The following is a 51,047-nucleotide window of genomic DNA, read 5'->3' as shown; positions in this document are numbered from 1 at the left end:
GAAATGGTCGGCGCGATATAAATGGATAAAGCCTTGGTTGCGGTTTGGCTGTCGTTAGAAGTTACCTGGACGGTAAAGTTCGATGTGCCGGAAGCCGTTGGAGTTCCGGCGATTACTCCGGCAGAAGAATTCAAGGATAATCCGGCAGGCAGGCTCCCGTTTGTGATTGACCAGATGTAAGGAGTGGTGCCGCCGGTTGCGTTTACTGTTGCGCTATAGGCATAATTTATATCGTTGGGCGGTAAAGAGGCGGTGGTAATATTCAACTGGTTGGTGCCGACGGTAATGGTAAACTGTTTGCTTACATTTGCCCCGCCGAAACAGTGGGCGGTCAAGGTGAAAGTGACAACTCCGGTCTGGGTGGGCGAGCCGACTATTTTTATCTGGCCGGGCAAACGCGCGGTATAATAATTATAGCCCTGGTCATACCATTCAAAATCACCTGTGCCGTTCGGGTTGGTGGTTTGGAGATTCATCCCGGCAGGCAAAGCACCGGCGGAGAGTGTCCATTGATAGCCCGAACCCGCGCCCCAATCGCCGTATTCTCCGTCAACCACCGTGGCGCTAAATTGAGTTCCTCCATTCGCATTTACTGTAGTGTTGTATGAAGTATTGAGCAGGGCATCAGGCAAAGAATCAGTGGAAATGGTTGGGTCGGCAAAGGCAAGGTTTACGGTGGCTATACATATTAATAGGGCAATGCCGATGGTTGTCCTTTTAGCTCTGCGCATATAAAGCCTCCTTATAGTATGTAGATGAATTATTCGTTAGAATAGGATTATAGAAACTTGGTATATTACTGTCAAGTATAATCTTTATTATCTGCCCATTTTTCTTCGTCTTCATTCAATCTTTTTCGCGAGAGATTATTGACAATAATAAGCGTAAATGTTACTATTCTTTAATGACCAAGAAACAGAATATCAAACTCATGCTGGCTTTCGGGCTGTTCTTCGTTTCGCTGGGCGGGTGGCTACTCCATTACCGCGTCCATACCCCATCACCGGAAGACACGGCTGATTATATCCCGTTTTTTATCGGCATATTCAATTTCGTCATCGTCCCCTGGCTTTTCCTTAACAGGAAAACACTCACCGCAGGTTACCTTTTAAACGGTTTTACCGTCATCTTTGGCATTATCTTCATGTCGCATTATTCATTTGACCATCCGCCTAAAGGACTTTCTTTTTACTCTTTGGTTTTTGAAACCACCCTGGCCGATATCCTGATATTAATCGCCAAGTTCTCGCTGGGCAAGGCGCTCTTTGATTTGGAATATACGGATTTGGAAAAAGACCAGCCCTTGCGTTTCAGTTTCCCGCGGTATCCAAATTTGGGCTGGTGGATAATACATCTTGCGGCAATCGCGGCTGTTTATGCAATCGGAGTAAAATTCTTATAGCCACCAAAACACACAGAAAAATATTATCTGTGTAATCTGTGGTTTAAAAGATTATGGCTAAATTTAGAATAGGGACAATCGACTGGGCGATACTTCACATCATTGCCATCGCGCTGGTCTTATATATCGGCTCGGCAATAGAATTCTAACCGTCTTTTTCGAAATAAGATTTATCCGCTCCGCATACCGGGCAGGTCCATTCCTCGGGCAATTTGTCAAAAGGGGTGCCGGGCTCAACGCCTGCTCCCGGGTCTCCTTTTTCCGGGTCGTAAAGATACCCGCATACGGTGCACTTATATTTTTCCATAACAAACTCCAATCAAATCAGTTAACACGAACGACACGAATAAAGCCGCCATGCCGGAGGCAGGTCCGCCTATGGCGGAAATCGCACTAATAATTGTTTTTCCATTGCGTTTAATGCTATTCGTGCTATTTGTTCTTATTCGCTATATTCGTGTTCATTCTCTTGTAAATTATATAGACTCCTTTAACAATTCATTTATACGGGTTTGCCGATCCGGCTTTTCCGGAGAAACCATCCGGAATTTATCATCAAACACCGGCTCTTCTTTCTTATAAAATACGCCCAAGCCAATCGGTGAATCCGAATTGTAATCCCATTCCCTTATCTTGGCAAGCGCAGATGCATAATCATCAGGTTTATGATTAAACAGTTCGTAAGTCTTGCTATTATAATAATCATACATATTATAAAAGGTGGCGCAGACCTGCAGGACGTCTACGACAGAAAATCCTTTATGCATTATCGCCTGCTTCATGGTGTCTTTGAGCAGGTCCATTTTATTGGAATAGCCGCGCGCGATGAAGGTGGCGCCGCTTGAGAGCATTATCTCCAAAGGATTAATCGGCTTTTCCATGGTGCCGAACGGGGTGGAGCGCCCTTTAAAGCCCAAAGGAGAGGTCGGGGTGTATTGCCCGGTGGTCAGCCCGTAAACCCGGTTATTATGGATTATCATGGTGATATCAATATTGCGCTTGGCGGCGAAGAGGAGATGCTCCAGCCCTTCTCCGTAGGCATCGCCATCGCCCGCAAAGCCGATTACTTTTAGGCCGGGATTGGCGAGCTTAATCCCTTCTGCTACCGGGACCACCCTTCCGTGAATGGAATAGAAGCTATTCACATTAACGTAATCAACAATCTTGGCATGGCATCCGATTCCTGAAATCATAACCACGTTTTGCAAGGAGCCGGTTTCCGCCTTTAGCTCATCCAGGACCATCTTTATGGTATTCAGGATGGCAAAGTTCCCGCAACCCGGGCACCAGGTGTTTTTCGCATAAGTGCCTAATTCTTTGATGCTCATTTTAATAACTTCCTTATCATCCCCTCAAGTTCATCTATACTGAATGGTCTTCCATCATACTTATTGATGCTATTAGTCACCTGGAATCCATACATATTAATAAGCCTGACAAGTTGTCCGGTGATATTGTTTTCCACCGCGATGATATTTTTCACGCCTTCAAGCGCCTTCTTGAATTGGCTGACCGGGAAAGGAGAAAGGACAACCGGCTGAATCACTTTTAACCCGAGTTTTTCGGCGATTTCCACGCAGACTCCTTTATTCGAGCCCCAGCATAAAATAGCGGTCGTTGAGTTTTTGTCCCCGTAATTCTTTACCGTCTCGTAATTATCCAGCTCTTTGGCAAGATATTCGCCTTTACGCATCCTTTTTTCCTGCATGACGCTGACGGGCGCGGATTCCTCGGTGGTAATGCCGGATTCGTCGTGTTCGTAGCTATTTACTTTTATAATCGCCTCTTTATTTGGAGGAAACATTAACGGCGAAATTCCATCCCTTGTATTCAGGTATCTTTTATAAGGCTCTTGTTTATCCTCCTGCCTCGCCGGCTCGCCTAGTCTCGTCGAAGCGGGCAGGCGGGACAAAACCGGTTCAAGGCCTTTCAGTTTATCTATGGATTCGATATCGAATGAGAACGTGCCTTCGCCCAGAGTTTTGTCTATGAGTATAAAAGAGGGCGTCTGGTATTTCCAGGCGGCATTAAGGGCGAAAGAAGACCATGCATAGGCATCTTCGGCATCGCCGGGGGCGACTACAAAGCGCATGAATTCGCCCTGGCCGGCATTAAGGATAAAGTGGAGTTCGGTCTGTGATGAATAAGTGGGCATGCCGGTCGAAGGCCCGGGGCGCTGTCCCATGACAATGGCAATAGGCAATTCAGCCATTCCGGCTAAACTGACGCCTTCCGTCATCAGGCAAAAACCGCCGCCTGAGGACCCAACGGCAGCCTTTTTCCCGGCATAGGCGAATCCGGCCGCCATGAGAATGACGCTGATTTCATTTTCCGGATGGATGACGTTGATATCAAAATCCTTTTGCAATCCTGCCAGGTAATGGAGAATGCTGGAAACCGGCGTCATCGGATAGGCGATATAAGCATCCAGTCCGCCTTTGAGCAGGCCCAGGCTGACCGCTTCGTTACCGGTCAGGATTGGCAAGGGTTTGCCGGAAGATGCTTTAATCTCGATAACCTTTTTGGACATTTCATAACCGCGGGAGGCAAGCTTTAGGTTAAGTTCCAAGCCTTTGCCCGCGTGTTTATTAAAGACCTCAGTAAATATTTTTTCTTCTATGCCGAGCGCTTTGCAAAGGGCGCCGATGGCAATAGAATTGCGCATTACGGGCGTTGCTTTTTCCTCCTTGCTTATCGCGGTCAAAGGAAGCGCCGTGCAATCCCCCGGGCACTTGGCTATGGAAACCGTATCGGAATCGTAAATGATAATCCCGTTTCCGTTCAGCCGGTTTTTATGGAGGTCGAAAGTCTCCTGGTTTAAGGCCACGAGACAGTCTATTTTATCCGTATGCGCGGCGATTTTATTTTCCGACATACGGATGATGGAAAAATTATGCCCGCCTCTGATGAGCGAGGGGTAATCATAATATATGTAAATATAATGACCCAGGCGGGTAAGGATGCGGGCGATTATCATGCCGGCCTGGTTTATGCCGTCGCCGGCCTTGCCTCCGATAAGGACCGAGAAATCTTTCATAATAATTATATTTTAGCGGCCGCTTAATAAGCTATTAAGGATAGTATCAACACCGCGGCATGATTTGCAAACAATAACGCCATTTTTATCAACCACCATAATATTCGGGACGCCCGCGACATTGTATGCGGCGGCAACAGCCCCTTTTTCATCCAAGAGCACCGGATAAGGGATTTCGTTCGCTTTAACGAATGAAGAAACCTTTTCATGGCTTTCCTGGACATCTATATTAAGCAGGGTAAAATCCTTGGGCGGGTATTTGGAATATACTTCTTTGAGGTGGGGTATTTCCTCACGGCAATGCGGGCACCAGGTAGTGCTGAAGACCAGCATCACTGTTTTACCTTTATAGTCGCTTAGTTTAATTTCCCTGCCGTTTAAATCCTTGAGGGTAAAATCGGGCGCTTTTTCTTCCATGGTTATTTTGGCAATATCATAAGGGGTTGGCTCCTTGGCCTTGGATGAATCATCCCGGCGCGGGCAGCCAAATAAAGCGGCTATCAACAATATGCTTATCAAGAAATCCTTTTTTCTCATATCATCTTCTCCCTTCAAACGAACATTTTACCGGACATAATCAGGAAATATTCTCCGGTAGCGATAAGAATCCATCCGAATAATTTCTTAATCTTAACCATCCAGGCATCCGCATGGGGCATATTTGACAATAAACCTGTAAAGGCTCCGATAATTATCAATAAGGTTCCCATGCCTAACGCAAATATGAATAAAAGGCTTATGCCGAAAGCCACGTTTTGCTGGGAGGCGATTATCGCCAACAAAACCGCCAGGACAGGCGCCGTGCAAGGGCCCAAAACCAGGCCCGATGCGGCGCCAACCAGGAAACTGCCGATAAAGCCGCGCTTGGCGCCTTTCGGCTGTAATTTATTAAGGAACGACGGCAAAGGCAGTTCGAAAACCTCCAGCATGGATAATCCCAAAAGGATGCATATATTGGCAACGATAAAATAAGTCCAGGGATTGGTCTGGATGCGGCCGAAGAGCATCCCGGTAAGAGCAGCGATGCTTCCAAGAACTGTATAAGTTATCGCCATGCCCAAAACATAAAACACGGAAAGGCCCAAGCCTTTCAGCCTGGAGCCCTGGCTTTGGCCGCCGATAAACGCCACGGTCATAGGGATTACCGGATAAACACACGGGGTAAAGCTGACCAGTATTCCGGCCGCGTAGACGGCCAGATACGCCAGGATAAAAGGTCCTTGTATGTATCCTTCCAACGTTTGCAGCAAGTTATCCATTAGATTAACTTATTCAAGCCCTCTTTGATTTTATCTTCAGTGATATCGCCGTTCATGCGGTCCAGCTCATCATGCCCTTTAAAGAACACCAGGGTCGGGATGTGCAGGATTTGATATTGCGCTAAATCCTGTGGGTTTTTGGTGACATCCAGCTTAAAGAAATTTATTTTCCCGTAACCGCCGGCAATGGTTTCAATCCGGGCGGTGACCTTCTTGCAGGTTCCGCAGTAAGTTGATGAAAAGAGAATCGCCGCGGGCGTATTGGTGTGGAAAACCTTTTCAGCCAGTTCATTGCTCATAATTTCCGTCAACATATATTACCTCCCTGTATCACATGCTAAGGCGGCTGACATACTCAAAAGCGGCGATTGCCGCCTTGGCGCCTTCCCCGCAGGCGATAACGATTTGCTTGGCCGAGACATTGGTAACGTCGCCTGCGGCGAAAATGCCCGGGACACTGGTTTCGCATTTGCAATTAACCATTATCTCGCCTTCTTTATTTTTAGCTACGCCTTCAACTATTCCCGACAGCGGCACCGAGCCGACTTCAATAAATACGCCCTGGACAGCTAAAGACTTTTGGGCGCCTTCGTGTTCAATCTTTACGCTCTCAACCGATTTATTCCCGGAAATCTCGAGTGTCTTGGCATCCGTAAAGATGGTAACCTTGCCGCTTTGCTTAGCCTTTTCCACCATGACCGAATCCGCTTTCAATGGCGCCGACCTATGGATAAGATATATCTTCCCGGCAATCCTCATCAATTCCAAAACGGCTTCCAGGGCGGAATTGCCGCCGCCGATTACCGCCACATCCTTTCCAAAGAAGAGCGGCGCATCGCAGGTGGAGCAATAAGCCACGCCTTTATTCAATAATTCCTCTTCGCCCTTAACGCCCAGTTTCCTCGGCTCTCGGCCGGACGCGATAATCACGCTGCGCGCCTCATAACTGTTTTTGTCCGTGGCGATTTTTATTATTTCTCCCTGTTTCTGGACCGATTTAACGTCTTCATCCTCTTTTAAATCTATTTTAAACTGTTCCAAATGCTCCCTGAATTTATCAGACAATTCCGCGCCAGTGATGAGGTTAAAACCGGGGTAATTTTCTATATTCATCGTCCAGTTCGTCTGTCCGCCGATATCTTTGGCAATCATGAAGAAAGAAACGCCTTTGCGGGCGGTGTAAATTGCGGAGGTAATCGCCGCCGGGCCTCCGCCGATTATGACGGTATCGTATATCATTTTTGCTTCTTTTTCATTCACGACATTTCAAAAGAAATCTCCCTGATCCCCAGCCAGAAACCGCTCTGGTTTATAGAATCAAGTTCCGCCTCCAGAATCCGGTAATGCGCATCTTCCATTTCGGAAAGCCGCACTAAAAGCGACTTGGCAAAGGGATCCTTTACCACGCAGGATTTGCCGAGGTAAAATCCTTTCGCCTTTTTCTCCGCTTTCATAGCCATAGCCAGTGCCTGGGTTTCGTTCTTGCCGGCTTTTTCTTCATCGGATAAAGAATCCGTATCCAAAGCGGGCAAGGTTTTTTCCACGGGTGATTCGGAAAGTTTTATTTCCTCCCATTTCTTTCCTGCCTGGACATTATCAAGCTCTTTTTCCAGGGCGGACATGTGACCGTATTCATCAAGAGCAATCTTTATAAACATATTTTTGCCCTCTTTGTTTTCGGTCATCCGGGCGTATTTGAGATAGTCATGAATTGCCTGCTTTTCAGAATTGATGGCCATCCGAAGCCACTTAGCAACTTCCAAATCAGATTTTCCTTCCGGCATATAAAAACTCCTTCTTGTTATTTAACGGCCTCGGAAGCAATATTAAAGAAGCCGATAATTCCATTCCTTTGCATCAAATAAATTTATCATATGCTCTTAACGGCAATTTATTAATCGAGTGCCGTGCTAATAAACGCCTTTAAGATACCTTCGGTTTTGCTTTTCACCCGCCTGTGATTCATACATGAGTTTATCCGCACGCCGCACCAGCGAATCCACCGTGTCATCAAGCTGGGCAAGGGTGGCGCCGATGGAAAGACCGACCCTGATGACATTCAGGTTTCGTGAAAGGCTTGATTGCGCCACCAGATTTTTATATTTACTGGCTACGAGCTGCAGATGAAACTCATTGACATTCGGTATTATGGCAACGAATTCATCCCCGCCCCAGCGCCCTATCACATCAAAGGCCCTTGAATTCTTGATGAGCGTATTTGCCACCATTTTCAAGACCAAATCGCCGGCGTCGTGGCCGTATAAATCATTAACCGCTTTGAGGTTATTCACATCCATAAAAAGAAAGCCGAACGGCCAGTTGTAACGCCGCAAGCTTTCCAGCCTGTTGTTTATCTGTATTTCCGCAAACCGCCGGTTGCTCACGTCTGTAAGAATATCAAGATAAACCTTTTCCTGGAGGTTTTTAATGATTTCCTGCGAAGCAAGTTTTTCCGAGTTATCAGCAAACAACTCGACCGAACCGGCAATCTCATTATTTAAATCCCTGATGGGGGTGACCCAGACTTTGACGGGAACACGATGCCCATCCTTATGATGCAAATACGTTTCCACTTCAAGCGTTTTCCCTTCATGGTTGCTTTCAAACAAGGGGCAAGCTCCCGTGCACAGGAATGAACCGGCGTCATCAACATGCATCAGGATATTTTCGGAACACGGCTTACCGATAACTTCATAGTTTTTATATCCGGTAATTCTTTCCGCGCCTTTGTTCCAATACCTGATGACCCTGTCGCAATCCACAAAATACACCCCCTCATACATATTATCCACAAGCATCTGGTAAAAGCTCTCGTTCAATTCCATATGTTTTTCTTTCATCCAAAAAGCACAGGGTTATCTTTTACTGTCATCGTATGTTATTTTCAACTCGTATTCCTCTGAAGGCCGACCGTTTATTTCGACATACGGATAAACAAAATAATTAAGCGGGGCTGATTTTTGGGGCGGGGCAAGGGTGATATCACGGCCTTCGGTAAAAAGAATCCGGTTTTCATCCACCGCGCCGAAGAAATACTCCCGTTTATCCGGATTTTTCCAGGCTTCGGATGCATCAACCGGCACCCAGCGCCCCCGATGCGACGCACTATAGGGCACGTAAAACTCCACCCAGCAGTGGTATCCTGTAAGCGTTCCATGTTTTTCGCCCGGCAAGGGATAACCGATCACGAATTTGGCAGGAATCCCTGAAGCGCGCGCCAGGGAAATAAAAAGGGAATGGAAATTAGTGCAATTACCTATGCCGGCATCCAGGGCAAATTCAGTGTCGCCTATCGCACAAAACGGCTGGGATTTGTCGTATTTCATCTTTTGGAGGACATAATCATAAATGGCGCGGGCTTTCGCCAAATAATCAGTTTGTGAAGAACTGATTTGCCCGGCAAGCTCTTTTACCCGCGGGCTCATCGTTACAAGGCGGTTCGGGAGGAGGAATTTATCCAGAACGGCCGGATTTTCCGTATCGACTTCATAAGCATTTTGCTCCAGCCGTTCCACCAGGCAGCTAAAACCGATCCCACCGGGTTCCGGCGCGGCGCCTTTTTCATCAAGATAAATCAATTGGTTGCCGTATTCCGGCTCGCTATACAATCGGCCGTTATTCACCTTAAGCTCGCTGACTTTTTGAAAAGGCGTCTGCCGGGGAACCGGCATCCAAATTTTCACTTCCGAAGACTCATCAGGCTGGTTTTTGAGGGTCATCTGGCAGTTTATCCGGACCAGCCTAGCCCCCGTCACAGACCCATCATGCCTGCATGCTCCTGCCAAGAGCAGCATTACCGCGAATAAAACAACTGCATAATGTTTCATGAACGCATATTTCATTTTACCGGTGCAATTTCATCATCCTGATAAGTATGCCGTTCGGCGCCATCAAGCTTATGGATGACTATCCTAAATACCTCGAATTTCTTGCCGTCTTTTTTCATCCAGAAATCAATATCCATTTTATGATGTTTTTCAATATCATGCTTTTTTCCTATAAGGCACTCCCCGCAAATTTCCGTAAAATCACAGCAGGTAAAATAAGCATCCTCTTTTTTAATGAGGCTTATCCAATCGTGGACTTTGCTCAATTGAAGCGTCCATGTTTTCATTTCTTTGGCATCATAAACCAGGAAATAGCCGCCTTTAAGTTCCGAATCTTTTTTAATATAGTCGTTGATGCCTTTACGGACGTCTTCCGGAGTGACTTTTTCGCCGGGGTGCTCTTTCATTCCGGGATGTTCTGTTTTGACCCCTGGGTGTTCACCAGGACCGTTGTGATCCTGGCCATTAGCATAAAAATAAAACCCAAAACTCAATCCCAAAATCAACAACCCTATCGCCAATACTTTCAGTTTCATAAACAGTCCCTTTCCTTAACCTGGCATTTATTTGCCAGCCAATTTAGAAGCAATCGTTGTCACGTGTTTTCCCTGGAAACGCGCGGCGGCTAATTCATTCTCGCTGGGCATGCGGCTGCCGTCGCCTCCGGCAATAGTGGACGCGCCGTAAGGGGAAGAGCCGGTAATTTCGTCTATTCGCATCTGCCCCTGGAAAGAATACGGCAGGCCAACCACGACCATCCCCTGGTGAAGCAGCGTGGTATGGAAACTAAGTATTGTGGATTCCTGCCCGCCGTGCTGGGTTGCCGAGCTGGTAAAAACGCTCCCGACTTTGCCGATGAGGGAACCTTTCGCCCATAAACCGCCGGTTGCATCCAGGAACTGCCTCATCTGTCCGCACATATTTCCGAAGCGCGTAGGCGTTCCGAAAATAATCGCATCGGCCTTGGGAAGTTCATCCACGGAACATACCGGGTCTTTTGCCATAGCCTTCTGGGCTTCAGTTGCGCCCATCCTTTCAATTACCTCCTTGGGAAGCGTTTCAGGCACGCGGCATATTTCCACTTCAGCACCCGGAACTTCCTTTGCACCTTCGGCAATTGCTTCAGCCATTTTACGGATATGGCCGTAAAGCGAATAATAAACCACTAATAACCTCATAACTTTCCTTTCCAGGAGGAATCGCAGGGTTTTATCTACCCCGCTATTCCTAAATAAACCTATTCAAGGTTTAGTTTTTCTTTTGCCTACTTATTTTTCTGGCCGCCCAAATTAGTTGCCTGGCACACGACTCTCGTCCAGTTTTCACCCATCTGCCCCATGAGCTTTTCGCTTGCTTCATTCGCCTTTTTCATCCAATCGGTCATCGTTTTCATGCTTTCATTTTGCAAAGCGAACCCCTGCTCAATCATGGTATTCATCATCTGCCCCCAGTTTTTCTGGAAACTATTCCACATTCCCATGGACATATCCCATTGGGTTTTACCCAAGCCGATAAGCGGCTCTATCATTTGCTGTTGGTTAAGCATCTTATTTTTTCCTCCTTTAATTAATCTTGCTTTTCAATTTATATTTACCTTTTCTTTTTCATTGGCTCGCCGCAACACATAGGGGCTGATTTCCCTTTTTCGACTTCCTTTGTTGAGCATTTATTCTTGCCTTTAGCGCACTCGTATACATCTTTTTTCCTGTGGGTTTCGCAAGTATCGCAACACATTCTTTTCACCCCCTTTCCTTATTTGCTTGTTTTTAATTATTTATGGCTCGCCTGGAGATAGGCCCTTTTTTCCGCATCCGTCAAGCCGACATAGATATTCCGGTTCTTTTCGGAAAGCTTCAGCTTGTTTTCCCGCGCCAGCCAGCCGAGCGCCAGGTTTATTTCATCAGGATTCATGTTAACTTCCCTGGCAAGTTCCTTAGTGCTCACCTCTCCGTTTTTACCAAGATTATACCAGATTTTCCCGGCATTTTCCCCTACTTGTTGTGTGCTTATCATATTATCACATCCTTTCTTAATGGTTTTTCCCGTTCAAGCGATTATCCGTTTTTAACATCTATTATTTCACTTTAATATTCACCGGCTTGGGTTTTGTATTCACCTTCCCGGCTTGTCTGCTATCCAGGCAGGCTTGCCGTTCGGGACGGGTTTTAGCAAGAGCCACGGTAAGGATACCATTCTTGTAAACCGCCCTGGTTTTACTGGAATTAATCCCTGAAGGCATGAGCATGGAACGGGAAAAAACGTCATAACGCCGTTCGAAACTGCACACACCGCCGTTTTTTTTCTCTATCTCTTCTTTCTTTTCCACCTTTATATTCAGAAAATCATTTTGCAGGTTTACTTTAATATCTTTTTTCTCCAGCCCGGATAATCCCGCTTTGACAACCACTGTTTTTTTGTCTTCAGTAACGTAAATTGGGATAACCGGCCCGAACATCCTGGCGCTTGAAACGGCGGCCGGCTCGGACCAAATGCGGCTGAAAAAACCGCTAAACCTTTTATCAATATCCGCTCCCAGGCTTACTCTCCGGTTATGACCACGGTTTGCTTTATCAACATATGTCATATTTCACCTCCTTTTTTAATAATCCTGATATCAACTCTTAACAACCAAAACCGGGCAGGAAGCGCCTCTTATTATCTTATCCGCAACACTACCCAGGAAATAATTAATAAAGCGTTTTTTCTTATGCGCCCCAACCACAATAAGGTCAATCTTCATCTCGTCCTGCTCCTTCAAGATTGTCAGATATGCCGTGCCCTGCTTCACATCGGGCTCAATCTCCAACCCCTTTGGCATAGAAAGCTTGTTTAATTGCTTTTGTATCGACTCCTTTGCATGCGAAATGGCCTCTCTTTCCAACCGTTGCATGATATCAACATCTATGCAATAATCGACCGAGCACTGTTGTATAACGTCCACCACGTGTATCACGTATACCCTGGCGCCGTATTTTTGGGCAATATCAATTGCATGCGAAAGCGCCTTATCCGACAGGCTGGAAAAATCGGTTGGGACAAGGATATTTTTTATTCTAATCATAATAATCTCCTTATTTATCCGCCTCCTAATTCACTCAATCCGGGCGCCATCTCGGGGCAAAGCGTGTTTAAACTCTTTTTTGGGCTGCCACAACCCGGAACGCCTTCATACGTACAATACATGGGGTTAAAAGAGACATTTTCCAGTTGAGCCAATTTTAGTTCTTTATGTTTTTGGGCGATGGTATCCGCAAGTTTTTCTATGGACTTGAAATCATTATCACGGGGATGACCCTTAGCCATGACCGGTTCAAGCAGTTCGACTTTGAGATTTGGCACCATTGATTTAATCTGGTCTATCATCCGGCCTCCCCAACCGAAAGAACCGATGACTGTAGCAAACCGCGCTTTCGGCCTTAGGGCGTTGGCAAGATAAACCGCGGTAACAATAGCCGGATGGGCGCCTGCCAGGACGGTGGGTGAACCGATGACAATTGTCGCGGCATCAACCAATTCCATAGCCAACTCCCCGATATCGGTCCTGGGAATATCAAAAGGCTTCGCGTTAATCCCACGCTTGACCAGGCAATCAATGAGATGGTCAACCATCTTTTTCGTATCACCATACATGGAAACATAAGGAATAACGACCTGGTTTTTGACATCATCCGCTACCCAATCGCGATAGGCCGAAAGGATGAATTCGGGCTTATTGTAAACCGGGCCGTGGCTGGCGGCGATGATATCTATTTTATACTCCTTGAGCGCTTCCAGATGCTTTTTAATATGGTTCCTGAAAGGCATCATGATTTCCGCATAATAACGTTTGGCGGCGCGGTAAACCAGCGGCTCATCGGTCACATATAAATCGCTCGTTGCCAGGTGCGAACCAAATAAGTCGCAGGGAAACAGTATATTATCTTCTTTCAAATATGTCAGCATGGTTTCAGGCCAGTGCACCCACGGCGCAAAGATAAATTCCAGGGTTTTGTTGCCGAGTGATAATGTCTCACGGTCTTTTACTACTATGAACTTCTCATCAGGAACCATCAAGGAATCCATGAGCATTTCCTTGCATTTCTGGTTGGTAACGACCTTTGCCATCGGGTAGTGCTTGAGAACAAGCGGAATAGAACCTGAATGGTCCTGCTCGGCATGGTTGGTAATGACGTAATCAAGCTGTTTAACCCCTAGTTTAGAAAGGTTTTCTATCAGGAGATTTCCTTTGGATGTTTCGACCGTATCAATCAAAGCGGTTTTTCCTGAGCCTTTAATAAGATAGGCATTGTAGCTGGTGCCTTCGGGCAGTGGAATAAGTTCGTCAAACAGGCGCCTATCCCAATGCTGGACACCGACAGCCGTGACATTCGGCTTTATTTCGCGTGGCATCATAATTCATTTCCCTTTCATTTAAGCGGTTTTGATTTCCTTTTCGGATTGCCACAACCCATGGATATTGCACAGTGCCAGGGCATAAAGGGTGCCAGGTTTACTAATCTTTAGAGAGCTTGTAACCATATGGTGTGTATAAACCGGTCCCTTATTTGCGCCGTCAACAGATTCGCCATGCGCGCTGAATTCATAACGGCCTACCTGGTAGGTAAATTTTTCACCATCCGGATGGAAAAACAGCTCAATCCACCTGATATGGTGTTCCGTAGTATTCGGATGCGGAATCTCCTTGCCAAGGCCGGCTTTCACCTCAAACAGCTCGCCTGCCTTTACCTCATCCGGGCATTCGATTGCCGGCACGTGTTTCTCGGTTTTCCAGTCTGCCGATTGGATCCGTTCGCTTAGCTTCATACATTCCTTCCTTTCTAACCTGCTAGTCCACTTTTCGATGATGTTTTTAATATTCTATTTTCACGTTCCATTTGGCGGAGTTCTTCTATAAGTTGCAAATCAGACTGCATGCGCTCGACCAGTTTATCATTATCCGGGCCTTCGCCTATCCGGCACGTCAAATCCATTATCATGTTTTCCCAACTGCCGCCGTAAATATTATCGCGCAATGTTAACAAAAGCTGTTCTTTCCTTAAAAGGTATCTTTCCGTCATGTTCCATCGCTCCTCTCTGCCTTAACCCCGCTTTGCATGCCCTATGATGCCTTTGGCATTTTACGCTTGCATTCATCCTGGCGCATCTTTTCTATAAGCCTTAAATCCGCTTGGATGCGGTTAACCAGCTTGAAAATATAAGGCTTTTCTTCCATGCGGTTCCGCAAATCCTTTATCATCCTCGCCCAGCTGCCTCCGTAAAGTTCATCCCGCAGGGTTACCAGGGTCGCTTCTTGTTCAAAGAGCATTTTTAGTTGTGTAATCATAATTTCCTTCCCTTAGTTAAAAAGAAAAGAGGAAAGGGGGTTATTTGCTTTCATTTCACCTTAACCTCAACCTGTTTGGTTTTGCTTTTTTCAGCCTTGGGGCACGTCACGGTCATCACGCCGTTTTTGAATTCGGCTGAGCATTTATTGGCGTCAATATCAGCCGGTGCCCGGACCGTCCGCTGGAAAGAGCCGTAGCATCTTTCTGAACGGTAATAGTTCTTCTTTTTCTGCTCGGTTTCCTCTTTCTTTTCGCCCTTGATGGTAATCAGATCGCCGGAAACCGTTACCTGGACGTTTTTTGAATCCACGCCGGGCAGTTCGGTGGTAACCTTTATCTCATTATCCAATTCTTCAACGTCCATTACCGGCAGCCACCCACCGTTGGTCGGTTCCATCGGCACCATATTCCAGCTGCTGTTGAAGAAATTCTGCCAAAGCCTGTCCATATCCCTTACGATTGGAGTTAGGCTGGTGTTTCTTACTGGTATCAACTCCATATTTTCCCCTCCTTTTTCCTTCAATTAAACATACCCCCTTTTCCCCTCTTTCCTATTTGAAGTTTATATTTTCCAATTTTTCAGGCAGTTCATCCCTCGTTTTCGGCATATCGATTTCAATGATGAGCTTCGACCGTTTTTCATCAACATAAACCACAGTATCCGGCGTCAACTGCAAGATATCCAGTTCCATTTTACTCCACCTCCTTTGCTCTGCTTCTGGCAGATTTAACAACATAATAGTTTTTTAAGATTTATAATGGCATCAAAAACCCCGAACGAGCCATACCGGCTGTTCCTATCTGTATTATAACCGGAAGGAATATCTTCCCGGCGCACTTCTTTAAGAGCGCGGCCGGGAAAATATTTTAGAAGAAAGCTTCCGAATTGAGTTTGTTTAAGCGGGGGAAGGACCTCGAAATCAACGAAACGAAGTTCACCGCCCTGGTCATTCAGGGTATAACGGACCATGTCCTCCCATGATATCGGTTGGTCACCGGTTTCCGTTTCAGGCTCTGCTGAACAAGCGGCGTTTAACATTTCCCCTCTCCTTTATCATTTTTAATTCTTATTGGAATTATCTTCCCCGTTATTATCCGGACCGTCTGAAATCAGCCAGAGGCCCTTTTTCCTATGCTCCTCACGTTCGCGTTCTACGTGGACACGGATACTATAAGCGCAGTCGCGGATAATACTGTAAAGCACCCTGCATCCATCATCCTTGCTCGCGGCTTCGCCTTTATCTGCCAGGATAACCAGTTCCCGGGCAAGCCTCAAGGCTTCTTTTATATTTTGATTAATCACGGTTGTCATCATTATCGTTCTTTTAAGTTTTCAAACATCTCTTCATGCCCTATCTCTTCTCCCATAATATGGGTTACTAATTGATAGGTATCGTGATCTTTGCCAAAGGTTTTGCCGGCTATTTTATTATAAACTTCAATCGCGCCTGCTTCGGCATCCGTAACTAATTTTATTATCTCATCATAATCACCCAGGTTTTCCATAACGCCGGGATATGGATTATTTGCGTTGGATTCGATGGCGCTTAATTTATTGGTCGGGAGTCCGCCGAGTTCAATAATCCTTTCCGCTAATTCTTGGGCATGCTCCAACTCGTCTTTGGCAATTTTATTCAGGAATTCAGCCATATCCTCATACCCTTTACCCTCAACCGACTGCGCCATATACCACCAGGCATAATATGCCAACCACTCATCACAATAAGCCCGGTTTAAATCCTTGACCAAATCATTCAAGTCAATCCCTACAATCTCTCTGGCTTTTTTCCCCATTTGCTCTTCTCCTATTTTTACATACGACAACTGTTACTATTTATATAAGCAAATATCGTGCCAACGGTTGTTAAAATACTGTTAACTAATCTAACCCATTTAAAATCATGTGTTTAAGCAAACAATTCGCTATCGTTTAAAACCTCTATATTGTCTCATTTAAGGCGATTAATGAAACACCTATAAACATCAAGATAGCTATTTATAACGTATTATGAGATATAGAATTAACAAAAACGTATTTATGTCTGTCTCATTAATAAAAATGATACAACCACCCAAATGAAACAGTTTATACAAAACCAAGGACGGGATCTAAAGAAGATTAACTGTACAAAAAGAGGGAAGAGAATCCCCTCCTATATATATCTGCCTGCCACCCCCCACCCCCGTGGATTCCCCCCTCCTGCCCCGTGGATATACCCCCTCACCCCCGTGGATCCCATACTGCCTACCCCCGGATATCATGCTACTTACCCGTATATTACATACCACTCACCCCCGGATGCCATACCACTCACCCGTGTATCCCATGCCACTGACCCGTGTATCCCATACCGCTAACCCGTGTATCCCATACCTATTACCCCTGCATCCCATAATCCACCCCTACGGCCCTCACTCCACCTTGTTGTACACTAAACCTTCTCTGTTGACAATACGATATTAGTTGATTCGTTGTTGTTGCCCAACAATCGTCTGAGTTAATCATACCTTGCTTTTCCTTTTCCTGATTAGCCTGACCAACAAGAAAAGAATCAGCGCCTCAGGCCCCAGACATCCGCATTTGGAATTATTTTTGTTGTCGCTTTTTGATATGTATGAAACCGGCGTTGCCTGGAGTAACGCGGTATTGGAATAAGCAGAATCACCAACGGCATTATAGGCGCGGATACGGTAATAGCAGGCACCTTGCGAAGAAACTTCGTTATCGAGGTAAGAACTTGCGTCAACACCGACAGTCGCAATCTGGGTAAAGGTAATATTATCGTAACTGCGTTCAATCTTAAACCCGGTTTCGTTGGATGCATTGTCCGTCCAAGCAAGGTTTGAACTAATACTGGAAACTATGTGCGCAGAAAGCCCTGCCGGTGCGGGCGGAACAACCTGTGATACAGTAATCCTCACGGTTTTGGAGTCGGACAAAACATTTGCCGTTGCCGTAAAAGTAATATCATAAACACCTTCCTGGCTATAGCCCGGAACCCAGTTAAAAACGCCGGTAACCGCATCCAGTGTCGCGCCTGCCGGAGTTGAAACAATTGAATATGCTATCGGGTCGCCTTCCGGGTCAGAGGCAGAAAGCGTAAAAGATAATGGCTGGACCACATCTATCCCCCAATCTCCCGGCGCGCTTAGAACCGGCGGAAGGTCAGAGGTGCTTATGATATCCGCGCTCATCTCCGCGCCGGAATCGCTGATATTGGCAACGGCTAAAGCGCTTTGCAATCCGCTGTAAAACTTGCTGTTCGGGTTGGAGGCGTTATCTAATATCCGCTTAACTGACGAACCCGGGTAGGGGTCGCCTGCGTCGCCTTTATTAATTTTATTATCCAGATTATTCAAGCCGTCTGCCTCTTCCAAATCCACCAGCTTGCGCGCTGCATTGTCATTATCAACCTGTGTCTCATCAATATGCCAGATAAGAAGCCCTTCACCCGGAAGCGCCGAATCATAACCGGTTTTCTGCCTGTTTTCCAGTAGGAAATATTCCCCTGTTCCGCCTATTTCCGGGCCATCCGGATTCGTGAAGAGTTGTTTGACGCCCCTGTCCGCTCCTATGGCGGTTTCTACCCGCGGGAAAGCGACTGCTCCGGTCGGAGCCGAAACCTGTGTCGGGACAATCCAGCCGAGATACCATTTGCACCAGGCGCTGAAATGAGCCGGTGTATCACCGTTGTAATTTGTCTTATTCCAGGCGCCATAAGACATAGTATCCCAATTCCCGGCACCATTCGAAGTTCCATCCGTATCGTAAAGGTCTACCAATCCGTATGAAACAGTAGCATTGCCCAAATCATGGCTGAGTTCATGGATTAGAACGCCGACAGTTGCCTGGTGGTCGTTATGCAATTCACCTAATTGGATATAACCACCCGGAAGCCCGCCCACGGTTTTGCCATCAACTATCGGAGCGGAAACCGGAGGCGAGGTGTTGCCGTCAATAGCCCACTTATGTGCCCAAAGTGCCGGCACGCCATGCACGATGTATGAATATTCAAAACCAGCAGCAATAACCACGATATGCAGTTCATTGCTGGTAATTATCCCATTGGTGTCGCTGTCAAACAAAGCAAAATCGACATAAGGGTCAGCGGCGATAATTGCATCTTTTGCAAGCTGCTGGTTAGCCGCCCCGAAAACACCGCCCGTATTCGGATGGTTGGTGGTTAAGGTGACCGAAATTACCCCATCATTAACGATGCCGCCGGTCTCCTCAGCCGGTGCAATAAGCAGTTGCCCGTAAGAAACCTCGTTGAAGTATTCTTTTACGCTGTTGGTTGCGCCAAAAAGGCGGCTTTCCCAGTTTGATTCGGTAGTCACTAAAGGCCTGTTCGCAAAACTAACCAGGATTACCGCGAGTTTACGCGTGCCTAAGATATTAAGCGGCGCAGGCTGTGGGGCTTCCGGCGCGGGAGAAGGTTCGGCAGATGAACCGCTCGTGGTAAATCCTCCCAATAAACCGGAACGCTCGCTCATCATAAAGAGGCGACTTTGGAGGATTTCGGACGCGGATATTTTCTTGATTCCATCCGGCGCATGCCTGCCGACGACCTTGCCGGCCGGAGATAATCCCACCAAAGGTTTTACTTGGGCATATTCCCAGAAACCGGTTTGCTTGTTAATGATTACCGGATAGCCTTCCTTTGTTTCTATCCAGTTGGCGTATTCATCGCCTTTGGCGCGCGCCTGAAACTCTGTTCCATCCGGTTGCTTGGCAATAAATACTTCCGGGCATGCCGGCAAAGCATATAGATATGCCCCTGCAAGAAGAATAATAACGACTGTTATAATTATAACCCGCAGCATACTCCCCCCGCTTTTGGATATATACCCGCCCCGGCATAATGCCGGGGCGGGTCCGAGAACGAAAGGTTAACCTCTTATATTTTTCTTTTTCCTCTTTAAAAGCATAAGCAACCCGAGCAGAATAAACGGCTCTGGTCCAAGCAGGCCGCATTTGCTGTTGCTTTTTCTATCGGCGGCAACCGTTGCAACCGCTCCTATAGTTACGGTATTGGACACACCTGAAACCTGACCTGTCCCAAGCAGGTTCGTTGCTTTAACCGTAAAATTATACGAGGCACCATTGGTCAAACCGGTCACGATAATGGGGCTTGAAATTCCGGTTGCAGTTATACCGCTTGGATTTGAAGTCACCGTGTATAACAAAATCGGAGTGCCGCCTGTTTGAGCGGGCGCGGCAAAACTTACGGTGGCCTGTCCGCTACCGCTTGCAGCAATTACGCCGGTCGGCGCACTTGGGGTGGTTACAGCTCCTGTTGTCGCGCTTGCCGTATTCGAAGGCAGGGAAAGCCCGCCGTTATTGTAAGCATAAACGCAATATGTGTATGTCGTATCCGGACCAACCGTATTATCTGTAAAACTGGTTACACTTCCCGCAATCCTGCCAACGGTAGTATAGGCCATCGGACCGGTATTGGTCCGCTGAATAATAGAAATACACATAGGGTCGTTATTTGAATTATACGTCCAATTAAGCGCTACCTCATTAGGACCGTTGGCAACGGCATTAAGCATTACCGGCGCGCTCGGCTCAAACGGTCCGCCGCCCGGAACTTTCATGACCAGAGGCCTCATCATATCCATTTCCTCATGCCCCAGAATATGGCAATGCCAAACATATTCCCAGCCGAAGTTAACTATCTGATTTATTATTGGAACTCCCGTGTATGGCCAGGGATTTGTGCCGATTATCGCGCCAATAGGCGATGTCGGGTCCAGAGGCCGGACGCTGTCCGGAATGGCAAAAGGCAAAGTGGGTTTGGAAGATTTCACGGCGACAATAATCACTTCGAGCGGATTAACCTTAACCGTTTCCTTCCAGCCGAGTTCCGTAGGGTCAGGCGCTTTTATCACGCCTGCCCAGTCAACCCGGTTTATTACCTGCACATTTACCAAATGCCAATGGATAACGTGGGTATCCACTCCGTAATGAGCAATCCTCCATATCTGCACTTCATTTTCAGGCAAGACTTCGGTAGGCGGGTCCAAGTAAGCGAACCCAAACCCCTGCCCGCCGTCGGCGACAATAATCCACCAATCGGTTCCGAGACGGGCATTCATGCGGCCGTACTCTTCTTCAAAATCTTCGCCAATTGCCTTGGACTGGAGCGAAACCGTTATCGGCGCGCTGGCGCCGGTTGGGATAAATGTTAATGAAGTATCCATTATGTGAGCATACGTTTCTGCCGTAGCGCTATAAACTCCGGGATAATCCGGTTGCGGAACGTGCGGAGCCGGCTGGGTTACCAGGTATGCCGCTGGAAGCTCCGTATCAAGCGCGGTAAAATTAAACGGCGCCGAGGCAGTTCCGGTTATACGGATTTGCATGATTGTCCGCGTATTGGGGCCTAATTCAGGCACTGTCGGTGTTGAGCCGCCGGTCGCGGTTTCATCACCATTGCCCGTATAATAATCGTAACGAGGGTCGCCCGCCGGAAGAGGCGCGGGCGCGTCATTATAAAGTATTAAAGCCGCACCGGCCGGAACCGCGGAAAAATCCACGATAACATCGGCACGTTCCGCGGGCCCTAAATAAAGCGTGTACCCGTCAACATTACCAAGCGTCATTGTCTTGGGAGCGTGGTCGTAACTTATGGGATTCGGCGGGGCATTGAGCGTTACCGGTTTGGGCAGAATGCCTCCTTCATTCCCAATAACGACCATTTTAGGACCGGCTCTGGTCGGGTCAGGCACGCCTCCGTCTCTTCCGTCATTCTTGACTGTGTAAGCACCATAAGGCCCGTTATAGGTAGCGCCGTCCGCCGGCACCATTTTAACTTCTTTGGTGCTTCCCACCAAAATAGTCGGCGCAGTGGCATAACCTGTGCCGGGAGTGTTTACCGTGATGCCCGTTACAGCGCCTCCGGCTATTGTCGCACTGGCGGTTGCACCTGTTCCGCCGCCGCCGTATATATAAATAGTAGGAGCAGAGGTATAACCTGAACCGCCGTTAGTAACGTTAATGCCGGTCACAGCGCCGCTTGCCACTGTTGCCGTGGCTGTAGCGCTTATGCCGTTACCAGTATCAGAATAATATAACTGTAAATTCAGGAAACGGTCATTGCAGGCATTCAATACCCTAAAGCGGTATGCCTTGGGCTGAAGGGTAACATAAGGATACGCAGTGCCATTAACTACAGGCGTATCCATAAAGGCTTCCATGACCATGGATGTATCAGGCAAAACAGGATCCTGTACCGGCGTGGGCGGCCAAACCAAGGGCCCGTAATCCCATCTGCCCAAGTCATTCATTCCTGTCGGTGAATTCTGGTCCTGGTTCGGCATATAAACGTGCGGGAACCAGAGATCGCCGGTTATCGGACTACCAGGTGTCGCGCCCCAATTCCAGGTCGGGTCGGTTGCGGTAATCGTGGTCGCGTCCACGAAAGTCTTATCCTGAATGATTAACGGAATCTCGTCAGCCGGAATAACGCCTCTTGAAACCATGCTTCCCGGTGCATCAGTATCGTCCAATACCGGGTCTCTTATAATATAACCGGATGCTTCTCCGGCATAGACATTAAGCCGTGTAATGCCGAATGAGTGGTCGTGATAAAACATTAAACGTCCGCTCTGCTGGTTAGGATAATAATATGTCTGGGCGCCATTGCCCGGGTCAGGCATATCCGGGACATTGAACATACTTACGCCTCTGGGATATGAGGTAACTTCACCGGCCGGTGTAATCCACTGGTGCGGCGTGCCGTCGCTTATCCATGGGGCAAAGATTCCGTGGAGATGGAGTTCGGCGCGGTTCTGCGTATACATTTCCATTCCGCCCATCGGCCCCATTCCGGCACCCATGACCGTGGTATCTACCGGCAGAAATAAACTGCCCGCGGTGCTGGTTGCCACGTTATTGACGAATTTAAGGCGGACAGGAACATCGCGCTTGGCTATGATTAAAGGGCCAAGATAATGCTTTGCCGTAACGTTCGGGTCGGCAGAATTTATCTGGTAATATCCCCTGGTTTTAGTCGGTGACAAACCGGAGTGCATCTGTTCAGAATGGTCGGTTATTCCGATTTCGTAATAATCAGCGCCCGAATAAGTTGTCTGGTCAGGAACAGCTACCGGAATATATTGCCCGAGATTATTCCTGTTGGCATATCCCAGGCCGGGCAGTGAATCTACGAATTTAGTGAGTTGCGGGCTATATGCCCAGTTGGGCTCTGGACCGAAATAATTCGGCGTCCCGCCGGGCATCGGAGATATCCCTTGCTGGGGCATGCCCATTGCGCCGCTTGTGCCATTTTGGGCGCGCCTTTCGGCGGCTTTCCTGCGTGCTTCAGGCAGGGCGCGCTTTGCCTCAAAGCGTTTTAATGCCCGTTCTTTAAATTGGTCAAGTGTTATATCCGCCTGGAAACTTGAACCGGATATTGTATCCGGGTCATCATCCTGCGCGTAAACCAGATAGATACCCAAACTGGTTACGGCAATAACCAGGATAAATACAAGCATAAATCTAGTTATCGTGTTTAATAGTAACTCAAGTTTTTTCATACTATCTCCTCTTTAATACTAATCATATTCCGGTTATAGCACAATTATCTTGATGCGCATGTCATTGCTAAGATTCTTTTCCCCATATAATTCCTTTTCCTCATGTATTTTTATGGTTGCTGATAACCCTTTTGGAAAGGCCCCCCGACGTAACGTCGGGGGGCAAAGTGTCTAAGAACAAAATGTTAACTTCTTATGTTTTTCCTTTTCTTCTTTAAAAGCATGAGCAGTCCGAGCAAGACAAACGGCTCGGGTCCAAGCAGACCGCATTTTTTATTGTTGGATTTATCCGGCGCTGTGGATGCCAAAGGCCTGACGACCGGGGAAGGGTCGGATGCCGCGCTTGTCCCTACTTCGTTTATTGCCTCTACGACAAAATCATAGTAAAAACCGTTAACTAATCCCGTTACTTCTATGGGGCTGTCCGGTCCCGTGGCTGTTACGTCGGTTGTAACCGCCCCTGCAAAGATTAAACCGCCTTGGGCATTACGGCGCCTACCGGTTGCCCTAAACCCTGTGATATTGCGTCCGCCATCGTTCTGAGGCCAATTAAACGTTACGGTTGCCCTGCCGTTACCTGCCCTTGCCCGTACATTGGTAGGCCTTCCGGGAACGGTCGGTTGTGTCGGTGTTACACTATTGGAAAGCGTAGACGCCGGACCTGTTCCAACCGTATTAGTTGCTTTCACGTTGAACTGGTAAGCCGTGCCTGCGTTAAGCCCGTTTACGGTTATAGGATTCGCTGTCCCGGTTGCTACGATATTGCCGGGAACCGAGGTCACCGTATAGGAAACAATCGGGTCACCACCGTCTGACACAGGCGGTGTAAAGACAACCGTTGCCCTTCCGACACCGGCTATAGCAGTTACATTGGTCGGCGCTCCGGGGACTGTGGCAGGTATTACGGTATTGGAAGGCGTTGAAGCCGGACCTGTCCCGGCGACATTCCTTGCAGTAACCGTAAAATTATAGGGTGTCCCGTTGGTCAAACCGGTTACGATGATCGAGCTTGCATTTCCTGTAGCTGTTATGCCGCCCGGGTTTGAGGTTACCGTGTATAACGTAATGGGAGATCCACCGGTTTGTGCAGGTGCAACAAAACCCACAATTGCCTGGGAATTGCCGGCTATGGCGATTACACTGGTCGGCGCTCCGGGTGTTACCACTCCGGGGGTTGTTACCTCTACCGTATTTGACGGCTGGGAAAGCCCTGCATTGTTGTAAGCGTAAACACGATATGCGTATGTAGTTCCCGGTCCAGCTGTTAAATCAGTATAGCTGGTTATATTCCCGAAGACATTCCCTATATTGGTAAAAGCAAGAATCCCGTTGTTGCTCCGCTGGACGATAAACATGAGCTCATTAGTTGCGTTATCCACCCAATTAAGCCTCACCTCATTGGGGCCGTTGGCTACGGCAGTAAGTGATATAGGGGCATCGGGCTCAAACGGTCCGCCACCCGCAACTTTCATGGAGAGCGGTCTCATCATATCCATTTCTTCATGTCCCAGAAGGTGGCAGTGCCAGACGTATTCCCAGCCAAAATTAACTACTTCGTTTATGGTCGGGGCATCTGTATACGCCCATGGATTTGTCCCTATCACCGTCCCTATCGGCATTGTCGGGTCCAAAGGCCGGACGCTATCCGGAACTGCAAATGGAACCGAAGGCCGGGCTGATTTCACGGCAACAAAAGTATCTTCTAAAGGATTTATTTTAACAGTTTCTTTCCAGCCTAATTCGTTCGGGTCCGGCGGTTTTATCACGCCTGCCCAGTCGGTCCTGTTAAGCACCTGCACGTTAATAAGGTGCCAGTGTATGGCATGGGTATCCACACCGTTATGGACTATCTTCCATATCTGGATTTCACCTTCTGGCAATACTTCTGTTACCGGATCCACATAGGCAAAACCATTGGTTTGCTGTCCTTGGTTATTGATAATCCACCATTCCGTTCCCAATTGTGAATTCATACGGCCATAGGTGAGCTCAAATTCCTCAACTATTGCCTTTGATTGGAATGCAACTGTAATGGGTGAACTTGTCCCGGTTGGGGTAAAGGTCATCGAACCGTCATGGATATGGGCATACGTATTTGCTGTCGCGCTGTAAGCGCCGGGATAATCCACTTGCGGGACCAAAGGCGCCGGCTGTGTCGCAAGATAAGCCGTTGGAATTTCCGTATCCAGCGCGGTAAAGTTAAATGGCGCCGAGGCGGTCCCTGTAATGCGTATCTGCATCATAGTCCGGATATTTGGGCCAAAACCCGGCAGTGTCGGAGCCGTGCCGCCGTTGGCAGTCGTATCCTCATTGTTTGTGTAGAAATCAAACCGCGGGTCGCCTGCAGGCAATGGAGCCGGTGCATCATTATAGAGAATCAAAGTAGCGCCGGGCGTTACCGCGGAAAAATCTACGATAACATCGGCACGTTCTGCCGGTCCCATGTAAAGATTATACGACTCGACATTACCAAGTGTCATTGTTTTATATCCAAAGTCATAGCCGATTGGAACAGGCGGGGCATTGAGTGTTACCGGGTTAGGAAGAATCCCTCCTTCATTTCCTATCTGGACCATCTTTGGACCGGCTCGTCTCGGGTCGGGAACGCCGCCAAATCGGCCGTCATATTCAACCGTATAAGGGCCATAAGGCGTATCATAAGCAAGCCCGTCGGCACGAACCATTTTTACTTCCTTGGCGCTTCCTACCAGGATAGTCGGTGCAGAGGCATAGCCGGTGCCGGGAGTGTTTACCGTAATGCCGGTCACCGCGCCGCCTGCTATGGTTGCCGTAGCTGTCGCGCCAGAGCCGCCGCCGCCGTAGATGTATACGGTAGGGGCTGAAGTATAGCCTGAACCGCCGTCAGTTACGTTAATAGCGCTAACTTGGGTGCCGGCTAATGCTGCCGTAGCGGTCGCGCTTATGCCATCACCTGTATCCGCATAATATAACTGTAAATTTACATAGCGGTCATTGCACGCATTTAATATCCTTAAACGATATGCCTTGGGCTGGAGTTCCACATAAGGATATGCCGTTCCATTAATCACCGGCGTATCCATAAAGGCTTCCATTGCCATGGATGGATGCGGCAGGGTAGTATACTGCACAGTTGTTGGCGGCCAAAACCAAGGGCCATAATCCCATCTGCCCATTGCATTCATCCCGTCTTCTGAATTAGGATTCTGGTTAGGCATATATACATGCGGGAACCAGAGGTCTCCGGTCATAGGCATGCCTGGGGTCGAACCCCAGTTCCAGGTCGGGTCTGTAGCCGTAATGGTCGTTGCATCCACAAAGGTCTTATCTTGGATGATTAAAGGAAGCTCGTCTGCCGGAATAACGCCCCTTGAAAGCATGCTTCCCGGTGCATCGGGGTCGTCTAATACCGGGTCTCTCAAAATATAACCCGCGGCTTCCCCGCCATAGACATTAAGGCGTGTAATCCCGAATGAGTGGTCATGGTAGAACATAAAACGGGCGCTCTGCTGGTTAGGATAATAATATGTTGAAGCGCCTGCGCCCGGGTCAGGCATATCCGGAACATTGAACATACTTACGCCCTTTGGATAAGAAGTAGGTTCGCCCGCCGGGGTAATCCACTGATGAGGCGTCCCATCGCTAATCCACGGGGCAAAGATGCCATGGAGATGAAGCTCGGCACGGTTTTCCGGATACATTTCCATTCCGCCCAGAGGTCCCATACCGGCGCCCATGACCGTGGTATCAACCGGTAAAAACAAGGCGCCATTGGTGCCGGTTGCCACGTTATTGACGAATTTCAGGCGGATAGGAGTATTGCGGTTGGCTATAATTAAGGGCCCAAGATAATGCTTTGCCGTAACGTTTGGGTCGGCAGAGTTTATCTGGTAATATCCCCTGGTCTTGGTCATCCCTAACTCAGAATGCATCTGTTCAGAATGGTCGGTTACACCGATTTCGTAATAATCACAGCCCGCGTAAGCCGTCTTGTCCGGGACAGCTACGGGTATATATTGCCCGAGATTATTCCTGTTGGCATATCCCAGGCCGGGAAGCGAATCTACGAATTTAGTAAGTTGCGGGCTATATGCCCAGTTGGGCTCTGGACCGAAATAATTCGGCGTCCCGCCGGGCATCGGCGGCATTCCCTGCTGGGGCATGCCCATTGCGCCGCTTGTGCCATTTTGAGCAAGCCTTTCGGCGGCTTTCCTGCGTAACTCAGGCAGGGCGCGCTTTGCCTCAAAGCGCTTTATTGCCCGTTCTTTCAACTGGTCAAGCGTCATAAGCGCAGGGTTTGTTGTAGAAAGCGGTTCATCCGCCGTAATCGTAACTTCCTCCTGCCCCTCGGTGCTTGAACCGGCCGTTGTATCCGGATCCTGGTCTTGCCCGTAAAGCATATAGATACCCATGCCCGTTAAGGCAATGACCATAATAAGTGTAAGCATTAACTTTGTTACCTGGTTTGGTGAGATTTCCTCTTTTTTCATATTATCTCCTTAAAAGATGTTTTTGGTTTTGATTTGTATACCGTTGGAACATTCCCGGATTTACCCCGAATCGGTTTTTATTATCATTTCCTTCTCCTCCTATCTTTATTATAATAAACGATACGTCATTCATTAATTTATCTCGTAATAACATAGTTAGTTATCTATTAAGCAAAAAGTGTGCCAACCAATGGTAAAATTTTATTAACTTACTTAACCCTTTGGAAATCAGGTCGTTAAATATGGAAATCTACTTTTTAGTCAAAATCCATATTGTCTCATTTAAGTAATCTTAATGATACGCACTCACAAATACCAAAACTCCATTTTAAATACTTATTAAAGGGCTAAACCGGCGAATAATGGATTTACCCCTGTCTCACTAATCTAAATGAGACAAGCAATGAAATGAAACAGTCCTTGCTTATCAGAAACACTTCACTAAGTCTAAATTGTACACTATGGGGATAGAGTCCGTAGTATATGAAAGTCGAGTATGTAGGCCTCTATATTATTATTATTTTGTACTGTATTTTATTAGTCTTATAATTAGACCTGGCGAGCGGTTGTTTAGATTAAGGATAGACTGTACGATCCCATTCCATTTGTCAGGAACCACCTAAGAACCAGATTGCAAAAGATACGCATGAGAGGAAAATCCGGCGCCAAAGGCGATTACTACCAGATATTCACCGGGCATAATCTTATCTTTCACCCGGTCAAGTATGAACCAGACCGTTGCCGAAGACATATTGCCGTAGTTTGCCAGGACATCCCTGGTGGGTTGGAGGTGTTCCTCGGAAAGGTTCAACTCGCTCTTGATAGCGGCAATAATATTTTCGCCTCCCGGATGTATTACCCAATGCGCGATATCTTCACGTTGCAGGCGGTTTTGTTGGAGCAAATCCGCAACCAACCGCCCCACGGCTTTGCCAACCAGTTTGGGCAGGCGCAGAGAAAGCTGGTTATGGAGCCTGCCATTCCGGTAAACAAAGCGGATGTCGTCACGGTATTCCGGCGCGTGGTGTGAGACCGAGGACAAGAGCGCCAGCCCGCGCGGCTGGTTCCAGACGACCGCCGCCGCGGCGCCGTCCCCGAAAATGGCATTGGAAATAATCAGGCTCAGATTATCCGCCATCTGGAAAGTGGCACTGCAAATTTCTACCGAGACGCTCAGGATTTTATCCCCATTGCCTTCTTTTAACAACGCCTGGGAAAGCTGTAAATTCGGAATGGCGCCGCCGCAGCCGCTTCCCACTAAATCATAGACGCGTGCCGTGCGCTTTAGTTTTAATCCCTCTACCAGGTAAGTGGATAACCCGGGGCAAATATAGCCGGTGCAGGTATTTACCACCACGCCGGTTATTTCATCTTTTTCCACTCCTACCTTATCCATGGCTTCGATTGCGGCTTTCGAGGAAAGTTTCACCGCTTCCGTGGTAAAGCGCTCTATGCGCTCATCCGGATTTTCATTGATTAGACAGGAAGGATCGCTAAAGGCGAAATAACGCTGTTGCACGCTGGGGTGGTTAAAAACCTTGCCTATAACATTTAACGACCTCGCACCTATCTTGTCACCATAATGCTCTCTCAAAAACCTTTCGCCTTCGGATTGGTTAAGGGCAAATGGCGGGACTGCCACTGACCAGGAACCGATAAATTGCCTGCTTGCCATCGTGCCGTCTGTCCTGATAAATTTAATCAAGAGTCACCTCCACCAAAAGAAGTTCACTATCAGATTCAGCGCTGATATTTATGCCTGTTTCGCCGGTAATCATCGCGGCGCCCAGCGGATTAACCTTATGATTCGCAATCTTAATCGCTCCACCTTCAAGGAGATAAAGATAACCGCCTTTGTTTTTACTGATGGGATGTTTTATGGATCTGCCTGCCTTGAGGAAGGCGGAATAAACCGAAGCGTCCGAGGCTATCTTCAGGGCTTCGGGATGAGTATTGGAGACGAGGGGCAGGAATTTATTTGTCCGCTCTTCTTGAGTAACCTTTTTCTGTTCGACAGATGGTTTCAATCTCCGGGCTTTCGGCATGAACCACATCTGGATAAAACGCAGAGGAATATCCGGCCGGTTATTAACCTCTGAATGCGACATGCCTTGCCCGACCGTGGTATGCTGGACCCAGCCCTTTTGCAGAACGCCGCCCTTGCCGCGCTCATCCACATGGAGGAATTCGCCTTCGGCGCAATAGGTAACGACTTCTATTTCCGCGTGATGATGGAGTGGCCAGGTCGCGCCCGGAGAAAGGGTATCGTCGTTGAATACGCGCAGATTGCCGAAACGGACATATTTAGGGTCGTAATATTCATCAAAGGAAAAATGCCAGCGGCCGGAAAAGGCGCCGTTGTCAATAGCGCCTCCGGCCTTAAAGATGCTTTGAGGTGTGCGTATCACAATCATTCATTTATCCTTTTTTTGGATAGATAACGGGTGAACCAGCCGGAAGCGAGCCGGGCAACTTCTTCCAGGGCGCCGGGTTCTTCGAAAAGGTGGGTCGCGCCCGGGACAATCACGAGTTCTTTTTTTGATTCCAGCAAATCTAATGCCGCCCGGTTCATCTCTATTACCTCAAAATCGTTTCCGCCGACGATAAGGAGGGTCGGCGCCCTGACCAGAGGAAGGGCTTCTTCGGCCAGGTCAGGCCGTCCCCCGCGAGAGACAATCGCGCCGACCGCTTCCCGGCGTTTTACGGCGGATACCAGGGCAGCCGCCGCGCCGGTGCTGGCGCCGAAATAGCCTATCTTAAAATTACTGGTCGTTTCGTTTTCCCTGAGCCAATCGGTCACGCTGATGAGGCGCCGGGCAAGAAACCCGATATCAAACCTCAGGTGCGCGGTCCGGCTATCTATTTGCTCTTCTTCCGGGCTTAAGAGGTCGGCCAGCAGTGTGGCAAATCCCGCTTTGCGGAGTTCCTGCGCGACAAACCGGTTCCTGGGGCTGAACCGGCTGCTCCCGCTTCCATGGGCAAATAAGATAACCTGCCCGGCCCCGGAGGGGATATCCAAATCGCCTTCAAGAACCGCCCCTTGTGACGGGATGCGCACTAATTGGCTTTTTTCCATTGTCTTGGGATTCATTTAACCACCTTCCTTTCCGATTCCTCTTTCAGGATTTCCATAAGCTCCGCGTCATCAATCTGGTCGAAACTTAAATAAAAGCGCCCTACCGCCATAAAAGGATACGGGGCGCGCAGGCATATCATTTCATCCGCGTCATCAGCCAAGCGGATTAAAGTATCTTCCGGCCCGACCGGGATAGCGGCAATCAGTTTCTGGGGATGCTCCTGGCGGGCGCTCCAAAGAGACGCCTGCATGGTCGCGCCGGTCGCGATGCCGTCATCCGTTACGATTACCGTTTTCCCTTTCAACGGCACTTTCGGCAGGATTTTGCGATACAGCGCCACCCGCCGGGCTATTTCCGCCGACTGGCGCTCTTTTTCCCATTTAATATAAGAACTTTCCGTATCCGTTTCATCAATGAGATTTTTGTTCAGGAATAATTTCCCGTCTTCGCTGATAGAACCGATTGCCAGTTCCGGGTTATCCTGCAACCCTATTTTCCTGGAAAACACCATGTCCAACTCAGCCTCGAGCGCGTGCGCCATTTCGCGGGCGATGATTAACCCGCCGCGCGGAATACCGAGCACCACGGTATTTTTGCCTTTGTATTTCTTCAGTTCTTCTGCCAGCGCCCTGCCGGCGTCAGCCCTGTCCGCAAAAGGCTCATCAGAATTTGATATTATACGCAATCTACCCATCACGCTGCTCCTTTCAATTCACCTGATTATTATTCCTTGATTTCTATCCGGTTGCCATCCGGGTCTTTGATAAAATATATCGAGTGGTTATTCCTCCTGATTTTGATGAGGGGCACCTTCTTACGCTTGAGGCGATTGCAAAATTTCTCCCGGTCAAACACCCGGAGACCCCAGTGGTTGTATCCGGCGGACAAATCGCGCCTCTTTGCTATTCTTTTCGATATCGGGTAAAATATTTCCAGGGACAAGCTTTCCCATGACAGTTTAACCAGTTTGCAGGCCGAATCAACCCCGAAAACGCGCCGGATAACTTCCGCGGCAACCATCTCCTCCTTTTCTTCCCTGAATCCCAGCTTACGCGTATAGAAATTCAGCGCTCCGGCGGGATTGCCCGTAAAAAGCCCTATATGTCCGCAACCCTCGGCAAATATCTTTTTCATGTCAACTTCTTATCCGCACAGGCGCTTAAGAGCTTGCAATAACCTTAAAACCGCCGTAAGCCATGCGCTTTACATCAAATGGCATAGTCATATCTTTATGTTTGTATTCGTTCTCCATTTCTTTCATCACCTTGGCGTTGACACTATCGCGGTGCGCGCGTGATTTATAAACAATATAGGAAAAAACCACCGTCTCACCGGGTTTTGTCTTAGCCATTTTGGGGAAGGGAAGCCCCCATTTCGGATATAAGTCGTCGCCGACACATTCCTTGTAATCTAACGCCCCGTATTTGCGCCAGATTTTCGCCCCCTCCAAAGCCATGGCGCGATAAGCCCGGAGATTCTTTTTGGGTACGCATAGCACGAACCCGTCAACGTAATTCCCCTTCATTTTTATTCCTCCTCTTTTTTATTATATCTTACAGTAGGCCACCCCGATACCTGTATGCCTATGGAGAGTTGCGCCGTGGCGATACATTATCGGCTAAGCTTTTCTCCCTTTACGGGCAGGCACGCCTGAGAAGCTTCCGGCTTCAATTGCCCGCCTAAAACCGTTATCAGCAGGCCGAATAATACGGAAAACCCGCCGTCCGCAATATACCAGGGCGGAGCCATCTTTACCCAAAAACCCGTGGCAATGGCAATCAGTCCGACAAAGATAAATCCCAGCCCGGCAAGTTTAACCATGGGCTTATAGCGGGTGAGATTTAACGCAAGCATGATGAGGAATATCCCGAAAAGCCCGATGCCGGCACACATGATTCGGTAGACGTAAACGGTCAACCCGCCTACGACTATATTATGGAATCCAAACCATGCCAGCATCTTTGCCACTGTATTCCAAGGGGTCACTATCATGGGGAATGCCAAAAGGCACAATACCCCGCCAAGCCATAACAAGGCCCTTAACAGTTTTATACAATTCTCCTTTCATTGCGCAAGTATCTTGCGCAGATTTCTTTATTCCGCCGGTCGTATATCATCAGGATATCCCGCTGTTCGTACGGGAAACCGGCTATTTTCAAGCAATGCCTTCAGCCTTTCCATGTCGCTTTTGACCGTCTTTGCGTCATCATCAAACATTTCATCCGTCATATCCGGCTGGCGGTAAAGCGTAAAAGTCAACTCGCTCCCGCCGTTATTGGAAAATACGCGCATGGGATTATAGGTCTCTTTACCGGAGGGGAGGGTCACCACGTGGTCCAAGACGCCCAGCTTGTTTTTCCCGGCAAATTTAATCTTGATTCTGCCCATGGATGAATCGGCTATCCAGTCGCCGGACTCGTTCTTAATGGAATCTCCCAGCCCGGTTGCCCATTTCGGCAGATTCATCGGATTCGATGCGAATTCATAGATCTCTTCAGCCGGCCGGTTAATCGGCACGCTGATATGCCTGGCTTCAAGCATCATAAAACCTCCCTCATTCCTTTAGAAAGCCGTTAGCGGCGGGTAAGCTCGGCCTCGGTTAGCTTTTCCTGCGCGCTCGTATTTGGCGACAATAACACCCTTTGGCGAAACCTTGCTATCGGTCAGTTTGAAAGCAGCCGGACCCGTGCCCTCGGTAAAAAGGCGCTTGCCTGAACCCAGCGTAATGGGAAATGTCTTGAGCCACAATTCGTCAACCAAATCATGCTGCAAGAGCGTTTGGGCGAGTTTGCCGCTGCCGTAGACTTGCAGGTCGGGCCCGTTCTGCATTTTAAGCTTTTTGATTTCCTTCACAATGTCGCCTTTTATAAAGATGGAATTTTTCCAATCATGCCTGGTAAGAGTATTTGAAACCACATACTTGGCGGATTCGTTTATGCCGGGCCATTCATTCGCATGTTGCGGCCAGTAAGATGCGAATATTTCGAAGGTTCTTCTGCCCAGGAGCAAATTGAAAGGCTGCTTCATCTGCTCTTCCATGACCTTGCCGAAGAATTCATCGCTATATGGAACAACCCAGCCGCCGTATTTGAAACCGCCGGAGGTATCTTCCTCGGGTCCGCCGGGGGCTTGCATGACCCCGTCAAGTGTTATGAAAGTGAGGATGATAAGTTTTCTCATATTATTTTATCCCTCCCTATATGCCTGTTTTAATTTCTCAATATCGAGCTTCTTCATCGGAAGCATTGCTTCCATGACTTTTTCCGTTTTTGCGGGATTTTTGTCCCGCATAAGCTTGTCCATTATAGCCGGGACAATCTGCCACGAGACGCCGTATTTATCTTTAAGCCATCCGCATTGCTGCGCCTTTTCGTCCCCGCCTTCGGAAAGCTTTTCCCACAACACGTCTATTTCATCCTGAGTCTTGCAGTTTATAATAAACGAAATCGCTTCTGTAAATTTGAATATCGGCCCGCCGTTTAACGCCATGAATTCCTGCCCATCGAGCGCGAATGTAACGGTCATCACCGAACCCTTTGGTTTTCCGGAAACCTTCGCATCCGCCTCTCCGTAGCGCATGACGTTTAAGACCTTGGATTTCTTCCTGCCGAGAGCGGAGAAAACAGAGGTGTAAAAATCCGCCGCCTCTTCGGCCTGGCTGTCAAACCACAAACACGGGGTGATTTTTCGCATAATACTTATTCCTTCCTGCCGTTACATTTGCAACGGCTGGAGCATGCTTGCCAGGTTGCCTTCCGTATCCAAAATCGGCGCGTACTTCCCGACTCCGGGTATTTCCATCGGCTCGCGCAAGACCTTCCCGCCTTCCGCCACCACTTTTTCCATGGCAAGCTTGATATCATCCACCGCGATGACGATAGATGGATGCTGTGCGGGGTTATCGCTTGTTTTCTGGAAAAAGCCACCGTTGATTCTGCCGGGCTCTTTTGGGCCTTTTTCATCGGATTCCGTAGTCATCGCCAGGATATAATGCCCCATATCCGGGCTTAATTGCCGCATCTCCCAGCCGAAGACATTCGTGTAAAAATCCGCTGCCCGCTTCCGGTCTTGGGCCGGCATCTCAAAATGGACTACCGGGTTCATCTTCATACCATTTCCTCCTTTCAGCATTCTCAACTATTTAGCAAAACTACCTTGTTTTTCACCGGTTAAATAAGAGATGACCTCATTATCCGTCATATCGGGAAAATCATCATAGAATCCAGCCACGGCAAAATAGGGTTGGTCGCTGACATGCAAAGCCGCGAGATTATCGCTTTCTTTCTTTATCATATCATATGCCTGGCGATGGGCCACGGGAACCGCGACGATTATTTCACCGGCATCCCGCTGGCGGGCAAACCTGATGGCGGCTAACATCGTAAAACCGCTGGCCAGCCCGTCATCCGTGATGATGACTGTGCGGCCGTTTAATTTTGGAAAGGGCTTATTCTGCCGGTATATGCGGTTACGCCTGAGCACTTCTTTATAGACCTCATCCACAATCCGGTTTATCGTGTGCTCATCCAGCCGGTAATAATTTATTAATTTCTCGTTGAGAATAACGACCTTGTCAAGAGTGACCGCGCCAAATCCGGCTTCAGGATTATCCGGGAAGGGCAGTTTTCTTAAGGTGATGGTGTCCAACGGCGCCTGCAAGCCCTGCGCCAATGCCGCGCCTATTGCCACGCCGCCGCGCGGGATGCCCAGGATAAGCGGCTTCTTTAGTGTCAGGTCTAGTCCGGCGATTTTATTGAACAACATCCGGCCGGCTTCATAGCGGTTGTTAAACTTAATCATAACGCGCCGGTCATTTATCATACTTTCTGGTGGCAAGTTTTGAAATACCATGTCCCGACATCCGGTTCAGCCGGCTGCTCGGCTTTATCCTGGTATATCCGGTGCACCATGCTGCGGTCAAATTCCCGCTCTTCCGCCAGCATTGCCTTTTTTTCCGCTGGGCTGAAATAATCCATGCAGGGAGGGAAAAACTGCTTGTCCTCTTTTTCGATATGCTTAGGATAAAAATCAACCAGGAAATCAATGCACTTCAGGATTTGGGGCAACGCTTCGGGTGCGCCGGTGCTGTATTTCTCGTTAGCCCGGACTAATTCATGGACCTTAGCCCGCGCCTGGCGATGCTCATCAATTAATTCGTCCATGATGCGCGTATGCTTGGGAGACAGTTTTTTCCGGGACAGGTCGCGGAACAGGATGCCTTCTTCCTTGCCGTGATGGCATAGGTCGGCATAGTTGCGGATAAAATCAATTGCCCGCGAAATAAAGACGGGGTTAGCCTTGTTTTCCTGCCGGAATATGCCGGTTTCTTTCTCAATGACCCCGAACATTTGTTCGATCAAGCGGTGTTCTTTCATCAGTAATCCAATTGGTAACATAAAACCCTAATCCTTTCTCCTGTCAAAGACAGGCCAATAGCCTGTAAACTACCCGGCGAACCGATTAAGTTACGCTGGGCTGTGTTTCTGGCTGTTTTATTTCAGAGAGCTTGGTTAATGCCGCATCATAATCAGGCGGCTTGCCCAAATCATCCACTATCTGGATATACCGGGCTACATTATCCTTATCCAGGATAATCACGGAGCGCGCCAGGAGCCGGAGTTCCTTGATAAGCAATCCGTAATTCTTGCCGAAGGAGGCGTACCGGTAATCGGATACGACCACGGCATTCTTAATCTCATTTTCCTGGCAGAACCTGGCCTGGGCAAAAGGCAGGTCCATGCTTATGCCCAGGACGATGACGTCATCGGAGAGCTTAGCCGCCCTTTTATTGAATTCCTTTACCTGCAAATCGCAGACCGGCGTATCCAGGGAAGGGAAAGTGGTGATGACCTTAATCTTACCGTTATAATCAGCCAGGCTGACTTCTTTCATATCCTGGTTAACCACGGTAAAATCGGGTGCCTGCCTGCCGATTTTCAATTCCGTCCCCTCCAAGGTTACGGACTGTCCTTTAAACTTTACGGTTCTTTCCATTATATCTCCTTTTATATTTTAGGGCTGGGCAACGAAATCCAATTTCTCAGAAGATTTTAATATATAATCTTTTTCTGATTCGGCGCCCAGCCCAAGTTCTATCGCACGCCTTATGGTCGGGAGCTCCCAGGCATCCATATCCAGCCTGTTTTTGGCAGGATAAGACTGGATTATTTTTACTCCTTCGACATCAATCGCAATCCGGTCGCCGGAAGCAAGAAACAATCCGGGCTCGGCGGCATCCCCTTCACCCGGGCCATGGGTAATGAAGATTTTCCGGGCGTCCACGATGCACAGGTCCGGCCAGATTACCGATGCCACCTCGGCAACCTTGGGTTCCAGGTTAATAAAATGTGCTACCCGCTCGGATTTCTTGGTGCAACCAAAGGCAAGTTTCAGGGAACAGGTGTATCTGGCAAGCCGGTGGGTTTTCAAACACGGCAGGAAAATCAGGCAGTTCACCTCATCCAATATTCTGGGGATTTTGGTGGATTTCTGGTATTTTCCATTAGGAATCGCTATCCTAACCCAGTCGTAATCATCAAAGATATAAATTTCCGCGCCGGTTTCACGGGCAACATCAAAGGCGCCGTGGCGCTCCATATTCCGGCGCGTGTTTTGCCAGTAAGCCGAGGACTCACCTATCAGGATTCTTGACGGATGGTATTCCTTAACTATTTCCACAACCGCGCGCAGGAAATCAGGGGATGTGGTAGCCGGATACGGCGCATCAAATACGTAGTTGGGCTTCAAAAGGACCGTATCGTTAGGCTTGATTATACGGGCCAGATCGCCGATTAAAGAGACAGCTTTCCTGATATCCCGCCTGAGATTTCCGGTGATATTTACCTTGCTCACCAGCGCCTTGCCATTTCCGGTAAAAGCATTCGGGACAGTCTTTTTCACCAGCGTTGTTTTTACCATAACATGGTTGTTTTTTAATCAGTGCTTTAAATCATTCGGAGAAAATATTTCTTTAAGGAAGCTCTTCATGGCTTCCCATGAACGTTTGTCGGCCTTCTCCTCATAAGCCGCGCCTTTTCCCGGGTCATTGCCATGTGCCGGATTGGTAAACCCGTGCACAGCGTTGCCGTAAATGACAATTTGCCAGTCGGTTTTGGCATGGCGCATTTCATCTTCAAATGCCGTCATCGCCTCCGGCGTTACTGATTTGTCATCCGCGCCGTGCAGAACCAATATTTTCGCCTGGATTGGTTTTGTCGTTGCCGGATCAAGGTTATTGAGGTTGCCGTGGAAACTGATAACGCCCTTAATATCCGCCCCGGTCCTTGCCAGCTCCAAAACAGTCCCTCCGCCGAAGCAATACCCCATGGCTGCGATATTATCCTTATCCACCAGTTCATTATTTTTCAGTTCTTCTAATGCGGCGGTTATCCTTTCCCGCATAAGTTTGGGGTTGGCGCGGTAAGTGCCGGCTAACTTTGCGGATTCTTCGCTCGAGCTTGCCCTTACGCCTTTTCCGTAAATATCCGCGCAGAAAGCCACATAACCCAATCGGGCAATCTGTTCCGCCCGGCTTTTGACGTAATTACCCAGCCCATCCCATTCATGGACGATGATGACTGCCGGCCGCTTACCGGAAACCGCCCCGTCATAAGCAATGAAGCCTTCCATTACCACGCCATTGCTTTTATATTCTACGTTTTCTGAGATTATCCTGGCGGGTGTTTTATCGTCGCCCTTATAGGACAGGATAAACAACAATAAAACTACAATTATTGCCAGCAGGATATATTTCATTGATTTTCCTCCTCCTTTTTCGCCGGAAACATTATTAATCCCTTGAATCGGGGCTGTACAAATTTGTTTCATAATTTTACTCCTAATAAATTTGCTCCGGAATGCAATGCCCGAACGGCATCACCGGAACCGGCTGTTTATGGCGATTAGCTGCGATAAGCAGAATATTCATTCATTAAACCTTTCGTATAACCAGACAATTATCCTAACAATCACAATAACATCATGCGGACAAAACAGATTTCCACGCCGTTACATTGTCATTAGCTATGGGAAAAACAGCGCTCAACCCGACTAAGTCCAATACTTCTTTTACTTCGGAGGAGGGTTTTAATATTACTACTTTTCCTTTATTTTCTTCTATCCCGGTTAATAAAGTTATAAGAAGCCCCGCCCCAACCGCCCCTAAAAATTTCACCTTAGACATATCCAAAATCACTTTAGAAACCTTTTCTTCAACGAGGCGATTAAAGGTTTTTTCAACATCTGTATATGTATAAGCGTCTATGTATCCCTTCATTATAACTTCAACGATTCCATCCTGCCGTTGTGTAGTAATATCTATTCCCTGCTCCACAGGTTGCTCAATCATAATTTTTCGTTCCGGACAACCCGGCGAATTCAAGGAATCCCCTCTGGCAGGGACTCTTTTTAGAGCCGTTTTTTAGCACTTTTCTTATCCTGTTAATCATCTATCGCATCCGCTTAACATAATTTTTCCGTAGACACGCAATTACGACCTGATTTCTTGCTATGGTACATTAATCCATCTGCTCTTGTCAGGAGACCATCCACTGTATCGGTGGTTTTGCCCAGAGTTGCGCCGAGAGAAATGGTGCATTTGATATTATGCACGCCTACAATAACCTTATTTCTTTCAATGGTTTGACGCAATCGGTTCGCCACGATAGAAAGCATATTCGCCTTAACCCCCTGAACGGTGGCAATAAATTCTTCTCCGCCCCAGCGTCCCACCCCATCATAAGACCTTAAATTACGCTGAAGCACACTGGACATACTCTTAAGCACTTCGTCGCCGGTATCATGGCCGTATAAATCATTGATTTTCTTGAAATGGTCCAGGTCAATAAACAGTATGCCAAAACTCCAAGAATAACGGCATAATTCTTCCAATCTCCGTTGGACATTCATTTCAACATAGCGGCGATTGCCTATGCGGGTAACCGGGTCAATATAAGCCATTAGTTCCTGCTCGGTGGCATACCGAATGCCAGCCATCTTATATAGATTAACGCAGGACATCCCGACGGCTCCTACGACTTGGTTGTGCGCGTTTCTAAGGGGCGTAGCCCGCAGGGAAACGGGCACCTGGAATCCGTCTTTATGGTGGAGATAAAAATCCTTTTCCTCGGCGATACCATATTTTATGGCATTCACTAAAATACATTTTTCAGGAGTACAGGGATGTCCCCCGCTCCGGTCATAATAAAAGAATTTCCTATGCTCACAGGGATATCCGGTTATTTCGTGCGATTTTATGCCGGTAATCTTCTCCATAATCCTGTTCCAATACCTGATGTGTAGATTATTATCTACGACATATACGCCGTTGGCGATGTTATCCAAAATGTTTCTGCAGAAGCTACAAGGTTTCATTTATTCACCCGGCTATAGTCTGTTTTTAATCTTGGCTTTTCTACCAAGTTTCGGCAACAATTCTCCTTTTCTTTATTAATCCTGTCGCCTTCGCAGCCACTTTCATCCAAATGAAAAATCCGGCTTAATAAACAATTATCCGCCATCTTTCCCGGCTAAAAAGGGTTCACGGCACCGGAAAATTCCTCCATTTATTCAGGTGTTTTCGGACCTGTTCCAAAAAACCTGAAACGGTTTGGGTTTTGCAGTTACAATCATCAGATTTCTTGCCGCACCCGCTGCAAACTCCGTTTTCAATAGGCTTTCCGCATTTCTTACATGGAGTACAACCGCATATCTGGCACATATTTAATCCTCCTTATAAAATATTATTAATCTCTTGGCTCTTACGATTCCGGTTAAAATAAGGATTCATTTTCGGGAAAGGGGAAAAGATATCCCGGGTCCCCTAAGGGAATGATCAGATGATATTGCGGTGTTTGTATCCTTTTGCCATTTTTATCCATATTTTGGGCAATTCTCCTTCAATACCATCCTTCATACCGCCGGGTATATCTTACTCCCCCATTTCCCGTAATAATGATTTAAATTTATACCCTTACTTCGGAATCGGATAACCGGATATACGTATCGTTCTTATCCCGGCTAAGGCAAACCTTATCTTCCCTGGCTAACCAACCAACCGCCAGCTTGGCTAAATCGCAGTCAATATCAGCCTGGCAGCTTAAGTCCTCAAGGCTGGATACGCCGTTTTTGGAAAGATATTGCCAGAGCTTCCCTGCGGCGCTACCAACATCGGCACGGACATTCATCATCTGCCCCTTTGGAAATGATTTAGCAGAACATTTTCCCATCTCTTTTCACCCCCTTTCATTAAAATCTACCACACCGGCATTACGCCGTAATAACATTTATCTTTATAAGCAAATATCGTGCCAACCAAAACATAAATATTTCCGGTATGCCTAACACCTTAAGAATAAAGAGATTGCATAAGGATACTGCTTAAGCAGAAGTTATCACTCCGTATCATCTAATAATTCTTAATGAAACTGCTTAATCTAATCCATATAGAAAGGGATGGTATAACATCAACAATTACAGGATATTAGGGTGAAAGCGCATTAAATCATGAAGCCCAAACTGTCTCTTTTAATATAAATGAAACTTAGTATTAAGTGAGACAGTTAAATACGAAATGTACGCGCAGAAATTGGTATTATAAGAAGTAAACGGATGGCTGTTTTATCCGATATTTTAAGGGAGCACCATCCCCCCGGCATTAATGCCGGGGGGATGGAGTTTTACTTTACCTTTTCCAAAAAGGCGCTGAAGGTGTCGTAATGCTCCTGTTCATCCTGCAGGATTTTCCTGAATAATCGAACGGTTATTTCATCGCCCAGTTTGCCGGCAAGTTCGATTGTTCTCGTGTATAATTTAAGCGCACCGGCTTCTTCCCTTTTGTCGTTTTCAAACATCTCTTTAAGGCTGCTTCCGACAGTAACATCTTCGGACTTGGTCGTCGGAACGCCGCCCAAAGCATACAACCGTTCGGCAATGGCTTTTGCATGGCCCATTTCGTTGACGGCAATCGACCTTAGTTCGTTCTGGAACTCCTGGCTTTCCGCATCGTTGCAGATGATATGCTGCCACATATACTGGATGGAAACCCTCAGCTCCCGGGCAATGCCCCGATTAAGCAAATCCTTTAATTCTTCGGACGGGGTTTGGTTTCCCGCGCCTTGGTCAACAACTTCTTTATTTGCCGAAGCGGCGGAGCATCCAGTGACGATGATGCTCAACACCATAATAACCGCCATGGCCAGGCGCATCATATCAATGCAGCCCCATTTCATTCTCTTCATACGGGGTATCCTTTCCTAATCAAACAAGGTTGTAAATAAAATCGCAATCTGATTATTCTTGGGTTCAGACACTCCGGTCGGCATCTTTTCAGAATCAACGGAATACTCTGCCTTAATGTGGGTATTTTTGGATAACCGATAGCCCGGACCAGCCGAGATCCTGGTATAGTCATTGGCATTAACACCGTTAAGCGAAGCAAACATATCCGACTTATCAAACCCGATGAAACTATAACGGGCACCCAGGTATACCTTCTTGGTGGCGTTATAACATCCTTCCAGGTAATAATAAGAACCTTCCCGCTCGGTTACTTTGAGAACCGGCGCAAGCCTGTCTTTGCCGTCGTCGGTAAATTTGCCGTAAGCCAGCCTGACAAAGGCCTTGCTATCCGAAAAAGCCGGCGGGCCGGGTAAAATCCCGCTGCTATTTATCTCCGCACAACAGCTGCTCCTGCTTTGCTTATGGTCAGACTGACTGCCCGGCTCGATATCATAGCGCAAATCAACTTCCCAGATATTGCGCGTCCATTCCGTGGCGTTCGTCGGGCGGGTGACCAAACCGCCACACCCTAAAGCCGCATCCTGCACACCTAAGTCGCCGGAATTATAGTAACTGCCGGAAACGTACAATGCCGTCAAGGGAAGGGCGGATAGTTTCAAAATAACCGCCTTGGACTGGGTATTATCGCCGCCGGCGGCTGTGGTATTGCCGTTATGAAAGCTCAAAGACCATCTGGCGGGAAACCCGAGCGTTTCTTTAGGCAGCACCTGGTTTATATTCAAACCTTCGTCCATGCCGGCAATATTTGCCGCTGAATTGGAAATGAGCACTCCGTTGGTCGGGTCATTGGAGAAATTTTCCTCCCCGAAATCCATTTTAAACTGTCCGAGACAAATGGACGGGTTAAACGCGCTGTCTTTCAACGACGGCGAAATATTAGCCGCCAGGTTACGCAACTCTACGTAAAAACAGCACATTCCGGTAAACTTGGCGTTGTTCAGGTTCATCCTGACATGAACGGTTGCATCAGGGCTCATTAGCCAATTGAATTCCAATCTTGCATCGGGCATGTAATAGGAGCCGGCCGAATAACTGCCGTTCCTCTCGGAATCTATATATCCGGCGGAGAAGCGTGAGTTCGTGAATTTCATCGACGGCTTGAAATCATCCTCGGCAAATGCCGAATAACTAAACAGGCAAATCGTTCCTAAAAGCAATAGTAAGCATGTTGTTTTCACTGCCATTCTTTCATTTCCTTTCATTATTATCAAACGAGATTAAGTTAAATCAATCACTTTCATTTTGTTCATTAATCTTTTGACGCATATTTATCCGGGTCTGCGATGAACTTTTTCGGGCAGTTGTAGCAGCAGAAATAATAAACCTTGCCTTTGTATTCAAGGGCCGGGGTTTCCTTATCCACTGTGAAAGTCCCTTTCATAACCGGGCAGATTACTTCTTTGCCGATTTCTTCATCGCTGATGAAATGCGCCTTAACCTGTGATTCGATTGCGTATTTATCCGGATTTTCCTTAAACTTCTCCGGGCAATTGTAACAACAGAAATAATAGACCTTGCCTTTGTATTCCAGTGCCGGGGTATCTTTCTCCACCTTGAACGTCCCGCCCATAACCGTGCACCTCACTTCTTTGCCCACTTCTTCATCACTGATGAAATGCGCTTTGATTTCAGATTGTGCCGCATATTTATCCGGGTCTTCCATGAACCTTTTCGGGCAATTGTTGCAGCAGAAATAATAAACCTTGCCTTTGTATTCAAGGGCAGATGTATTCTTATCAACCGTGCAGGGGACCTTCATGACCGGGCAGGTTACTTCCTTGCCGATTTCATCAGCCGTGATTGCGTGGGGGGTAACTTCTGTTTTTACCGCATATTTATCCGGATCTTCCATGAACATCTTCGGACAATTGTTGCAGCAGAAATAATAGACCTTGCCCTTGTATTCCAGCGCCGGAGTATTTTCGTCAACCGTGCAGGGGACCTTCATGACCGTGCAGATTACTTCCTTGCCGATTTCATTAGCCTTGATAGTATGGGGTGTGACCTTATCCGCGGCCTTTTTTTGCATCATATCAGGTTTCATGACGGGCTTTTCCGTTTTGGTTTTATCCGGCTTTGATTCATACATTGTCTGGGAGCATCCCATTGCGAAAGTTACCAGGGCAATTACCAGCATTACTATCCCTTTCCTCATATTCATTCCTCCATATTTTGAGGCCAAGATAAAGGCCTCTATTTAACTTTGTTTACTTTGGTTATCCCGTTAACTGCTATTATCCCCTCCTTTCCTTCACTATAAAACTAATCAGGCCTTCCATACGCCTATCACATTAGCGAATGGTTACCTATTTATTATGTATATAAGCAAATACCGTGCCAACTTATGATAAAACCTTATTTACATCTTTAACTGCTTGAAAATAAAGTCGTTAGAAATAAACGCCATCTGGTTAAGCATTTCGGGATGTTTCTATAAAAAAACACCTAATGAAACACTTTATAAACGGCCAAATAGCGTTTTATATGGGTTTAGCGCATAAAACAAGCATAAAAACCATATTTAGCCGTTTTTATTACTGTCTCATTAATATAAATTAAACATCTTGTTAAATATGGTTGTTAATGAGACAGTTTTGAAATAATTGGCAGGGTATTTGACAAGCGGCTAATTGCTTAATTTAATAATAAGGGAGTTTCCGGCTTTAGCAAAATCCGCTCCATTAACCGATGGGCGCATACAAAACGCCGTTGGGTAACGGATAAAATTGAGCAACTATTTTTTCTATCGGACTAAACCCCTGAATATTTTTATTGACTAAATACTTTTTTAGCTTATAATGGCATCCGAAAATAATTTAGCCGGGTTTGTATAATAAAATCCATTTTATATATGAACGAACAAGAAAATCACGCCGTCCAAACTAAGCCACCTGTTAAGGCAATCGTCCGCGCAGCCGTAATCATACTTATTGCCGAGTTTGTCGCGCTTGGCGCAATTAAGTATACACCGCTGGCTGATTGGATTCAGTTGACGACATGGCATGTCTGGCTGGTTATCGTCCTTATCCCGATGCTTTACTTTTTGATATTCCGCCCGTTGAACATCATCATCAGCCAGCGCCGGCAGGCGGCAATGGAATACCGGACTATCCTCCAGACGGCGCTGGATGGGTTTTGGGTAACCGATAGAGAAGGGCGGTTCCTGGATGCAAACGAAAGTTATTGCTCACTCATCGGATACACCCGCGATGAGCTGCTTAAGATGTCTATCGGCAATTTGGAGGTTTACCAGTCACCGGATGAAATTACCCGCAGCATCCACGAAGTAATGGAACGCGGCTCGGGCAGGTTTGAAGTCCATCACCGCTCCAAGTCCGGTAAAATTCTTACACTCGAACTTTCTATCAACTATCTTAAGGACGGGGGGCGTTTTTTTGTCTTTGGGCGTGATATCACCCAGCGCCGTGAAATGGAAAAGGCGCTTAATGAAACAAACGAAAAGCTCAATTACTCGGTTAAAATTCTGGAACAGCACAATTTCGAAATAAACCTGCTGGCGGAGATGAATACCAAACTGCAGGTCTCGCTGACCACCGCTGAAGCTTACAAGGTAATCGGCGAATTCCTCAAGCGGTTGTATCCGGAAAACTCGGGTGCTTTATATATTTTCGATACACCTCGCAACCTGGCAGAACCCGTAATAACCTGGGGCGCTAATGCGCCCGGCCATGAACTGTTTACGCCGGAAGAGTGCTGGGCAGTCCGGATGGGAAGGCCCTATCTGAGTACGAACGTGTCGGAAAGCACTCCGGGATGCCGCCACGGGAAAAATGTATCCGGGATATTTTTCTGCGTGCCGCTGATATTACAGAGCGAGGTCTCCGGCATACTCAGCATCGTATTCGCCCGTTCCGACCTGGCAAAAGATAAAGCTATCCGGCTGGAACAAAAAAAGCACATGGCAACGAATATCGCTGCCCAGATAGGACCCTCGCTGGGCAACTTAAAATTGAGGGAAAGCCTGCAAGCCCTCTCCATCCGCGACCATCTGACCGGCCTTTTTAACCGCCGTTATATGGAAGAATCCCTGGAACGCGAATTGCTCCGGGCCAGCCGCAAGGGCACTCCGGTCGGTATTATTATGATGGATATAGACCACTTCAAGGATTTTAACGACCGGTTTGGACACGCCTATGGAGATAATCTAATGCAAAACATGGGCAAATTCCTCAGGGAAAATATCAGGGAAAGCGATATTGCCTGTCGTTACGGGGGCGAGGAATTTACGCTCATTATACCTGATGCCACTTTGGAGGCAACCCGCCAGCGCGCCGAATACCTGCGGGAAGAATTCAAAAAATTATATCCCCAGAAAGGCGACAAATCATCTGATGGCATCACGATTTCATTGGGGGTGTCTGTTTACCCGGAGCACGGCACTACGGCCGAGGCGGTCCTTAAGGCAGCGGATGCGGCGCTTTATAAGGCAAAGGAATCCGGCCGTGACCGCGTCCAAGTCGCCTGAAATAATTATTTCAAAGAAACTTGCACCTTGACGAGATTCTCTTCCCGCCTCCACAACACCTATTTTTTAAAAGGATGGAACTGATTACTCAACGGAGATTTGGAGTTAACTTAACAAGGAATATGACTAAAATTAAAAACGCGTAATTAAATTTGAATTTTACCCCGTTAGAAATTTAGGCTATAATTAAGTTAAAAACTTTACAATGAACTCTACAAGGATGTAGAAAATAATTTCTAATGGGGCTTGACAACCACTCCTTTTTTCTGTATAATTCCCGCGATGCCGAAACGAAAGTCATTACTTGTAGTGACCCCGACAAAACGGGGGAATCTGTCCAATTATCTGGAAAACATCAAATCAGCCTTAGATAAAAAAGATTTGGTTAAAGCCAAACGATACGGGGAAATTGCTCTAAAGAAACTTTCTTCCCTCTCATGCTCACCAAACGAAGAATATTTTCTGTATAGCAAATTAGGCTCTATTTATTATAGATTGTCAGAATACTCCAATGCATTGAATAGCTATTACAAAGCATATTCAATTGCCTTAAGGCATTCGTTGCCCCCGGTTGAAACAACCTATCCCTTGCTGTTAATAGGCGATATCCTCCGTATCATTAAAAACACCAATCAAGCATTAATTCATCTCCAGAAAATAGAACAATACTTCCAAAAACATGGCGGTCGGATATCCCCGATGATCTACCGAAAAACTCTCATCAGCTTGGGCTATTGTTATCTGGAAAAAAACGAGCTGGAGAAAACACGCCAGATTCTGGAAGAAAAAATGGCTTCTTATCTGGTATTATCTTCATCTACTTCCGCCGACCAGCTGTTTTCAATAGATTATCATCATCTCAAAGGAGAATATCAAATAGCCATAGAAAAATACAGCGAGGCAAAACAATCTTTCCGTGAATGCATCAGAATTAGCAATGAAGTTAATTATCCTCATGGGATGCTTGCCGCTAATATGCATCTGGCAGTAATTGATTTATCAGAAGGGCGTTTAAAAAACGCCATCTATATATTGCAGGATATCTTGAAAAACGCCCGGCGTTTGAAGAAGAACGAGTTTATCTGCGAATCGGCGTTACTGTTAAGCAGATGCTATATGATGAATAACCTTCCGGAAAAATCTTCGGTTATGGAAAAGATGATAAAACCACTTTTAACTAAACTTGATGCAGCCTGGCTTTATGAAAAAAACAAGGAATTTGAACAACTCTTCCGCCAATTGCCAAACTCCCAGCATCGCGAATCCCGTATCCCGCGCATTCTTACTGAAACCCTTCTTTCCCGTTATGAAAAGTCGGCTACTAAATATACCATTGTTGGCAATTCTCCCGCAATGCAAGAAATTTATCATCTTATGGAAAAGATTTCTCCTACGGATATGCCGGTTTTAATCCAGGGAGAAACAGGAACCGGAAAAGAACTTATTGCCAACGCCATACATAATAATAGCCGTCGTGTAAACAAAATCTACCTTCCTTTTAATTGCGGAGCAATGCCTGACACACTTATCGAAAGCACCCTTTTCGGCCATACCAAAGGGGCTTTTACCGGCGCTATTGAAGAGAAAAAAGGTTATATAGAGCTTACTTCTGGCGGAACATTGTTTATAGATGAAATCGCCAATATGTCCCCATCAATGCAGCAAAAGCTCTTGCGTATTTTGGAAGAAAAACTTCTCTGGAGGGTGGGTGGACAAAAACCTATTCCGGTTGACACCCGCTTTATTTTTGCCAGCAATCAGGATATTGAACAAATGGTTAAGCGAAAACTCTTCAGGGAATACCTGTTTTACCGTATCAATACGATAGTGATAAATCTTCCTCCCCTCCGCGACCGAAAGGATGATATCCATCTCCTCGCCCAGCATTTTCTACAAAAATATGGTCGTCCCTCATCTCTCGTCTCTCCTTCCGCCCTTTCCCTCTTCTCCGCCTACCCCTGGCCCGGCAATATCCGCGAGCTTGAAAACGAAATAAAACGAATATACGTTTTATATCCCGATGTGAAACTTATTGAAGAATCGATGTTATCTGATCAAATCCGCACCTGCCTGCCTGCCTCTGCCCCTACAGTTAAGGATGTATTAACCCTTAAAGAAATGGAACGAAACGCCATTATAGAAACGATTAAAAGTTGTAATGGTAATATAACCCAAACGGCCCAACAATTAGGATGCGACCGTGCCGGTTTACACCGTAAGATAAAACGCTTTAACATTAGCTTAAAGATTGTTACCAAAAAGTAACCAGTGTGGATTTTGTCCACACCATCGCCTAAATATTGATTTTGCTTTTACAAGTCGTCTTGTTCTAACTCCTTTAGTTAAACATATTGGATAGCCTATCATTTTCCGTCAATTCCCACGAAATCTTGGCACGATATTTGCTATACATTAAATACAGATATTAACCGCTAAGGCGCAAAGGAGGAGGAAAAACATGATAACACGAAAACAGTACGGCGCAACATTGGTAATTTGTTTGGTCGTTGGGATTTGGTCATTGTCCCGAATGAAGAATCTAACGTGGCAACGCATCGGGATCCCGATGTTAATCCTACTTGGGCTTCTCCTTTCGGGAGTATTTGCGCCCCGACAAGTCGGGGCGGATTCCTGGTCCGAAACCACTTTTATCACCGGCACATTCTCCAATACCACGACCACCACCGGCTCGGCTGAGGTTATTTTAAGCAAAACTGCGCTTGATTCTGTTACTTGGTCAACAATGGCCGCGGCGCCGGCAAACATCTCCCAAGGCGGCGCATTGGTATCTACCGGCGGCGATTTTATCTATGGGTTCAGAGGTGGCGTCACTGGTGAATTCTATCGTTATTCTATTTCAGGTAATTCATGGTCAACAATGGCACAGCCTCCGGGAGCCATTGGTTATGGAGGCGCATTAGCCTATCCCGGCTCAGGAGATTTTATCTACGCGCTTAGAGGTGGTGGTCAAGTTAATTTTTATTGTTATTCCATCTCGGGCAATTCATGGACTACAAAGGCCTCGGCACCTGGTGGTATTAATGAGGGTGGTTCATTGGTTTCGACCGGCGGAAATTTTATCTATGGGTTCAGAGGTGACCAAACTGATATATTCTATCGTTATTCCATTTCAGGCAATTCATGGTCAACAATGACCGGGGCGCCGGGAACCATTGGTTATGGAGGTGCATTAGCCTATCCCGGTTCAGGAGATTTTATCTACGCGTTTAAAGGTGAACTTTCTACCGCTTTCTATCGCTATTCCATCTCAGGTAATTCATGGGCAACAATGACTGCGGTGCCGGGAACCATCGCTAATGATGGTAGCGCATTAGTCTCGGCTGGCGGAAATTATATCTATGCGTTTAGAGGGGAGCTTAATACCACTTTCTATCGTTATTCCATTTCAAGTAATTCGTGGGTAACAATGACCGCAGCACCGGGAACCATCTCTGACGGAGGCTCATTAGTTTATACCGGCTCAGGAGATTTTATCTATGGATTTAGAGGCGGCACTACTACCGATTACTATCGCTGTAAAGTTATTGGTTTCGCATCGCCAGGCAGTTACACCTCAGCCGCCATTGCCCCGGCTGGGGTGGGTTACTGGGGAATCGTGACTTATACCAAAACGACACCGGCAAATACGATTTTAACCGTAGACGTCCTTTCTTCATCAAATGATACTGTATTAGCGGCGAATTTACCTTATGGCACAGACCTTAAAGCCACCTACCCAGCCGCATTTACCAATATTATCGGCATAAAACTCAGGGCTAATTTTTCGACAACGGATAACTCCCAGTCCCCGACCCTATCCGATTGGTATATAGCGTATGACAGATCCCCGGTTCTTACTTCGCCGGGAAACAAGAGCATAAATGAAAACCAGTTGTTAACCTTTACGCTTTCTGCCACAGACCCTGACGGCGACCCAATAACGTATACCATGACCGCAACTCCAACCGGCTCGACTTTAAACTCAACCAGCGGCGTATTTTCATGGACGCCTTCTTATACACAATCCGGGAATTACACGGTCACCTTTACCGCCACGGCTAAAACATTATTTAATTCCAAGACAATCACCATTACCGTAAACGATATTCCGGGATTTACTAATGTTACTACTACAGCCTGGACGATGTTGACCAACGGCAATACGCCGGTAAGAATGGGACAGTCTATCGCTTATGTCAAGTTTAACGCAAATACCATTTCCGGCACAGCACGCTGGAAGAAGTTCCGGATAGATAAGGGCGTTACAGGCGTTGCGACCCCCTGCCCGGATAACAAAATAGAAGTCCAAATCTGGATGGAAAAT

Annotated in this window: 57 protein-coding genes; 4 read left to right on the top strand and 53 right to left on the bottom strand. The window is 47.2% G+C overall.

Annotated features, from left to right (window positions below):
- On the bottom strand, positions 1–731 hold a 731-nt coding region (locus HY811_09505), incomplete at its 3' end, for a putative Ig domain-containing protein (GenBank protein ID MBI4835036.1).
- Positions 732–904: 173 nt separating this feature from the next.
- Between HY811_09505 and HY811_09500 the strand changes: the two genes are divergently transcribed.
- The gene (locus tag HY811_09500) at positions 905–1,402 is read left to right on the top strand and encodes a hypothetical protein (GenBank protein MBI4835035.1); all 498 of its coding nucleotides are present in this window, start codon (positions 905–907) and stop codon (positions 1,400–1,402) included.
- Positions 1,403–1,547: 145 nt separating this feature from the next.
- Here HY811_09500 and HY811_09495 read toward each other — a convergent pair whose 3' ends face one another.
- The 52 genes from HY811_09495 to HY811_09240 all read right to left on the bottom strand — a co-directional run bounded on the left by HY811_09495 (position 1,548) and on the right by HY811_09240 (position 44,392).
- Positions 1,548–1,709 carry a rubredoxin gene (locus HY811_09495; GenBank protein MBI4835034.1) on the bottom strand — a complete coding sequence of 54 codons (162 nt, stop codon included), beginning with the start codon at positions 1,707–1,709 and terminating at the stop codon, positions 1,548–1,550.
- A gap of 169 nt (positions 1,710–1,878) precedes the next feature.
- A complete protein-coding gene (locus tag HY811_09490) occupies positions 1,879–2,730 on the bottom strand; it encodes a 2-oxoacid:ferredoxin oxidoreductase subunit beta (GenBank protein MBI4835033.1) in 852 nt (283 codons plus the stop codon).
- On the bottom strand, positions 2,727–4,439 hold the full coding sequence (locus HY811_09485) for a 2-oxoacid:acceptor oxidoreductase subunit alpha (GenBank protein ID MBI4835032.1): 1,713 nt from the start codon (positions 4,437–4,439) through the stop codon (positions 2,727–2,729). The genes HY811_09490 and HY811_09485 overlap by 4 nt, the downstream gene beginning before the upstream one ends.
- 12 nt (positions 4,440–4,451) lie before the next feature.
- A complete protein-coding gene (locus HY811_09480; GenBank protein MBI4835031.1) occupies positions 4,452–4,976 on the bottom strand; it encodes a TlpA family protein disulfide reductase in 525 nt (174 codons plus the stop codon).
- Positions 4,977–4,990: 14 nt separating this feature from the next.
- Positions 4,991–5,698: a sulfite exporter TauE/SafE family protein gene (locus HY811_09475; protein MBI4835030.1), complete on the bottom strand. Its 708-nt coding sequence runs from the start codon at positions 5,696–5,698 to the stop codon at positions 4,991–4,993.
- Positions 5,698–6,012, bottom strand: a complete 315-nt coding sequence (locus tag HY811_09470; protein MBI4835029.1) for a thioredoxin family protein — start codon at positions 6,010–6,012, stop codon at positions 5,698–5,700. The genes HY811_09475 and HY811_09470 overlap by 1 nt, the downstream gene beginning before the upstream one ends.
- Before the next feature lie 16 nt (positions 6,013–6,028).
- Positions 6,029–6,937: an FAD-dependent oxidoreductase gene (locus HY811_09465; GenBank protein MBI4835028.1), complete on the bottom strand. Its 909-nt coding sequence runs from the start codon at positions 6,935–6,937 to the stop codon at positions 6,029–6,031.
- Positions 6,938–6,954: 17 nt separating this feature from the next.
- Positions 6,955–7,482, bottom strand: coding sequence for a hypothetical protein (locus HY811_09460; GenBank protein ID MBI4835027.1), 528 nt, complete (start codon positions 7,480–7,482; stop codon positions 6,955–6,957).
- A 126-nt stretch (positions 7,483–7,608) separates the two neighbouring features.
- Complete coding sequence (locus tag HY811_09455; protein MBI4835026.1) at positions 7,609–8,517, bottom strand: sensor domain-containing diguanylate cyclase; 909 nt, start codon at positions 8,515–8,517, stop codon at positions 7,609–7,611.
- A 36-nt stretch (positions 8,518–8,553) separates the two neighbouring features.
- Positions 8,554–9,525 (bottom strand): transglutaminase domain-containing protein, encoded by a 972-nt coding sequence (locus HY811_09450; GenBank protein ID MBI4835025.1) that lies wholly within the window; start codon positions 9,523–9,525, stop codon positions 8,554–8,556.
- An 11-nt stretch (positions 9,526–9,536) separates the two neighbouring features.
- Complete coding sequence (locus HY811_09445; GenBank protein ID MBI4835024.1) at positions 9,537–10,061, bottom strand: hypothetical protein; 525 nt, start codon at positions 10,059–10,061, stop codon at positions 9,537–9,539.
- A gap of 27 nt (positions 10,062–10,088) precedes the next feature.
- The gene (wrbA, locus tag HY811_09440; protein MBI4835023.1) at positions 10,089–10,703 is read right to left on the bottom strand and encodes an NAD(P)H:quinone oxidoreductase; all 615 of its coding nucleotides are present in this window, start codon (positions 10,701–10,703) and stop codon (positions 10,089–10,091) included.
- A gap of 86 nt (positions 10,704–10,789) precedes the next feature.
- Entirely contained in the window at positions 10,790–11,071 is a 282-nt protein-coding gene (locus tag HY811_09435) for a hypothetical protein (GenBank protein ID MBI4835022.1), read from the bottom strand.
- A 44-nt stretch (positions 11,072–11,115) separates the two neighbouring features.
- Positions 11,116–11,268: a hypothetical protein gene (locus HY811_09430; protein ID MBI4835021.1), complete on the bottom strand. Its 153-nt coding sequence runs from the start codon at positions 11,266–11,268 to the stop codon at positions 11,116–11,118.
- Positions 11,269–11,295: 27 nt separating this feature from the next.
- Complete coding sequence (locus tag HY811_09425; GenBank protein ID MBI4835020.1) at positions 11,296–11,535, bottom strand: winged helix-turn-helix domain-containing protein; 240 nt, start codon at positions 11,533–11,535, stop codon at positions 11,296–11,298.
- 64 nt (positions 11,536–11,599) lie between these two features.
- On the bottom strand, positions 11,600–12,109 hold the full coding sequence (locus HY811_09420) for an Hsp20/alpha crystallin family protein (GenBank protein ID MBI4835019.1): 510 nt from the start codon (positions 12,107–12,109) through the stop codon (positions 11,600–11,602).
- Between the two features lie 30 nt (positions 12,110–12,139).
- Entirely contained in the window at positions 12,140–12,586 is a 447-nt protein-coding gene (locus HY811_09415; protein MBI4835018.1) for a universal stress protein, read from the bottom strand.
- A 14-nt stretch (positions 12,587–12,600) separates the two neighbouring features.
- Complete coding sequence (locus HY811_09410; protein MBI4835017.1) at positions 12,601–13,917, bottom strand: FprA family A-type flavoprotein; 1,317 nt, start codon at positions 13,915–13,917, stop codon at positions 12,601–12,603.
- 18 nt (positions 13,918–13,935) lie between these two features.
- Positions 13,936–14,328, bottom strand: a complete 393-nt coding sequence (locus HY811_09405) for a class II SORL domain-containing protein (protein MBI4835016.1) — start codon at positions 14,326–14,328, stop codon at positions 13,936–13,938.
- 14 nt (positions 14,329–14,342) lie between these two features.
- Positions 14,343–14,582: a hypothetical protein gene (locus tag HY811_09400; protein MBI4835015.1), complete on the bottom strand. Its 240-nt coding sequence runs from the start codon at positions 14,580–14,582 to the stop codon at positions 14,343–14,345.
- A 41-nt stretch (positions 14,583–14,623) separates the two neighbouring features.
- Positions 14,624–14,848, bottom strand: coding sequence for a hypothetical protein (locus tag HY811_09395; GenBank protein MBI4835014.1), 225 nt, complete (start codon positions 14,846–14,848; stop codon positions 14,624–14,626).
- Between the two features lie 50 nt (positions 14,849–14,898).
- Positions 14,899–15,348, bottom strand: a complete 450-nt coding sequence (locus tag HY811_09390; protein MBI4835013.1) for an Hsp20/alpha crystallin family protein — start codon at positions 15,346–15,348, stop codon at positions 14,899–14,901.
- A 52-nt stretch (positions 15,349–15,400) separates the two neighbouring features.
- Positions 15,401–15,541, bottom strand: a complete 141-nt coding sequence (locus HY811_09385; GenBank protein MBI4835012.1) for a hypothetical protein — start codon at positions 15,539–15,541, stop codon at positions 15,401–15,403.
- Positions 15,542–15,576: 35 nt separating this feature from the next.
- The gene (locus tag HY811_09380) at positions 15,577–15,888 is read right to left on the bottom strand and encodes a hypothetical protein (protein MBI4835011.1); all 312 of its coding nucleotides are present in this window, start codon (positions 15,886–15,888) and stop codon (positions 15,577–15,579) included.
- 21 nt (positions 15,889–15,909) lie between these two features.
- Complete coding sequence (locus HY811_09375) at positions 15,910–16,164, bottom strand: hypothetical protein (GenBank protein ID MBI4835010.1); 255 nt, start codon at positions 16,162–16,164, stop codon at positions 15,910–15,912.
- Positions 16,164–16,643: a bacterioferritin gene (locus HY811_09370; protein ID MBI4835009.1), complete on the bottom strand. Its 480-nt coding sequence runs from the start codon at positions 16,641–16,643 to the stop codon at positions 16,164–16,166. Before HY811_09370 ends, HY811_09375 begins: the two co-directional genes overlap by 1 nt.
- 708 nt (positions 16,644–17,351) lie before the next feature.
- Entirely contained in the window at positions 17,352–19,673 is a 2,322-nt protein-coding gene (locus HY811_09365; protein MBI4835008.1) for a M6 family metalloprotease domain-containing protein, read from the bottom strand.
- Between the two features lie 66 nt (positions 19,674–19,739).
- A complete protein-coding gene (locus HY811_09360; protein ID MBI4835007.1) occupies positions 19,740–23,393 on the bottom strand; it encodes a multicopper oxidase domain-containing protein in 3,654 nt (1,217 codons plus the stop codon).
- 185 nt (positions 23,394–23,578) lie between these two features.
- On the bottom strand, positions 23,579–27,862 hold the full coding sequence (locus tag HY811_09355; GenBank protein MBI4835006.1) for a fibronectin type III domain-containing protein: 4,284 nt from the start codon (positions 27,860–27,862) through the stop codon (positions 23,579–23,581).
- Between the two features lie 619 nt (positions 27,863–28,481).
- Positions 28,482–29,537, bottom strand: coding sequence for a type III polyketide synthase (locus HY811_09350; protein MBI4835005.1), 1,056 nt, complete (start codon positions 29,535–29,537; stop codon positions 28,482–28,484).
- A gap of 22 nt (positions 29,538–29,559) precedes the next feature.
- Complete coding sequence (locus tag HY811_09345; GenBank protein ID MBI4835004.1) at positions 29,560–30,276, bottom strand: pirin family protein; 717 nt, start codon at positions 30,274–30,276, stop codon at positions 29,560–29,562.
- Complete coding sequence (locus HY811_09340) at positions 30,273–30,953, bottom strand: dienelactone hydrolase family protein (protein ID MBI4835003.1); 681 nt, start codon at positions 30,951–30,953, stop codon at positions 30,273–30,275. Before HY811_09340 ends, HY811_09345 begins: the two co-directional genes overlap by 4 nt.
- Positions 30,950–31,633 (bottom strand): phosphoribosyltransferase, encoded by a 684-nt coding sequence (locus HY811_09335; GenBank protein ID MBI4835002.1) that lies wholly within the window; start codon positions 31,631–31,633, stop codon positions 30,950–30,952. The genes HY811_09340 and HY811_09335 overlap by 4 nt, the downstream gene beginning before the upstream one ends.
- Positions 31,634–31,662: 29 nt before the next feature.
- On the bottom strand, positions 31,663–32,073 hold the full coding sequence (locus HY811_09330) for a VOC family protein (protein MBI4835001.1): 411 nt from the start codon (positions 32,071–32,073) through the stop codon (positions 31,663–31,665).
- 25 nt (positions 32,074–32,098) lie between these two features.
- Entirely contained in the window at positions 32,099–32,464 is a 366-nt protein-coding gene (locus HY811_09325; protein MBI4835000.1) for a DUF1428 domain-containing protein, read from the bottom strand.
- An 86-nt stretch (positions 32,465–32,550) separates the two neighbouring features.
- The gene (locus HY811_09320; GenBank protein MBI4834999.1) at positions 32,551–32,931 is read right to left on the bottom strand and encodes a hypothetical protein; all 381 of its coding nucleotides are present in this window, start codon (positions 32,929–32,931) and stop codon (positions 32,551–32,553) included.
- 102 nt (positions 32,932–33,033) lie between these two features.
- Positions 33,034–33,480, bottom strand: a complete 447-nt coding sequence (locus HY811_09315; GenBank protein MBI4834998.1) for an SRPBCC family protein — start codon at positions 33,478–33,480, stop codon at positions 33,034–33,036.
- Between the two features lie 21 nt (positions 33,481–33,501).
- Complete coding sequence (locus HY811_09310; GenBank protein ID MBI4834997.1) at positions 33,502–34,119, bottom strand: dihydrofolate reductase family protein; 618 nt, start codon at positions 34,117–34,119, stop codon at positions 33,502–33,504.
- A gap of 6 nt (positions 34,120–34,125) precedes the next feature.
- Entirely contained in the window at positions 34,126–34,641 is a 516-nt protein-coding gene (locus tag HY811_09305; GenBank protein ID MBI4834996.1) for a VOC family protein, read from the bottom strand.
- A 12-nt stretch (positions 34,642–34,653) separates the two neighbouring features.
- A complete protein-coding gene (locus HY811_09300; protein MBI4834995.1) occupies positions 34,654–35,043 on the bottom strand; it encodes a VOC family protein in 390 nt (129 codons plus the stop codon).
- 33 nt (positions 35,044–35,076) lie between these two features.
- A complete protein-coding gene (locus HY811_09295; protein MBI4834994.1) occupies positions 35,077–35,739 on the bottom strand; it encodes a phosphoribosyltransferase in 663 nt (220 codons plus the stop codon).
- Positions 35,740–35,756: 17 nt separating this feature from the next.
- Entirely contained in the window at positions 35,757–36,335 is a 579-nt protein-coding gene (locus tag HY811_09290; protein ID MBI4834993.1) for a hemerythrin domain-containing protein, read from the bottom strand.
- 64 nt (positions 36,336–36,399) lie between these two features.
- Positions 36,400–36,933 (bottom strand): thiol peroxidase, encoded by a 534-nt coding sequence (tpx, locus tag HY811_09285; protein MBI4834992.1) that lies wholly within the window; start codon positions 36,931–36,933, stop codon positions 36,400–36,402.
- A gap of 18 nt (positions 36,934–36,951) precedes the next feature.
- Positions 36,952–37,857, bottom strand: coding sequence for a DUF362 domain-containing protein (locus HY811_09280; GenBank protein ID MBI4834991.1), 906 nt, complete (start codon positions 37,855–37,857; stop codon positions 36,952–36,954).
- 18 nt (positions 37,858–37,875) lie between these two features.
- Complete coding sequence (locus tag HY811_09275; GenBank protein ID MBI4834990.1) at positions 37,876–38,694, bottom strand: dienelactone hydrolase family protein; 819 nt, start codon at positions 38,692–38,694, stop codon at positions 37,876–37,878.
- 223 nt (positions 38,695–38,917) lie between these two features.
- A complete protein-coding gene (locus HY811_09270; GenBank protein ID MBI4834989.1) occupies positions 38,918–39,286 on the bottom strand; it encodes an STAS domain-containing protein in 369 nt (122 codons plus the stop codon).
- Positions 39,287–39,399: 113 nt separating this feature from the next.
- The gene (locus HY811_09265) at positions 39,400–40,311 is read right to left on the bottom strand and encodes a diguanylate cyclase (protein MBI4834988.1); all 912 of its coding nucleotides are present in this window, start codon (positions 40,309–40,311) and stop codon (positions 39,400–39,402) included.
- A 166-nt stretch (positions 40,312–40,477) separates the two neighbouring features.
- On the bottom strand, positions 40,478–40,657 hold the full coding sequence (locus HY811_09260) for a hypothetical protein (GenBank protein ID MBI4834987.1): 180 nt from the start codon (positions 40,655–40,657) through the stop codon (positions 40,478–40,480).
- A 244-nt stretch (positions 40,658–40,901) separates the two neighbouring features.
- On the bottom strand, positions 40,902–41,165 hold the full coding sequence (locus HY811_09255; protein ID MBI4834986.1) for a winged helix-turn-helix domain-containing protein: 264 nt from the start codon (positions 41,163–41,165) through the stop codon (positions 40,902–40,904).
- A gap of 450 nt (positions 41,166–41,615) precedes the next feature.
- The gene (locus HY811_09250; protein ID MBI4834985.1) at positions 41,616–42,119 is read right to left on the bottom strand and encodes a ferritin-like domain-containing protein; all 504 of its coding nucleotides are present in this window, start codon (positions 42,117–42,119) and stop codon (positions 41,616–41,618) included.
- Between the two features lie 72 nt (positions 42,120–42,191).
- Entirely contained in the window at positions 42,192–43,421 is a 1,230-nt protein-coding gene (locus HY811_09245; GenBank protein ID MBI4834984.1) for a hypothetical protein, read from the bottom strand.
- Positions 43,422–43,486: 65 nt separating this feature from the next.
- A complete protein-coding gene (locus HY811_09240) occupies positions 43,487–44,392 on the bottom strand; it encodes a YHS domain-containing protein (GenBank protein ID MBI4834983.1) in 906 nt (301 codons plus the stop codon).
- Between the two features lie 696 nt (positions 44,393–45,088).
- On the opposite strand from HY811_09240, the gene HY811_09235 reads away from it, so the two are divergent.
- The 3 genes from HY811_09235 to HY811_09225 form a co-directional block, all read left to right on the top strand.
- Positions 45,089–46,723 carry a diguanylate cyclase gene (locus HY811_09235; GenBank protein MBI4834982.1) on the top strand — a complete coding sequence of 545 codons (1,635 nt, stop codon included), beginning with the start codon at positions 45,089–45,091 and terminating at the stop codon, positions 46,721–46,723.
- A gap of 282 nt (positions 46,724–47,005) precedes the next feature.
- On the top strand, positions 47,006–48,988 hold the full coding sequence (locus tag HY811_09230) for a sigma 54-interacting transcriptional regulator (protein MBI4834981.1): 1,983 nt from the start codon (positions 47,006–47,008) through the stop codon (positions 48,986–48,988).
- 193 nt (positions 48,989–49,181) lie between these two features.
- The coding region (locus tag HY811_09225) for a putative Ig domain-containing protein (GenBank protein MBI4834980.1) at positions 49,182–51,047 on the top strand (1,866 nt) is incomplete at its 3' end.

The sequence above is a fragment of the Planctomycetota bacterium genome, assembly GCA_016207825.1.
GTDB lineage: Bacteria > Planctomycetota > MHYJ01 > JACQXL01 > JACQZI01 > JACQZI01.
This window is presented reverse-complemented; position numbering and strand designations above follow the sequence as displayed.

Excerpts from the sequence above, each read along its gene's own strand:
- HY811_09500 (MBI4835035.1), top strand. The coding sequence starts at position 905 with ATGACCAAGAAACAGAATATCAAACTCATGCTGGCTTTCGGGCTGTTC.
- HY811_09495 (MBI4835034.1), bottom strand. The coding sequence starts at position 1,709 with ATGGAAAAATATAAGTGCACCGTATGCGGGTATCTTTACGACCCGGAA.
- HY811_09490 (MBI4835033.1), bottom strand. The coding sequence starts at position 2,730 with ATGAGCATCAAAGAATTAGGCACTTATGCGAAAAACACCTGGTGCCCG.
- HY811_09485 (MBI4835032.1), bottom strand. The coding sequence starts at position 4,439 with ATGAAAGATTTCTCGGTCCTTATCGGAGGCAAGGCCGGCGACGGCATA.
- HY811_09480 (MBI4835031.1), bottom strand. The coding sequence starts at position 4,976 with ATGAGAAAAAAGGATTTCTTGATAAGCATATTGTTGATAGCCGCTTTA.
- HY811_09475 (MBI4835030.1), bottom strand. The coding sequence starts at position 5,698 with ATGGATAACTTGCTGCAAACGTTGGAAGGATACATACAAGGACCTTTT.
- HY811_09470 (MBI4835029.1), bottom strand. The coding sequence starts at position 6,012 with ATGTTGACGGAAATTATGAGCAATGAACTGGCTGAAAAGGTTTTCCAC.
- HY811_09465 (MBI4835028.1), bottom strand. The coding sequence starts at position 6,937 with ATGATATACGATACCGTCATAATCGGCGGAGGCCCGGCGGCGATTACC.
- HY811_09460 (MBI4835027.1), bottom strand. The coding sequence starts at position 7,482 with ATGCCGGAAGGAAAATCTGATTTGGAAGTTGCTAAGTGGCTTCGGATG.
- HY811_09450 (MBI4835025.1), bottom strand. The coding sequence starts at position 9,525 with ATGAAACATTATGCAGTTGTTTTATTCGCGGTAATGCTGCTCTTGGCA.
- HY811_09445 (MBI4835024.1), bottom strand. The coding sequence starts at position 10,061 with ATGAAACTGAAAGTATTGGCGATAGGGTTGTTGATTTTGGGATTGAGT.
- wrbA (MBI4835023.1), bottom strand. The coding sequence starts at position 10,703 with ATGAGGTTATTAGTGGTTTATTATTCGCTTTACGGCCATATCCGTAAA.
- HY811_09435 (MBI4835022.1), bottom strand. The coding sequence starts at position 11,071 with ATGCTTAACCAACAGCAAATGATAGAGCCGCTTATCGGCTTGGGTAAA.
- HY811_09420 (MBI4835019.1), bottom strand. The coding sequence starts at position 12,109 with ATGACATATGTTGATAAAGCAAACCGTGGTCATAACCGGAGAGTAAGC.
- HY811_09415 (MBI4835018.1), bottom strand. The coding sequence starts at position 12,586 with ATGATTAGAATAAAAAATATCCTTGTCCCAACCGATTTTTCCAGCCTG.
- HY811_09410 (MBI4835017.1), bottom strand. The coding sequence starts at position 13,917 with ATGATGCCACGCGAAATAAAGCCGAATGTCACGGCTGTCGGTGTCCAG.
- HY811_09405 (MBI4835016.1), bottom strand. The coding sequence starts at position 14,328 with ATGAAGCTAAGCGAACGGATCCAATCGGCAGACTGGAAAACCGAGAAA.
- HY811_09400 (MBI4835015.1), bottom strand. The coding sequence starts at position 14,582 with ATGACGGAAAGATACCTTTTAAGGAAAGAACAGCTTTTGTTAACATTG.
- HY811_09395 (MBI4835014.1), bottom strand. The coding sequence starts at position 14,848 with ATGATTACACAACTAAAAATGCTCTTTGAACAAGAAGCGACCCTGGTA.
- HY811_09390 (MBI4835013.1), bottom strand. The coding sequence starts at position 15,348 with ATGGAGTTGATACCAGTAAGAAACACCAGCCTAACTCCAATCGTAAGG.
- HY811_09385 (MBI4835012.1), bottom strand. The coding sequence starts at position 15,541 with ATGGAACTGGATATCTTGCAGTTGACGCCGGATACTGTGGTTTATGTT.
- HY811_09380 (MBI4835011.1), bottom strand. The coding sequence starts at position 15,888 with ATGTTAAACGCCGCTTGTTCAGCAGAGCCTGAAACGGAAACCGGTGAC.
- HY811_09375 (MBI4835010.1), bottom strand. The coding sequence starts at position 16,164 with ATGATGACAACCGTGATTAATCAAAATATAAAAGAAGCCTTGAGGCTT.
- HY811_09370 (MBI4835009.1), bottom strand. The coding sequence starts at position 16,643 with ATGGGGAAAAAAGCCAGAGAGATTGTAGGGATTGACTTGAATGATTTG.
- HY811_09365 (MBI4835008.1), bottom strand. The coding sequence starts at position 19,673 with ATGCTGCGGGTTATAATTATAACAGTCGTTATTATTCTTCTTGCAGGG.
- HY811_09360 (MBI4835007.1), bottom strand. The coding sequence starts at position 23,393 with ATGAAAAAACTTGAGTTACTATTAAACACGATAACTAGATTTATGCTT.
- HY811_09355 (MBI4835006.1), bottom strand. The coding sequence starts at position 27,862 with ATGAAAAAAGAGGAAATCTCACCAAACCAGGTAACAAAGTTAATGCTT.
- HY811_09350 (MBI4835005.1), bottom strand. The coding sequence starts at position 29,537 with ATGGCAAGCAGGCAATTTATCGGTTCCTGGTCAGTGGCAGTCCCGCCA.
- HY811_09345 (MBI4835004.1), bottom strand. The coding sequence starts at position 30,276 with ATGATTGTGATACGCACACCTCAAAGCATCTTTAAGGCCGGAGGCGCT.
- HY811_09340 (MBI4835003.1), bottom strand. The coding sequence starts at position 30,953 with ATGAATCCCAAGACAATGGAAAAAAGCCAATTAGTGCGCATCCCGTCA.
- HY811_09335 (MBI4835002.1), bottom strand. The coding sequence starts at position 31,633 with ATGGGTAGATTGCGTATAATATCAAATTCTGATGAGCCTTTTGCGGAC.
- HY811_09330 (MBI4835001.1), bottom strand. The coding sequence starts at position 32,073 with ATGAAAAAGATATTTGCCGAGGGTTGCGGACATATAGGGCTTTTTACG.
- HY811_09325 (MBI4835000.1), bottom strand. The coding sequence starts at position 32,464 with ATGAAGGGGAATTACGTTGACGGGTTCGTGCTATGCGTACCCAAAAAG.
- HY811_09320 (MBI4834999.1), bottom strand. The coding sequence starts at position 32,931 with ATGATAGTGACCCCTTGGAATACAGTGGCAAAGATGCTGGCATGGTTT.
- HY811_09315 (MBI4834998.1), bottom strand. The coding sequence starts at position 33,480 with ATGCTTGAAGCCAGGCATATCAGCGTGCCGATTAACCGGCCGGCTGAA.
- HY811_09310 (MBI4834997.1), bottom strand. The coding sequence starts at position 34,119 with ATGAGAAAACTTATCATCCTCACTTTCATAACACTTGACGGGGTCATG.
- HY811_09300 (MBI4834995.1), bottom strand. The coding sequence starts at position 35,043 with ATGAACCCGGTAGTCCATTTTGAGATGCCGGCCCAAGACCGGAAGCGG.
- HY811_09295 (MBI4834994.1), bottom strand. The coding sequence starts at position 35,739 with ATGATTAAGTTTAACAACCGCTATGAAGCCGGCCGGATGTTGTTCAAT.
- HY811_09290 (MBI4834993.1), bottom strand. The coding sequence starts at position 36,335 with ATGTTACCAATTGGATTACTGATGAAAGAACACCGCTTGATCGAACAA.
- tpx (MBI4834992.1), bottom strand. The coding sequence starts at position 36,933 with ATGGAAAGAACCGTAAAGTTTAAAGGACAGTCCGTAACCTTGGAGGGG.
- HY811_09280 (MBI4834991.1), bottom strand. The coding sequence starts at position 37,857 with ATGGTAAAAACAACGCTGGTGAAAAAGACTGTCCCGAATGCTTTTACC.
- HY811_09275 (MBI4834990.1), bottom strand. The coding sequence starts at position 38,694 with ATGAAATATATCCTGCTGGCAATAATTGTAGTTTTATTGTTGTTTATC.
- HY811_09270 (MBI4834989.1), bottom strand. The coding sequence starts at position 39,286 with ATGATTGAGCAACCTGTGGAGCAGGGAATAGATATTACTACACAACGG.
- HY811_09265 (MBI4834988.1), bottom strand. The coding sequence starts at position 40,311 with ATGAAACCTTGTAGCTTCTGCAGAAACATTTTGGATAACATCGCCAAC.
- HY811_09260 (MBI4834987.1), bottom strand. The coding sequence starts at position 40,657 with ATGTGCCAGATATGCGGTTGTACTCCATGTAAGAAATGCGGAAAGCCT.
- HY811_09255 (MBI4834986.1), bottom strand. The coding sequence starts at position 41,165 with ATGGGAAAATGTTCTGCTAAATCATTTCCAAAGGGGCAGATGATGAAT.
- HY811_09250 (MBI4834985.1), bottom strand. The coding sequence starts at position 42,119 with ATGGTGTTGAGCATCATCGTCACTGGATGCTCCGCCGCTTCGGCAAAT.
- HY811_09245 (MBI4834984.1), bottom strand. The coding sequence starts at position 43,421 with ATGGCAGTGAAAACAACATGCTTACTATTGCTTTTAGGAACGATTTGC.
- HY811_09240 (MBI4834983.1), bottom strand. The coding sequence starts at position 44,392 with ATGAGGAAAGGGATAGTAATGCTGGTAATTGCCCTGGTAACTTTCGCA.
- HY811_09235 (MBI4834982.1), top strand. The coding sequence starts at position 45,089 with ATGAACGAACAAGAAAATCACGCCGTCCAAACTAAGCCACCTGTTAAG.
- HY811_09230 (MBI4834981.1), top strand. The coding sequence starts at position 47,006 with ATGCCGAAACGAAAGTCATTACTTGTAGTGACCCCGACAAAACGGGGG.